This window comes from Nocardioides koreensis (assembly GCF_039531775.1).
Taxonomy (GTDB): Bacteria; Actinomycetota; Actinomycetes; order Propionibacteriales; family Nocardioidaceae; genus Nocardioides; species Nocardioides koreensis.
Map to the genome: position 1 here is coordinate 1 of NZ_BAAAQR010000010.1, position 56,909 is coordinate 56,909.

General features: G+C 70.7%; 54 protein-coding genes and 1 rRNA gene (1 of these 55 running past the window's edge). 37 read left to right on the top strand and 18 right to left on the bottom strand.

The window, feature by feature from the left end; translation table 11 throughout:
* Both rrf and ABD268_RS15410 read left to right on the top strand, forming a co-directional pair.
* Positions 1-67 (top strand): 5S ribosomal RNA (gene rrf / locus ABD268_RS22835); the annotation flags it as partial.
* Positions 68-263: 196 nt separating this feature from the next.
* Positions 264-641, top strand: a complete 378-nt coding sequence (locus ABD268_RS15410; RefSeq protein ID WP_344154016.1) for a single-stranded DNA-binding protein — start codon at positions 264-266, stop codon at positions 639-641.
* Here the strand turns inward: ABD268_RS15410 and ABD268_RS15415 are convergent.
* Complete coding sequence (locus tag ABD268_RS15415) at positions 616-1,740, bottom strand: DUF1015 family protein (protein WP_344154019.1); 1,125 nt, start codon at positions 1,738-1,740, stop codon at positions 616-618. The genes ABD268_RS15410 and ABD268_RS15415 overlap by 26 nt on opposite strands.
* 51 nt (positions 1,741-1,791) lie before the next feature.
* Between ABD268_RS15415 and ABD268_RS15420 the strand changes: the two genes are divergently transcribed.
* The 8 genes from ABD268_RS15420 (at position 1,792) to pyrG (ending at position 10,525) form a co-directional block, all read left to right on the top strand.
* Positions 1,792-2,790: an HAD-IIA family hydrolase gene (locus tag ABD268_RS15420; protein ID WP_344154023.1), complete on the top strand. Its 999-nt coding sequence runs from the start codon at positions 1,792-1,794 to the stop codon at positions 2,788-2,790.
* Positions 2,791-2,820: 30 nt separating this feature from the next.
* The gene (locus ABD268_RS15425; RefSeq protein ID WP_344154026.1) at positions 2,821-3,072 is read left to right on the top strand and encodes a hypothetical protein; all 252 of its coding nucleotides are present in this window, start codon (positions 2,821-2,823) and stop codon (positions 3,070-3,072) included.
* Positions 3,073-3,078: 6 nt separating this feature from the next.
* Positions 3,079-3,918, top strand: a complete 840-nt coding sequence (locus ABD268_RS15430; RefSeq protein WP_344154028.1) for a TlyA family RNA methyltransferase — start codon at positions 3,079-3,081, stop codon at positions 3,916-3,918.
* Positions 3,915-4,898 (top strand): NAD kinase, encoded by a 984-nt coding sequence (locus ABD268_RS15435; protein WP_344154031.1) that lies wholly within the window; start codon positions 3,915-3,917, stop codon positions 4,896-4,898. Before ABD268_RS15430 ends, ABD268_RS15435 begins: the two co-directional genes overlap by 4 nt.
* Complete coding sequence (gene recN, locus ABD268_RS15440) at positions 4,891-6,642, top strand: DNA repair protein RecN (RefSeq protein WP_344154034.1); 1,752 nt, start codon at positions 4,891-4,893, stop codon at positions 6,640-6,642. Before ABD268_RS15435 ends, recN begins: the two co-directional genes overlap by 8 nt.
* Positions 6,643-6,723: 81 nt before the next feature.
* The gene (gene steA / locus ABD268_RS15445) at positions 6,724-7,944 is read left to right on the top strand and encodes a putative cytokinetic ring protein SteA (RefSeq protein ID WP_344154037.1); all 1,221 of its coding nucleotides are present in this window, start codon (positions 6,724-6,726) and stop codon (positions 7,942-7,944) included.
* Positions 7,941-8,807 carry a copper transporter gene (locus ABD268_RS15450; RefSeq protein WP_344154040.1) on the top strand — a complete coding sequence of 289 codons (867 nt, stop codon included), beginning with the start codon at positions 7,941-7,943 and terminating at the stop codon, positions 8,805-8,807. Before steA ends, ABD268_RS15450 begins: the two co-directional genes overlap by 4 nt.
* Before the next feature lie 11 nt (positions 8,808-8,818).
* On the top strand, positions 8,819-10,525 hold the full coding sequence (gene pyrG, locus ABD268_RS15455) for a CTP synthase (RefSeq protein WP_344154043.1): 1,707 nt from the start codon (positions 8,819-8,821) through the stop codon (positions 10,523-10,525).
* Between the two features lie 83 nt (positions 10,526-10,608).
* Here pyrG and pepN read toward each other — a convergent pair whose 3' ends face one another.
* Complete coding sequence (gene pepN / locus ABD268_RS15460; protein WP_344154046.1) at positions 10,609-13,086, bottom strand: aminopeptidase N; 2,478 nt, start codon at positions 13,084-13,086, stop codon at positions 10,609-10,611.
* Positions 13,087-13,150: 64 nt separating this feature from the next.
* On the opposite strand from pepN, the gene ABD268_RS15465 reads away from it, so the two are divergent.
* From ABD268_RS15465 to ABD268_RS15510, 10 genes are all read left to right on the top strand, one after another.
* Complete coding sequence (locus ABD268_RS15465) at positions 13,151-13,759, top strand: NUDIX domain-containing protein (RefSeq protein WP_344154049.1); 609 nt, start codon at positions 13,151-13,153, stop codon at positions 13,757-13,759.
* A 52-nt stretch (positions 13,760-13,811) separates the two neighbouring features.
* Positions 13,812-14,927: an alanine dehydrogenase gene (gene ald / locus ABD268_RS15470; protein WP_344154052.1), complete on the top strand. Its 1,116-nt coding sequence runs from the start codon at positions 13,812-13,814 to the stop codon at positions 14,925-14,927.
* 1 nt (position 14,928) lies between these two features.
* On the top strand, positions 14,929-15,879 hold the full coding sequence (gene xerD / locus ABD268_RS15475) for a site-specific tyrosine recombinase XerD (RefSeq protein ID WP_344154055.1): 951 nt from the start codon (positions 14,929-14,931) through the stop codon (positions 15,877-15,879).
* On the top strand, positions 15,879-18,512 hold the full coding sequence (locus tag ABD268_RS15480; RefSeq protein WP_344154057.1) for a DEAD/DEAH box helicase: 2,634 nt from the start codon (positions 15,879-15,881) through the stop codon (positions 18,510-18,512). The genes xerD and ABD268_RS15480 overlap by 1 nt, the downstream gene beginning before the upstream one ends.
* Positions 18,513-18,521: 9 nt before the next feature.
* A complete protein-coding gene (locus ABD268_RS15485) occupies positions 18,522-18,833 on the top strand; it encodes a GNAT family N-acetyltransferase (RefSeq protein WP_344154060.1) in 312 nt (103 codons plus the stop codon).
* 355 nt (positions 18,834-19,188) lie between these two features.
* Positions 19,189-20,124 carry a ParA family protein gene (locus ABD268_RS15490; protein ID WP_425573742.1) on the top strand — a complete coding sequence of 312 codons (936 nt, stop codon included), beginning with the start codon at positions 19,189-19,191 and terminating at the stop codon, positions 20,122-20,124.
* On the top strand, positions 20,109-20,510 hold the full coding sequence (locus ABD268_RS15495) for a hypothetical protein (RefSeq protein WP_344154066.1): 402 nt from the start codon (positions 20,109-20,111) through the stop codon (positions 20,508-20,510). The genes ABD268_RS15490 and ABD268_RS15495 overlap by 16 nt, the downstream gene beginning before the upstream one ends.
* A 7-nt stretch (positions 20,511-20,517) precedes the next feature.
* On the top strand, positions 20,518-21,423 hold the full coding sequence (locus tag ABD268_RS15500; protein ID WP_344154069.1) for a segregation and condensation protein A: 906 nt from the start codon (positions 20,518-20,520) through the stop codon (positions 21,421-21,423).
* Positions 21,420-22,193, top strand: coding sequence for an SMC-Scp complex subunit ScpB (gene scpB / locus ABD268_RS15505; RefSeq protein ID WP_344154072.1), 774 nt, complete (start codon positions 21,420-21,422; stop codon positions 22,191-22,193). Before ABD268_RS15500 ends, scpB begins: the two co-directional genes overlap by 4 nt.
* Positions 22,190-22,951 carry a pseudouridine synthase gene (locus ABD268_RS15510; protein ID WP_344154075.1) on the top strand — a complete coding sequence of 254 codons (762 nt, stop codon included), beginning with the start codon at positions 22,190-22,192 and terminating at the stop codon, positions 22,949-22,951. The genes scpB and ABD268_RS15510 overlap by 4 nt, the downstream gene beginning before the upstream one ends.
* 155 nt (positions 22,952-23,106) lie before the next feature.
* Here ABD268_RS15510 and ABD268_RS15515 read toward each other — a convergent pair whose 3' ends face one another.
* Positions 23,107-23,514, bottom strand: a complete 408-nt coding sequence (locus tag ABD268_RS15515) for a YccF domain-containing protein (RefSeq protein WP_344154078.1) — start codon at positions 23,512-23,514, stop codon at positions 23,107-23,109.
* 708 nt (positions 23,515-24,222) lie between these two features.
* Here ABD268_RS15515 and ABD268_RS15520 point away from each other — a divergent pair.
* On the top strand, positions 24,223-24,924 hold the full coding sequence (locus tag ABD268_RS15520) for a M15 family metallopeptidase (RefSeq protein WP_344154080.1): 702 nt from the start codon (positions 24,223-24,225) through the stop codon (positions 24,922-24,924).
* A gap of 189 nt (positions 24,925-25,113) precedes the next feature.
* Here the strand turns inward: ABD268_RS15520 and ABD268_RS15525 are convergent, their stop codons facing one another.
* Positions 25,114-25,596: a hypothetical protein gene (locus ABD268_RS15525; RefSeq protein ID WP_344154082.1), complete on the bottom strand. Its 483-nt coding sequence runs from the start codon at positions 25,594-25,596 to the stop codon at positions 25,114-25,116.
* Between the two features lie 189 nt (positions 25,597-25,785).
* Between ABD268_RS15525 and ABD268_RS15530 the strand changes: the two genes are divergently transcribed.
* Positions 25,786-26,901: a winged helix DNA-binding domain-containing protein gene (locus tag ABD268_RS15530; protein ID WP_344154084.1), complete on the top strand. Its 1,116-nt coding sequence runs from the start codon at positions 25,786-25,788 to the stop codon at positions 26,899-26,901.
* A gap of 192 nt (positions 26,902-27,093) precedes the next feature.
* On the opposite strand, the gene ABD268_RS15535 is transcribed toward ABD268_RS15530, so the two are convergent.
* The gene (locus ABD268_RS15535; protein ID WP_344154087.1) at positions 27,094-28,044 is read right to left on the bottom strand and encodes a TIGR01777 family oxidoreductase; all 951 of its coding nucleotides are present in this window, start codon (positions 28,042-28,044) and stop codon (positions 27,094-27,096) included.
* Between the two features lie 417 nt (positions 28,045-28,461).
* Here ABD268_RS15535 and ABD268_RS15540 point away from each other — a divergent pair, with 417 nt between their 5' ends.
* Positions 28,462-29,796, top strand: coding sequence for an FAD-binding oxidoreductase (locus ABD268_RS15540; RefSeq protein ID WP_344154090.1), 1,335 nt, complete (start codon positions 28,462-28,464; stop codon positions 29,794-29,796).
* Between the two features lie 9 nt (positions 29,797-29,805).
* On the opposite strand, the gene ABD268_RS15545 is transcribed toward ABD268_RS15540, so the two are convergent.
* Complete coding sequence (locus tag ABD268_RS15545) at positions 29,806-29,937, bottom strand: hypothetical protein (RefSeq protein ID WP_344154093.1); 132 nt, start codon at positions 29,935-29,937, stop codon at positions 29,806-29,808.
* A gap of 172 nt (positions 29,938-30,109) precedes the next feature.
* On the opposite strand from ABD268_RS15545, the gene ABD268_RS15550 reads away from it, so the two are divergent.
* Positions 30,110-31,369, top strand: coding sequence for a rod shape-determining protein (locus ABD268_RS15550; RefSeq protein ID WP_344154096.1), 1,260 nt, complete (start codon positions 30,110-30,112; stop codon positions 31,367-31,369).
* A gap of 50 nt (positions 31,370-31,419) precedes the next feature.
* Here ABD268_RS15550 and ABD268_RS15555 read toward each other — a convergent pair whose 3' ends face one another.
* The 3 genes from ABD268_RS15555 to ABD268_RS15565 all read right to left on the bottom strand — a co-directional run bounded on the left by ABD268_RS15555 (position 31,420) and on the right by ABD268_RS15565 (position 37,237).
* Positions 31,420-34,281 carry an FtsW/RodA/SpoVE family cell cycle protein gene (locus ABD268_RS15555; RefSeq protein ID WP_344154099.1) on the bottom strand — a complete coding sequence of 954 codons (2,862 nt, stop codon included), beginning with the start codon at positions 34,279-34,281 and terminating at the stop codon, positions 31,420-31,422.
* A 69-nt stretch (positions 34,282-34,350) separates the two neighbouring features.
* Positions 34,351-35,463 carry a hypothetical protein gene (locus tag ABD268_RS15560; protein WP_344154101.1) on the bottom strand — a complete coding sequence of 371 codons (1,113 nt, stop codon included), beginning with the start codon at positions 35,461-35,463 and terminating at the stop codon, positions 34,351-34,353.
* A 319-nt stretch (positions 35,464-35,782) separates the two neighbouring features.
* On the bottom strand, positions 35,783-37,237 hold the full coding sequence (locus tag ABD268_RS15565) for a D-alanyl-D-alanine carboxypeptidase family protein (protein ID WP_344154103.1): 1,455 nt from the start codon (positions 37,235-37,237) through the stop codon (positions 35,783-35,785).
* Between the two features lie 40 nt (positions 37,238-37,277).
* Here ABD268_RS15565 and ABD268_RS15570 point away from each other — a divergent pair, with 40 nt between their 5' ends.
* On the top strand, positions 37,278-38,027 hold the full coding sequence (locus ABD268_RS15570; protein WP_344154106.1) for a hypothetical protein: 750 nt from the start codon (positions 37,278-37,280) through the stop codon (positions 38,025-38,027).
* Between the two features lie 98 nt (positions 38,028-38,125).
* Here ABD268_RS15570 and ABD268_RS15575 read toward each other — a convergent pair whose 3' ends face one another.
* A complete protein-coding gene (locus ABD268_RS15575; RefSeq protein ID WP_344154109.1) occupies positions 38,126-38,608 on the bottom strand; it encodes a hypothetical protein in 483 nt (160 codons plus the stop codon).
* Between the two features lie 188 nt (positions 38,609-38,796).
* Here ABD268_RS15575 and ABD268_RS15580 point away from each other — a divergent pair, with 188 nt between their 5' ends.
* On the top strand, positions 38,797-39,234 hold the full coding sequence (locus ABD268_RS15580) for an SHOCT domain-containing protein (RefSeq protein WP_344154112.1): 438 nt from the start codon (positions 38,797-38,799) through the stop codon (positions 39,232-39,234).
* 233 nt (positions 39,235-39,467) lie between these two features.
* On the opposite strand, the gene ABD268_RS15585 is transcribed toward ABD268_RS15580, so the two are convergent.
* Together ABD268_RS15585 and ABD268_RS15590 are read right to left on the bottom strand one after the other, a co-directional pair.
* The gene (locus tag ABD268_RS15585; protein WP_344154115.1) at positions 39,468-40,247 is read right to left on the bottom strand and encodes a hypothetical protein; all 780 of its coding nucleotides are present in this window, start codon (positions 40,245-40,247) and stop codon (positions 39,468-39,470) included.
* Positions 40,248-40,349: 102 nt separating this feature from the next.
* Positions 40,350-41,720 (bottom strand): SNIPE associated domain-containing protein, encoded by a 1,371-nt coding sequence (locus ABD268_RS15590; protein ID WP_344154117.1) that lies wholly within the window; start codon positions 41,718-41,720, stop codon positions 40,350-40,352.
* A gap of 585 nt (positions 41,721-42,305) precedes the next feature.
* Here ABD268_RS15590 and ABD268_RS15595 point away from each other — a divergent pair.
* The 11 genes from ABD268_RS15595 to ABD268_RS15645 all read left to right on the top strand — a co-directional run bounded on the left by ABD268_RS15595 (position 42,306) and on the right by ABD268_RS15645 (position 52,060).
* A complete protein-coding gene (locus tag ABD268_RS15595; RefSeq protein WP_344154119.1) occupies positions 42,306-42,479 on the top strand; it encodes a hypothetical protein in 174 nt (57 codons plus the stop codon).
* Positions 42,480-42,672: 193 nt separating this feature from the next.
* On the top strand, positions 42,673-44,745 hold the full coding sequence (locus tag ABD268_RS15600) for a hypothetical protein (protein ID WP_344154121.1): 2,073 nt from the start codon (positions 42,673-42,675) through the stop codon (positions 44,743-44,745).
* A gap of 170 nt (positions 44,746-44,915) precedes the next feature.
* On the top strand, positions 44,916-45,764 hold the full coding sequence (locus ABD268_RS15605) for a helix-turn-helix domain-containing protein (RefSeq protein ID WP_344154124.1): 849 nt from the start codon (positions 44,916-44,918) through the stop codon (positions 45,762-45,764).
* Between the two features lie 22 nt (positions 45,765-45,786).
* Positions 45,787-46,182, top strand: coding sequence for a VOC family protein (locus ABD268_RS15610; RefSeq protein WP_344154127.1), 396 nt, complete (start codon positions 45,787-45,789; stop codon positions 46,180-46,182).
* 76 nt (positions 46,183-46,258) lie between these two features.
* Positions 46,259-46,645 carry a chorismate mutase gene (aroH, locus tag ABD268_RS15615; RefSeq protein WP_344154130.1) on the top strand — a complete coding sequence of 129 codons (387 nt, stop codon included), beginning with the start codon at positions 46,259-46,261 and terminating at the stop codon, positions 46,643-46,645.
* A complete protein-coding gene (locus ABD268_RS15620; protein ID WP_344154133.1) occupies positions 46,638-47,714 on the top strand; it encodes a prephenate dehydrogenase in 1,077 nt (358 codons plus the stop codon). The genes aroH and ABD268_RS15620 overlap by 8 nt, the downstream gene beginning before the upstream one ends.
* A gap of 46 nt (positions 47,715-47,760) precedes the next feature.
* On the top strand, positions 47,761-48,465 hold the full coding sequence (gene cmk / locus ABD268_RS15625; RefSeq protein WP_344154136.1) for a (d)CMP kinase: 705 nt from the start codon (positions 47,761-47,763) through the stop codon (positions 48,463-48,465).
* The gene (locus tag ABD268_RS15630) at positions 48,462-49,235 is read left to right on the top strand and encodes a lysophospholipid acyltransferase family protein (protein ID WP_344154139.1); all 774 of its coding nucleotides are present in this window, start codon (positions 48,462-48,464) and stop codon (positions 49,233-49,235) included. The genes cmk and ABD268_RS15630 overlap by 4 nt, the downstream gene beginning before the upstream one ends.
* A complete protein-coding gene (gene der / locus ABD268_RS15635) occupies positions 49,232-50,611 on the top strand; it encodes a ribosome biogenesis GTPase Der (RefSeq protein ID WP_344154141.1) in 1,380 nt (459 codons plus the stop codon). The genes ABD268_RS15630 and der overlap by 4 nt, the downstream gene beginning before the upstream one ends.
* A 106-nt stretch (positions 50,612-50,717) precedes the next feature.
* Positions 50,718-51,590, top strand: coding sequence for a hypothetical protein (locus tag ABD268_RS15640; RefSeq protein ID WP_344154144.1), 873 nt, complete (start codon positions 50,718-50,720; stop codon positions 51,588-51,590).
* 50 nt (positions 51,591-51,640) lie between these two features.
* The gene (locus tag ABD268_RS15645; RefSeq protein WP_344154147.1) at positions 51,641-52,060 is read left to right on the top strand and encodes a hypothetical protein; all 420 of its coding nucleotides are present in this window, start codon (positions 51,641-51,643) and stop codon (positions 52,058-52,060) included.
* Here ABD268_RS15645 and ABD268_RS15650 read toward each other — a convergent pair whose 3' ends face one another.
* The 6 genes from ABD268_RS15650 to ABD268_RS15675 form a co-directional block, all read right to left on the bottom strand.
* Positions 52,061-52,843: a spermidine synthase gene (locus ABD268_RS15650; protein WP_425573743.1), complete on the bottom strand. Its 783-nt coding sequence runs from the start codon at positions 52,841-52,843 to the stop codon at positions 52,061-52,063.
* 379 nt (positions 52,844-53,222) lie between these two features.
* On the bottom strand, positions 53,223-53,426 hold the full coding sequence (locus ABD268_RS15655; protein ID WP_344154153.1) for a Flp family type IVb pilin: 204 nt from the start codon (positions 53,424-53,426) through the stop codon (positions 53,223-53,225).
* 291 nt (positions 53,427-53,717) lie between these two features.
* Positions 53,718-53,921 (bottom strand): Flp family type IVb pilin, encoded by a 204-nt coding sequence (locus ABD268_RS15660; protein WP_344154156.1) that lies wholly within the window; start codon positions 53,919-53,921, stop codon positions 53,718-53,720.
* 251 nt (positions 53,922-54,172) lie between these two features.
* A complete protein-coding gene (locus ABD268_RS15665) occupies positions 54,173-54,817 on the bottom strand; it encodes a response regulator (protein WP_344154159.1) in 645 nt (214 codons plus the stop codon).
* Complete coding sequence (locus ABD268_RS15670) at positions 54,792-56,423, bottom strand: sensor histidine kinase (RefSeq protein WP_344154162.1); 1,632 nt, start codon at positions 56,421-56,423, stop codon at positions 54,792-54,794. Before ABD268_RS15670 ends, ABD268_RS15665 begins: the two co-directional genes overlap by 26 nt.
* Positions 56,420-56,909, bottom strand: the 3' portion of a protein-coding gene (locus ABD268_RS15675) for a type II secretion system F family protein (RefSeq protein WP_344154165.1). 443 nt of this gene lie beyond the right edge of the window; the window shows 490 of its 933 coding nt (coding positions 444-933); the start codon falls outside the window, past its right edge; the stop codon is at positions 56,420-56,422. The genes ABD268_RS15670 and ABD268_RS15675 overlap by 4 nt, the downstream gene beginning before the upstream one ends.

Below are 56,909 nucleotides of genomic sequence, written 5' to 3' on the forward strand. Positions count from 1 at the left end.
AGTTAAGCCTTTCAGCGCCGATGGTACTGCAACCGCGAGGCTGTGGGAGAGTAGGACGCCGCCGGACAAGCATTGAGGTAGGGCCACCCCGTCACGGGGTGGCCCTACCTGCATTTACGGACAATTCCGGGTGATTGGCACGCCTCCGCGGGCCTCGAGCTGTGCACAGCACGAGCCGCCGCTCGCACCTTCCACAGCCGTTGACCGACCGGGCCTCAGCTGTCGGCGGACGACGGCAGGTTGCTGACCGGAGGTGATGTGCGATGTCCGCACCGACAGTCAGCAAGAAGAAGGAGAGCGCCGGCCGGGACGAGGCGGTCAACGAGGTCCGTCTCGTGGGGAGGATCTCCCAGTCGCCGGAGGAGCGGGTGCTGCCGAGCGGCGACGTGCTCTGGACGTTCCGGGTGGTGGTGCCGAGGACGGCCGTACGTGCCGGCTCGCGTCAGGTGGTGGACGCCCTGGACTGCGCCGTCTGGGGTGGCCGCGTCCGGCGCTCGGTGGCCAGCTGGGTCGAGGGAGACCTGGTCGAGGTGACGGGAGCGGTCCGCAGGCGGTTCTTCAGGGCCGGCGGCGCTGCGGCCTCGCGCGTCGAGGTCGAGGTGACCGGGGGCCGGCTCATTCGTCGCGCAACGAGCGGATGAGCACCCCCACGTGCGGCTTGGGCTGGAACGACGTGGCCTTCTCCGGGAGCAGTCGGTCCGCGGCCACGATGCGCAGCACGAGGTCGAAGTCGGGAGCCGGGAGCAGGAGTGCCACCGCGGAGCCGGTCGAGACCCGGGCGAGTGCGTCCTCGACCGAGTGGTGGTAGCCGATCCGGCCGGGCTCGCGGGGGAGTGCCGGGACCAGCGTCTCGTGGACGACCTCGACCGTGGCTCGGCTGTGCGGCACGGTCAGGCTGATCGTCGCCCAGCGCACGCCGTCGGTGGCGACCACGGTCTGGGGGGCGAGGGCTGCGACCGCGTCGCTCTCGGTGGCGTGGTCGAAGCCGGCGCCGATCGCGGCCGCGGCCCGTTCGAGGTCGTCGAGGCTGGAGCCCTCGAGCACCCGGTGGATGGGACCGAGGAAGAGCGGCGTGTCGTCCTGGTCGACCAGCATGGCGAGGCCGAGGTCGTGCGTCCCGCCCGGGTTCCGCTCCTGCAGCCGCAGGTAGGCGGCGTACCGGTGGTGACCGTCCGCGATGAGTGCCCGGGAGCCGTCGAGGGCGGCGTCGAGCGCCGCGAGGACCGCAGGCTCGCGAATCGCCCAGATCCGGTGGCGCTGCTCACCACGGTCGGTGAAGTGGTGGTCGGGTTCGGTCGCGAGCAGGTCCTGGATGATGCGTCGCACCGCGGCGTGGCCGCGGTGGACGAGCAGGATGGGAGCCGGGTTCATCTGCATCTCGACCATGCGGTCGGTGAGCTCGGCGACCTGGAGCGGGTGGATGCCCTCGTGGGGATAGACCACCCGCTCGCTCCGGTTCCGGGCGCGGTGCGCCAGGTCGAGTGCGCCCACGAGCCCGCGGACCGTGATCCCGCCCGAGGTGTACTCGTGCAGGTAGACCGCGTCCCGGCTGTCGTGGAGGACCTGACCCTGCTCGGCCCACCGCTTCAGGCGCTGGGACACGTCTCGATAGGGTCGGGCGAAGGCACGCGCCGAGCTGGGGTCCCCGATCCGGGTGGGGGCCAGCATCAGGCCGCGGAAGGGCAGGAGTCGCAGCGGCCCGGCCAGGTACGGCGGGGTGACCACGCGACTGTCGTCCATCGGAGCATCGTAGGGTGCTTCGACGTCCGGATACCCCACGGAGGTGTGTGCATGCTCGGATCGTCCGATCGGCCGCTGTGCGCGGCGTACGACCTGGCCATGCTCGACCTCGACGGCGTGGTCTACGTCGGCGGCGAGGCCGTGCCCGGTGCGCCGGGGCACCTCGCGGCGGTCCGGGAGGCCGGGATGCGCCTGGCGTTCATCACCAACAACGCTGCTCGTTCTCCCGCGCGGGTGGCCGAGCACCTGCGCGAGCTGGGCGTGAGTGCCGAGGAGAGCGACGTCGTCACGTCGGCCCAGGCGGCCGCACGGCTGCTGGCCGACCGGCTCGGCGGCGGTGCCGAGGTCGCCCTGCTGGGCGGCGCCGGGCTGGAGGAGGCGCTGCTTGCCGAGGGCCTGAAGCCGGTCACGGTGCACGACGAGGCGCGCGCGATCGTCAGCGGCTACGGTCCCGACGTGGTGTGGCGCGACATCATGCAGGCCGCCGTCAGGATCCGGGACGGGCTGCTCTGGGTGGCCAGCAACACCGACCGCACCTTCCCGACCGAGTACGGCGTGGCCCCGGGGCACGGCGTCCTGGTCGCGACGCTCAGCTCGTTCAGCGGGGTCGAGCCGCTCGTCGCCGGGAAACCGCAACGTCCGCTGCTCGACGAGACGGTGCGCCGGGTGGGCGGCGAGCGGCCGTTGATGGTCGGGGACCGGCTCGACACCGACATCGCCGGCGCGCAGCACGCCGGCTTCGACTCCCTGCTGGTGATGACCGGCGTGACGGGGCTTCCCGAGCTGGTCGCCGCGACCGCGGACGAGCGGCCGACGTACGTCGCGCCGGACCTGGCCGGCCTGCTCGAGGCCCAGCCCGTGCCGGACGCCGACGACGGGGATCCCGTGCTCGGCGGGTGGAAGGCCGAGGTGCGGTCCGGTCGGCTGGTCGTCGACGGGGACGGCAGCCCGGGGGACTGGTGGCGCGTGGTGGCGTCGGCGGCCTGGGGCCACCTGGACGAGACCGGGGACGTGGTGGACGTGTCCGACCTCCGTGCGCCGCTGCCGTGACGCGGCGCGCTGCGGGATAGTCTCGGTCGCATGAGTGAGGACCCGCAGGCGCCCGGTCCGGTCGAGCCGGGCACCGGAGCCGACGCTCCCGAGCAGGTCCGGACCGGCGTGGAGAGCGTCGACGCCGTGATCGCTGCCGTGGAGGAGCTCGAGGAGCGCCCGATCGAGGAGCACGTGGGCGTGTTCGAGACCGCCCAGGACCAGCTCCGGCGCGCCCTGGACACCCAGCAGCCGTCCCCTCCCGCACCCCAGCCGCCGGTCGACCGGTCGCAGTCGTCCTGACCCGTCGTGCCGCCCCGCCGTCTCCGACTGGACGCCGAGCTGGTCCGCCGTGGCCTGGCCCGGTCGCGTGAGCACGCCAGCGAGCTGATCGCCGCCCGCCGGGTCAAGGTCTCCGGTGCGCCGGCGACCAAGCCCGCGACCGGGGTGACCACCGATGTCGCGATCGTCGTGGCCGACGACCCCGACCGACCCGACTACGTGTCCCGGGGCGGGCACAAGCTGGCGGGCGCGCTGGCGGCGTTCGAGCCCGCCGGTCTCGTGGTCCAGGGTCGCCGCTGCCTCGACGCGGGGGCCTCCACCGGCGGGTTCACCGACGTGCTGCTGCGCCACGGCGCCGGCCAGGTGGTGGCGGTCGACGTGGGCTACGGCCAGCTGGCCTGGAAGCTCCAGCAGGACGAACGGGTCGTCGTGCACGACCGGATGAACGTCCGCGAGCTGACGCCCGAGCTGATCGGTGGGCCCGTCGACGTGGTCGTCGGTGACCTGTCGTTCATCTCGCTCGAGCTCGTGCTGGACGCGTTGCTCGGGGTGACCGCCCCCGACGGCGACCTCGCCCTGATGGTGAAGCCCCAGTTCGAGGTCGGGAAGGACCGGGTGGGCAAGGGCGGCGTGGTGCGTGACCCCGGCCTGCGTGCCGAGGCGGTGGTCTCGGTGGCCGAGGCCGCCGCGCGTCGTGGCTGGGGGGCGCGGATGGTGACCACCAGCCCGCTGCCGGGCCCCTCGGGGAACGTCGAGTTCTTCCTCTGGCTGCGGCACGGCCCGGCGACGATCGGCGCGGAGGAGATCGACGCCGTCGTCCGGGCTGCCGACCCGCTGGGGGTGCCGGGTGAGAAGGTGGACCCGTGAGTGAGACCAGCGCCGCCGTGCCCGGCGCCGACGACGAGGGGCGCCGCCGGGTGCTGCTGCTGGCCCACACCGGTCGCGTCGAGGCTCGCGAGGTCGCCCGGGCGTTCTGCAAGGCGCTCACCGGGCACGGCCTGGTGGTCCGGCTGCTGGCTGGCGAGGCGGCCGACCTGGGCGTGGAGGCGGACCAGTTCGACCCGCCGCTGGAGCTTGTCGACGGGGAGCCGGACGCCGGCGTCGACTGCGAGCTCGCCCTGGTCATCGGGGGCGACGGCACCATCCTGCGGGCCGCCGAGGTCACCCACGCCAGTGGCACCCCGGTGCTGGGCGTCAACCTCGGGCACGTCGGGTTCCTGGCCGAGGCGGAGCATGACGACGTCGAGTCCACGATCGACGCGATCGTCCACCGGCGCTACACCGCCGAGGAGCGGCTCACGCTCGACGTGACGGTGTACCGCGACGGCGAGGTCGTCATGAGCACGTTCGCGCTGAACGAGGCGAGTGTCGAGAAGGCCGCGCGCGAACGGATGCTCGAGGTGGTCGTCGAGATCGACGGCCGACCGCTGTCCCGCTGGGGCTGCGACGGCGTGGTCTGCGCGACCCCGACCGGCTCCACGGCCTACAACTTCAGCGCCGGCGGCCCGGTGGTCTGGCCCGGGGTCGAGGCCCTGCTGATGGTGCCGATCAGCGCCCACGCGCTGTTCGCCCGGCCGATGGTGGTGGCGCCGACGTCGGTGCTCGCCGTCGAGCTGCTGGCGACGACCGCGGGGGCGGGCGTGCTGTGGTGCGACGGCCGGCGCGCGGTCGACCTGCCGCCCGGGGCCCGGATCGAGGTCCGCCGCGGGCACAGCCCGGTCCGGCTGGTGCGGCTGCACGAGGCGCCCTTCACCGACCGGCTCGTGGCCAAGTTCGGCCTGCCCGTGGAGGGTTGGCGGGGCTCCAGCGAACGCCGTCGTCGACTGGCCGAGGGGCACGATGCTTGAGGAGATCCGGATCGGCTCGCTCGGGGTCATCGAGTCCTCGACCCTGGAGCTCGGTCCCGGCCTGACCGTCATCACCGGTGAGACCGGTGCCGGCAAGACCATGATCGTGACCGCCCTCGGGCTGCTGCTCGGAGGGCGTGCGGACAGCGGCGCGGTGCGTTCAGGTGCGCGGACGGCACGGGTCGAGGGCGTGGTGCGGGTCGACGGGCTCGCGCCGTTCGCGGGGGCGGTCGAGGACGCCGGCGGTGAGGTGGAGGACGAGCGGGTGGTGCTCGCCCGCAACGTCTCGGTCGAGGGCCGCTCCCGGGCGTTCGTGGGTGGCGCGTCGGTGCCCGTCTCCGTGCTGGCGGACGTGGCCGAGCCGCTGGTCGCCGTGCACGGGCAGTCCGACCAGCACCGCCTGCTCCGGGCCCGCGCCCAGCGTGAGGCGCTGGACCGGTTCGGCGGGGAGCGGACGGCCACGCTGCTGGCGTCGTACGCCGACCTCCACGCGCGGCTGGCCGCCACCGAGCGCGAGCTGCAGGAGGTCGTGACGACCGCCCGCGACCGCGCCCGCGAGGCCGACCTGCTCCGCTTCGGGCTCGGCGAGATCGAGGCGGTCTCGCCCGAGCCGGGGGAGGACGTCGCGCTGGCGGCCGAGGAGTCGCGGCTCGGCTTCGCCGACACCCTGCGCACCGCCGCCGAGCAGGCCCGCGAGGCGCTCTCGAGCGAGCAGGACCAGCCCGACGCGCTGGCGACGACGGCCGCGGCCAGGAGCCAGCTGGACGGGGTGCGGGAGCACGATGCCGAGGCCGGTGAGCTCGCCGACCGGCTCACCGAGATCACCTACCTCCTCTCCGACGTCGCTGCGGACGTGGCGTCCTACGCCTCCCGGGTCGAGACCGACCCCGCCCGCCTCGCCGCGGTCTCCGAGCGCCGCGCCGCGTTGACTGCCCTCACCCGCAAGTACGGCGACACCATCGACGAGGTGCTGGCCTGGTCCGAGGCCTCGGCCACCCGGCTGCTCGACCTCGACCACACCGACGAACGGATCGAGGAGCTGCGGGCCGAGCAGCGAACCCTGCGCGCAGAGCTGGCCGAGGCGGCGGCGGCACTGTCCGCGGCCCGGCAGGAGGCCGCCACCCGGCTCGGCTCGGAGGTCACCGAGGAGCTGACGCTGCTGGCGATGCCGCACGCACGCCTCGAGATCGAGGTCCGGCAGTCCGAGCAGCCCGCTCCCGAGGACGAGGCCGCCGGCCCGCTGCGGGTGGGCGACCGGTGGCTGCGCTTCGGGAGCACCGGGGTGGACGAGGTGGAGCTGCTGCTCGCCGCGAACACCGGTTCCGAGCCGCGCCCCCTCAACAAGGGTGCCTCCGGCGGTGAGCTGTCGCGGGTGATGCTGGCGCTCGAGGTCGCGCTGGCCGGCACCAGCCCGGTGCCCACGTTCGTCTTCGACGAGGTGGACGCCGGCGTGGGCGGCACCGCCGCGGTCGAGGTGGGTCGGCGGCTCGCCCGGCTCGCCCGCGACGCCCAGGTGCTGGTGGTGACCCACCTGCCGCAGGTCGCGGCCTACGCCGACCGGCACGTCGTGGTCGCCAAGTCCCACGACGGCACGGTCACCAGCTCCGGGCTGACGGTGCTCGACCCGGAGGAGCGCGAGCGCGAGCTCTCGCGGATGCTCGCCGGGCTCACCGACTCCGACACCGCGCTGGCGCACGCCCGCGAGCTGCTGGAGGTGGCGCAGCCGGCGCGTGCGCTGGGCTGATCCAACTGCCGGCCGGGCCGACGCGCCCGGCCCGAAGGGGTCCCGAACCGGCCGCCTCCCGGCTGGGAGGATGAGGCGGTCATGAAGCTGCCTGTACGACAACGCTCCCCGATCGCCCCGCCCGGACTCGTGGGCACCGCCCGCGTCGAGCGCCGGACCCGCAGCCTGCTGCCCCGGCTGCGGCCGGGCGACCTGGCCGTGCTCGACCACCTCGACATGGACCGCACCACCGCGCAGGCGCTCGTCGACGCCGGGGTCACCGCGGTCGTCAACGCCTCGCCGATGATCTCCGGTCGCTACGCGAACCTCGGTCCGCAGGTGCTGGCGGACGCCGGCGTGCTGCTCGTGGATCGGATCGGGGCCGACGGCCTGGCCGCGATCAAGGACGGCACCACCATCCGCGTCCACGAGGCCACGGTCTACGTCGACGACGAGCCGGTGGCGTCGGGCCGCGAGCTCGACGCCGGCGACGTCCGCGCCGAGATGGAGCAGGCGCGCACCGGCCTGGCCACCCAGCTCGAGACCTTCACCCACAACAGCACCGAGTTCCTGCGTCGGGAGGAGGACCTCCTCCTGCACGGCCGGGGCCTGCCGCGCCCGTCCACCCGGATCGCCGGCCGCCCGGTGGTCGTCGTGGTCGCCGGGCACGAGCACGAGGACGAGCTGACCGCCGTCCGGGCGTTCCTGCGCGAGCAGCAGCCGGTCCTGATCGGGGTCGAGCGGGGCGCCGAGGTGCTCCGGGCCGCGGGCTACCGGCCCGACATCGTGCTCCTCGACGCCCGCGCCGACGAGTCCGACCGCCCCTCGGTCAAGACCCTGCGGGCAGCCCGCGACGTCGTCGTGCGCGTCGACCGGGGCGCCGACCGGGCCGTCACCGACCAGCTGGAGCGGCTCGGCGTACGACCGCTGCGCCTGGAGACGGGCGCGACTCCCGAGGACTCGGCGCTGATCCTGGCGGACGCCTGTGACGCCTCGGTCATCGTCGGCGTCGGCATGCACGCCACCCTGGACGAGTTCCTGGACCGCCAGCGCCCCGGGCTCGCCAGCACCTACCTCACCCGGCTGAAGGTCGGCCCCCGACTGGTGGACGCGACCGCGGTGCCGCGCCTCTACTCCGGGCGGGTCCGACCCCGCCACCTCTACCTGGTCATGCTGGCCGGGCTCGTGGCAATGCTCGCCGCGATCTCGGTCACCCCGGTCGGCGGCGAGTGGCTCGACTCGCTCCAGGCGGCCGTCACCGACCTGGTCCACACCCTCGTCATCGCATCGCCCGTCGTCAACGCGCAAGGACCGTTCTCGTGATCTCCTACCGACACCACGTCGTCTCGCTGGTGGCCGTGTTCCTCGCCCTCTCGGTCGGCGTCGTCCTCGGTGGCGGCCCGCTCAGCGAGCTGGGACGTGACGACACGCCCGTCTCGGCCCACACGAAGGCCCAGCAGCAGGACTCGCGCGCCGCACGCTTCGGCGACGACTTCGCGACGGCCGCCGCCCCGACCCTGTACGCCGGGCGGCTCCAGAACCACGCCGTGACGATCGTCACCATGCCCGGCGCCGACGGCGACGTCGTGAGCGGGATCGCCGCCCAGATCGAGTCCGCGGGTGGCAGCGTCGCCGGCACCTACGAGGCCAAGCCGGCCCTGGTGAGCGCCTCCGAGAAGTCGCTGGTCGACACCCTGGGCAGCCAGCTGATGACGCACCTCGACGACGACGTGATCCCCGCCGACGCCTCGACGTACGACCGGATCGGTCAGCTGCTCGGCGTCGCCGTGTCCGGGGACTCGGTCTCCCTCGACGAGGCCTCCTCGATCCGGCAGAGCCTGGCCGGGGCGGACCTGGTGAAGTCTCCCGAGCAGGCCTCGCGCACCGCGCTGGTGCTCGTCGTGCTCGGCGGCAAGGACGCCGACGACGCGATCCTGTCGGGGCTGCTGACCGGTCTCGCGGCCACCACCACCGGTGTGGTCGTCGCCGGCGACACCGGATCCGGCATGAAGGGCGACCTGCACGGCCTGCGGGCCCAGCCGGTTGCCGACAAGGTCGCGACGGTCGACAGCGCCGACACCGCCGTGGGCCAGGTCACCACCGTGCTCGCCCTGGCCCGGTCGCTGAAGGTACAGGGTGGCTCCTTCGGTGCGTCGGGATCGGACGGAGCGGTACCTCTCGGGTAGGATGGAATCCCGTGAAGATCGGGACGCCTACCAAGCACGTATTCGTGACCGGAGGCGTCGCCTCCTCGCTCGGCAAGGGGCTCACGGCCTCCAGCCTGGGGAGGCTGCTCCGCTCACGCGGTCTCAGGGTGACGATGCAGAAGCTCGACCCCTACCTCAACGTCGACCCCGGAACGATGAACCCGTTCCAGCACGGCGAGGTCTTCGTGACCGACGACGGGGCCGAGACCGACCTCGACATCGGGCACTACGAACGCTTCCTCGACACCGACCTCAGCCAGCGCGCCAACGTCACCACCGGGCAGGTCTACTCGACCGTGATCGCCAAGGAGCGCCGCGGCGACTACCTCGGTGACACGGTCCAGGTGATCCCGCACATCACCAACGAGATCAAGGACCGCATCCAGGCCATGGGCGAGACCCGTGACGGCCAGGAGGTGGACGTGGTGATCACCGAGATCGGTGGCACCGTCGGTGACATCGAGTCGCTGCCCTTCCTCGAGGCGGCCCGCCAGCTGCGCCACGACATCGGGCGCAACAACTGCTTCTTCCTGCACGTGTCGCTGGTTCCCTACATCGGGCCCTCCGGCGAGCTGAAGACCAAGCCGACCCAGCACTCCGTGGCCGCGCTGCGCTCCATCGGCATCCAGCCGGACGCCATCGTCTGCCGCGCGGACCGCGAGATCCCGCAGTCGATCAAGAAGAAGATCTCGCTGATGTGCGACGTCGACGAGGACGCCGTGGTCACCGCCGCGGACGCACCGTCGATCTACGACATCCCGAAGGTGCTGCACCGCGAGGGCCTCGACGCGTACGTCGTACGCCGTCTGGACCTGCCGTTCCGTGACGTGGACTGGACCGTCTGGGACAACCTGCTGCGCCGGGTGCACCACCCCAAGGAGGAGGTCACGGTCGCGCTGGTCGGCAAGTACATCGACCTGCCGGACGCCTATCTCTCGGTCGGCGAGGCGCTCCGCGCGGGTGGCTTCGCGCACGAGGCCAAGGTGCAGATCCGCTGGATCCCCTCCGACGAGTGCGACACCCCGGCCGGCGCGGCCCGCCACCTGCACGACGTCGACGCGATCTGCGTGCCCGGCGGCTTCGGCATCCGCGGCATCGAGGGGAAGCTCGGTGCGCTGGGCTACGCCCGCACGCACGGCATCCCGACCCTGGGCCTGTGCCTGGGCCTGCAGTGCATGGTGATCGAGTACGCCCGCAGCATGGCCGGCCTGGAGAAGGCGGCGTCGACGGAGTTCGACCCCGACTGCCCGGAGCCGGTGATCGCGACGATGGAGGAGCAGAAGAGCTTCGTCGAGGGCGCGGGTGACCTCGGTGGCACGATGCGGCTGGGCCTCTACCCGGCAGTGCTCAGGCCGGGCTCGGTCGTCCGCGAGGCGTACGGCGAGGCGGAGATCGACGAGCGGCACCGGCACCGCTACGAGGTCAACAACGCCTACCGAGACCAGCTGGAGGCTGCCGGCCTGGTGTTCTCCGGCACCTCCCCGGACAACAACCTGGTCGAGTTCGTCGAGCTGCCCCGCGAGGTGCACCCCTACTACGTCTCGACGCAGGCGCACCCCGAGCTGCGCTCCCGGCCGACCCGCCCGCACCCGCTGTTCGCCGGGCTGGTCGGGGCGGCCATCGCGCGCCAGCGCGAGCTGCGCTTCCCGATCGACGAGAGCGGCCTGCGCCGCGAGCCCGAGCCCGAGGACGACTGACCCGGCCGAGTCGGCGCAGTTTGACCGTCAAACTGCGCCGACTCGACGTGCTCCCGGGGTGAAACTGCGCCGACTCGGCTTCCTCAGCCGCGGGCGCGGAGGACCCGGGCGAGGGTGTCGCTGCCGGTGAGCAGGGTGGCCCGGACCGTGGGGTTCTGGTCGGGCTGCTGCGCGATCTCCCGGGCCCGTTCGAGGAACGACTGGTCCGCGGTCGTCGGCATCATGCCGCGCATCAGCGAGCCCACCGCGAGCATGCCGCCGCCGCCGGCCACCTTGTCGACCTCGTCGAGGTAGCGGTGCGTCCAGGGCAGCAGCAGGTCGTGCTGGACCGGGCGCCAGAAGGCCTGCGCCAGCCCGTAGAGCGGCGAGCCCGCCGGGATCGAGCGCTTGTCCCAGATCTCGCTCCAGACCTCGGCCTTGGCCGACTCCTCGGGCCGGGCGGCCGTCACGCCGAGGGCCCGCACCCGCGCGTCCGGGTCCGGGTCCCGCTCGAGCAGCGCCTCGACCGCGGTGGCGTCGTACTCGCCGAGCGCCGCCCGCCGGACCAGCACCCGCCAGGCGAGGTCGTTGTTGTCGGCCGCCGCGGCGTCGAGCAGCGCGAAGTGCGCGGCATCGGACGCCGACGCCGCCAGCGTCCGCAGTGCCGGGTCGCGGTGGTCGGGATCCTCGGCCAGGTGCGCCGCGACCTCCGCGAGGCGGACCAGCTGGGTGGGTACGGCGACCGCGGGGCTCCACTGCTCGGCGGCCTTCAGCGCCATGGCCAGGAACGGCTCCACGACGCCCGGGCTCCGCTCGCTGCCCAGGACGCCGAGGACGCAGCCGAGCATCTCGTCGGTGGACAGCTCGCCCTTCTGGAGCATGTCCCACGCCGTGGAGACGGCGAGCGCCCGGGAGAGCGCGTCGGGCAGGGCACCCGCTGAGTCCAGCAGGGTCCGCAGCGAGCGCTCGTCGGTGCGCACGGCCGCGAACGTCAGGTCGCGGTCGTTGAGCAGGTAGAGGTCGGCCCCCTCGACGAGGCCCTCGATCGGCGTACGGGTGCCGACGGTCTCGACGTGGGCCGTGCCCACCGCCTCCAGGCCCGCGCCGTCCGCGTCGCGCCGGTAGACGCCGATCTCGAAGTGGTGGGGCCGCGGCTCGCCGCCGTCCGGAGCGGTCGCGAGCACCTCGGTGCCGGCGAGCACCAGGGTGTCGGTGCCGGCCCGGTCGAACCACGCCTCGGTCCAGCCCGTCAGCTCGCGGCCGGAGGCCTCGCCGACCGCGGTCATCAGGTCGGCGAGCCGGGTGTTGCCCCACGCGTGGTCGCGGAAGTAGCTGCGGAGCCCCTCCACGAACGCGTCCTCGCCCACGTAGGCCACCAGCTGCTTGAGCACGCTCTGGCCCTTGACGTAGGTGATGGCGTCGAAGTTGGCCATCGCCTGCGTGACGTCGGGGACCTCGCCGCGGATCGGGTGGGAGGCGGGACCCATGTCGACCTGGTAGCCGGAGAGCTTGAGCCCGGCCAGGAACGTCGCCCAGGCGTCGGTGTACTCGGTGGCGTTGACCGCCGCCCAGGTCGAGGCCCACGACGCGAACGCCTCGTTGAGCCACAGGTCGTCCCACCACTGCATGGTCACCAGGTCGCCGAACCACATGTGGGCCATCTCGTGCAGCAGCACCGAGGCCACGGTCTCGCGCTGCCCGTAGGTCGGCGGGCTGCGGAACAGGACGCTGTCGGTCCAGGTGACGCAGCCCCAGTTCTCCATCGCCCCGCCCATGTTCGGGACGAACACCTGGTCGTAGCGCGCCTGCGGGAACGGCTGCCCGAACCGCTCACCGAAGAAGGCGAGGCCCGCCGCGGTCATGTCGAAGAGCTCCGCGGCGTCCCGCTCGAGGTACTGCTTCAGGGACTGGCGGCAGTAGAGCCCCAGGCTGTGGCCGTCGCGCTCCTGGCGCAGCTCGTGGAAGGGCCCGGCGTTGACGACCACGACGTACGTCGAGAGCGGCGGCGTGTCCGGGAAGGTCCACAGCCTGCCGCCGTCGGCCTGGTCCTCGACCGACGTCGGTGCGCCGTTGCTGGTGACCGTCCACGTCTCGTGCGCGGTGACGGTGAACCGGTGCGGCGCCTTCAGGTCGGGCTGGTCGAAGCAGGCCCAGGCCCGGCGTGCGTCGTCGGCCTCGAACGAGGTCCACACGTAGACGAGCTTGTCGGAGGGGTCGATGGTGCGCAGGATGCCGGCGCCGCTGCCCGTGTCGGACTGGGCGGCGGAGACGACCAGCACGTTCTCGGCGGCGAGCCCGGTCAGCGGGATGCGTCCGTCCTTGACGGTGCCGAGGTCGATCTCCTGCCCGTTCAGGGTGGCGTGCCGGACCTCGGCCACGCAGTCGACGAAGGTGCTCGCACCGGGCTCGAGGCAGCGGAAGGTGATCGTCGAGGTGGACTCGAGCACCTCGCCCTCGAACAGGCCGCGCATGTCGACCGCGATGTCGTAGCGGTCCACCGCCAGGAGCGCTCCGCGCTCCTCGGCCTCCTCCCGGGTGAGGCTGCGGACACCGGACGTGGCGTGGCCCAGGGCCATGGTCATGCGGACTCCTCCGTAGTGGTTCCGGGCAGCGTCGCCCGGTGGCCAGCACGGTAGCGTCACGAGCATGCCGACGACGCCATTGACCGATGAGCCGGAGGCGTGGCCGGTCGCCTCCAGCACCGACCTGCACCGCGACGACTGGGTGGTGGCACTGCGCTCGGACCGGATCCAGCGACCGGGGCACCTCGAGGAGGAGCCGTTCCGGCGCCTGGTGCTCGAGCACCCGGGAGCGGTGGTCATCCTTGCCGTCGACGACCGGGAGCGGGTGCTGTGCATGCGGCAGTACCGCCACGCGGTGGAGCGCCGGTTGGTCGAGCTGCCCGCGGGGCTGTGCGACGTCGACGGCGAGGACCCGCTCGAGGTGGCTCGTCGCGAGCTCCTGGAGGAGGCGGAGCTGGAGGCGGGGGAGTGGACCCACCTGACCTCGACGTACTCCTCGCCCGGTCTCTCCAACGAGCTCATGCACTTCTACCTCGCGCGGGACCTGCGCCCCGCGGACCGCGGCGACTTCGTGCCCGAGCACGAGGAGGCCGACATGGAGACCTTCTGGGTGCCGTACGCCGACCTGGTCACCGCCGTGCTCGACGGCCGGATCGGCGATGCGCCGGTCGTCGTCGCCGTGTTGCTGGCACAGGCCCGGGGTCTGGCAGGATCGACCACGAGCGGGGGATAGTCTCGCGGCGTCGCCACAAGGGAGTGGCGGGCATCACGCAAGGAGTGAACAGGTGAAGGTCGGCGTCCCCAAGGAAGTCAAGAACCACGAGTACCGCGTGGCCATCACGCCCATCGGCGTGCACGAGCTCACCTCGCACGGGCACGAGGTCTACATCGAGAAGGACGCCGGCGAGGGCTCCTCGATCCACGACGACGAGTACGTCGCCGCCGGTGCGCGCATGCTCGACAGCGCGGACGACGTGTGGGGCACGGCCGACATGGTGCTCAAGGTCAAGGAGCCCGTGGCCGAGGAGTACCACCGCATGCGCGAGGGCCAGCTCCTCTTCACCTACCTGCACCTCGCGGCGGACAAGCCGCTCACCGAGGAGCTGCTCAAGCGCAGCGTCACCGCGATCGCCTACGAGACGGTGCAGCTCCCGTCCGGTGGGCTCCCGCTGCTCTACCCGATGTCGGAGGTCGCCGGCTGCCTGGCACCCCAGGTGGGCGCCTACTCGCTGCTGAAGGCCCAGGGCGGCCGCGGCGTGCTGATGGGCGGCGTCGGTGGTGTCGCGAACGCCAAGGTCGTGATCATCGGTGCGGGTGTCTCGGGGCAGAACGCCGCGAACATCGCCCTCGGCATGGGGGCGGACGTCACCCTGCTGGACACCGACCTGGACAAGCTGCGGATGTCGTTCTGGCGCTACAACAACCGCGTGCACGGGCTGGCCTCCTCCAAGCTCGCCCTCGAGCAGCAGGTCCGCGAGGCCGACATGGTCATCGGGGCGGTGCTGATCCCCGGTGCGAAGGCGCCCAAGCTGGTCAGCAACGAGCTGGTCTCGCAGATGAAGCCGGGCTCGGTGCTGGTCGACATCGCGGTGGACCAGGGTGGCTGCTTCGAGGACACCCGGCCGACCACGCACGCCGACCCGACCTTCGCGGTGCACAGCTCGACGTTCTACTGCGTGGCGAACATGCCCGGCGCGGTGCCGAACACCTCGACGTACGCCCTGACCAACGCGACCATGCCGTACGCCGTGGCGCTGGCCAACAAGGGCTGGCAGCAGGCCTGCCGCGACGACCACTCGCTGGCGCTGGGCCTGAACACCCACGCCGGCCGGCTCACCAACGCACCCGTAGGCGAGGCGGTCGGCATCGAGGCCGTCTCGTTGGACGCCGCGCTGAGCTGACTTGGTCTCCACAAGCTCGACCACCAGGATCGCACGGGCGGTCCGCACCTACCTCGACCACCTCTCGGTCGAGCGCGGGCTGGCGACGAACACGCTGACGTCGTACCGGCGCGACCTGCGGCGCTACCAGCAGTACCTCGCGGTCCGTGGGATCGCCGACCTCGGCGAGATCTCCGAGTCGACCGTGACCGACTTCCTGGTGCGGCTGCGCGAGGGGGACGACGACCACCCGCCGCTGAGCTCGACGTCGGCGGCGCGCACGGTGGTGGCGGTGCGCGGCTTCCACAAGTTCGCGGTGCGGGACGGGCTCGCGACCGCGGACCCGGCGGGGTCGGTCCGGCCGCCGACGCCGGCCAAGCGGCTGCCGAAGGCGTTGCCGCTGTCCGACGTGGAGGCGATCCTCGAGGCCGCCGGAGCCGCGGGGACGACCCTGGCGCTGCGCGACCGGGCGCTGCTGGAGCTGCTCTACGGCACCGGCGCCCGGATCTCGGAGGCGGTCGGGCTCGACGTCGACGACCTGGACAGCGTCGACGGGACGGTGCTGCTGCGGGGCAAGGGCGGCAAGGAGCGGCTGGTGCCGGTCGGCTCGTACGCACGGGAGGCGGTCGACGCCTACCTGGTCCGCGGGCGGCCCGAGCTGGTGGCCGCCTCGCGGTCGGCCAGCACCGGGGGAGCCCTCTTCCTGAACGCCCGCGGCGGCCGGCTCTCCCGCCAGTCCGCCTGGGCGGTGCTGGTCCGGGCCGCGGAGCGCGCCGGGGTCACCCGGGACGTCTCCCCGCACACGCTGCGACACTCGTTCGCCACCCACCTCCTGGACGGCGGCGCCGACGTCCGCGTGGTGCAGGAGCTGCTCGGCCACGCCTCGGTCACCACCACGCAGGTCTACACGCTGGTCACCGTCGACAACCTCCGGCAGGTCTTCGCCACCGCTCACCCCCGGGCCAGGGACTGATGGGCGCGACCACCGCCGGGTGGGTCCCGAAGGTCGGCGCCTCGGCCGACGACGTCTACGAGGCGCTGGTCGGCTGGGTCGAGGGGCAGGGGCTCGAGCTCTACCCGCACCAGGACGAGGCGGTCATCGAGCTGCTGGCCGGCAGCAACGTCGTCCTGGCGACCCCGACCGGGTCCGGGAAGTCGCTGGTGGCGCTGGGCGCCCACGCGGCGGCCCTGGCGACCGACCGGGTCAGCTTCTACACCGCGCCGATCAAGGCGCTGGTGAGCGAGAAGTTCTTCGCGCTCTGCGAGGTGTTCGGGCCCGAGAACGTCGGGATGCTCACCGGCGACGCCTCGGTCAACGCCGAGGCGCCCATCATCTGCTGCACCGCGGAGGTGCTGGCGAACATCGCGCTGCGCGAGGGGTCGGACGCCGACGTCGGCCTGGTCGTGATGGACGAGTTCCACTTCTACGCCGAGCCGGACCGGGGCTGGGCCTGGCAGGTGCCGCTGCTCGAGCTGCCGCAGGCGCAGTTCCTGCTGATGTCGGCGACGCTGGGCGAGGTGTCGGGGCTCGCCAAGGACCTGACCCGGCGCAACGGGCGCGAGACGTCGGTCGTCGCGGACGCCGTACGGCCGGTGCCGCTGACCTTCAGCTACGCGATGACGCCGCTGACCGAGACCCTCGAGGAGCTCGTGGCGACCAGGCAGGCGCCGGTCTACGTCGTCCACTTCACGCAGGCCGCCGCGATCGAGCACGCCACCACGCTGCTCTCGCCCAGCTCGGGCGGGCCGAAGCTGTCCCGCGAGGAGCGTGACGCGGTGGCCGAGCGGATCGGTGGGTTCCGGTTCGGGGCCGGCTTCGGCAAGACGCTCTCCAGGCTGCTGCGCAGCGGCATCGGTGTCCACCACGCGGGCATGCTGCCGCGCTACCGGCGGCTGGTCGAGCAGCTGGCGCAGGCCGGGCAGCTGCAGGTCATCTGCGGCACCGACACGCTCGGCGTGGGCATCAACGTGCCGATCCGGACCGTGCTCTTCACCGGGCTGGCCAAGTTCGACGGCAGCCGGCAGCGGGTCCTGCGGACCCGGGAGTTCCTGCAGATCGCCGGCCGGGCCGGCCGGGCGGGCTACGACACGGCCGGCTACGTGGTCGTGCAGGCGCCCGAGCACGTGATCGAGAACGAGCGCGCCAAGGCGAAGGCCGAGGCCAAGAACGCCGCCATGAGCGCCGAGAAGCGGGCGAAGAAGAAGAGCAAGGCGCAGCTGAAGAAGGCGCCGGAGGGCGCGGTGGTCTGGAGCGAGCAGACCTTCGACAAGCTGGTCGCCGGCGAGCCCGAGCCGCTGGTCAGCCGCATGCGGGTCGACAACGCGATGATCCTCAACGTCGTGGCCCGCGAGGAGGACGCCTTCCCCGTGCTGCGGCGGCTGCTCACCGACAACCACGAGGACCGGCGCCAGCAGCTGCGGCTGGCGCGGCGCGCCGTACGCCTGGCTCGGAGCCTGGTGCGCTCCGGGGTGCTGACCCGGCTCGAGCAGCGCGACGCGTTCGGCCGCCGCTACGTGCTCACCCTCGACCTGCCGGAGGACTTCGCGCTCAACCAGCCGCTGGCGCACTTCGCGCTGGCCGCGCTGGACGTGCTCGACCCCGAGGCCCCGGAGCACACCCTCGACATCGTGTCGGTGATCGAGGCGGTGCTCGAGGCGCCCCGACAGATCCTCTTCGCCCAGCAGCACGCCGCCCGGGGCGAGGCGATCGCGGAGATGAAGGCCGACGGGATCGAGTACGACGAGCGGATGCTGCTGCTCGAGGAGGTCACCTGGCCGCAGCCGCTCGCCGAGCTGCTGGAAGCGACGTACGAGGTCTACCGGCAGACGCACCCGTGGCTGCCCGAGGACGCGCTGTCGCCGAAGTCGGTGGTGCGGGAGATGTACGAGCAGGGGATGAGCTTCACCGACTTCGTGGGGCGCTACCAGCTCGCCCGCTCCGAGGGCCTGGTGCTGCGCTACCTGACCGACGCCTACCGGACGCTGCGCCAGACCGTGCCCGAGCAGCACCGCACCCCGGAGCTGGAGGACCTGGTCGAGTGGCTGGGCGAGACCGTGCGGCAGACCGACTCCTCGCTGCTCGACGAGTGGGAGGCGCTGACCGATCCGGGGCACGTCCGGCCCGACGTGGCACACCACGAGCCGCCCCCGCCGCCGCGGCCGATCTCGCGGCAGGAGCGGGCGTTCCGGGTGATGGTGCGCAACGCGATGTTCCGCCGTGTCGACCTGGTCGCCCGCGACGACCTGGACGGGCTGATGGCCCTCGAGCGGGCCGCGGCCGACCGGACCGAGCCGGCGCGCGAGGTGGTGATGACCCGCTCCGCATGGGACGCGGCGATCGAGGACTACTACGCCGAGCACGACTCCGTCGGCACCACCGGCGATGCCCGCGGGCCGTCGCTGCTCGCGGTGGAGCCCGGCACCGGGCAGCCGGCCGGCGCGGGGGAGGAGGACGTCGCCCGGCTGTGGCGGGTCCGTCAGACCCTCGACGACCCGGAGGGGCACCACGACTGGGTGATCGACGCCGTCGCCGACCTCGACGCGTCCGACGCCGCCGGTGAGCTGGTGCTGGCGACGGTGTCGATGCACCAGCTGGGCACCGCGTAGGGTCGGTCCATGTCCGACGTCAAGACCACCCACAACGCCGAGGCGCACCGCTACGAGGGCTGGTGCGACGGAGAGCTCGCCGGCTTCGCGGAGTACCAGCTCACCGATCAGCTCGTCGTCTTCACCCACACCGAGGTGGAGGACCGGTTCGAGGGACGCGGGGTCGGCTCCGCGATCGCCCGGTTCGCCCTCGAGGACGTCCGCGACGACGGCACCCGCAAGGTGCTGCCGCTGTGCCCGTTCATCAAGGAGTGGATCGGCCGGCACGACGAGTTCGTGCCGCTCGTGTACGGCGCCCCGCCCAGCACCGCGCGCGACTAGTCCACGCCGCTCCCTCTCCACAGGAAAGTGCACAGGCACGGCTTGCCCTGTGCACTTGACCGTGGCCCCGTGCACAGTTCATCAACAGATTCGCCGTCAGCGGCCCCGGTTTCCGGGACCGCCTTGTTGGCCGTCCGAAGCCGGGCCTAGAGTCGCCCGCGAGTCGGCCACAAGTCGCCGAGTCGACAAAGCAGGATGTAGGGGACGACCACGGGGTCCGGGCGGCATCGCCCGGCCGGCAGGCGAGGAGCGGCACATGAGCGATGGCGGCACGTTCTCAGGCTCGCACGGGTGGGGCATCAGCAACGCCTCCGAGATGCCCCCGCTGGCCCGACCTCCCGTCCCGTCCTCCACCCTGTCCTCCCCTACCCCTGGAGATGAGCACCGCGTGTCCGACCCCCTTCCGTTCGAGCGACCGGCACAGTCTGCGCTGACCGCGACCGCCGAGCCGGTGCTCGGCCCGACCGGCCGACCGATGCCGGAGTTCCCCGAGCCCCGCCCGGTGAGCCGGCGCGGGAGCGCCCGGGTCATCTCGATGTGCAACCAGAAGGGTGGCGTCGGCAAGACCACGACGACGATCAACCTCGGTGCCTCGCTCGCGGAGTACGGCCGCAAGGTGCTGCTCGTCGACTTCGACCCGCAGGGATCGCTCTCGGTCGGGCTCGGGCTCAACCCGCACGAGATGGAGCTGACGGTCTACAACCTCCTGATGGAGCGCGACGTCGCCATCGACGAGGTGATCGTGCCGTCCGGCGTCCCGGGCATGGACCTGCTGCCCTCCAACATCGACCTGTCGGCCGCGGAGGTTCAGCTGGTCCACGAGGTGGCGCGCGAGCAGACCCTCCAGCGGGTCCTCGGCCCGGCGCTGGAGGAGTACGACGTCATCCTCATCGACTGCCAGCCCTCGCTCGGCCTGCTCACCGTCAACGCGCTGACCGCCTCGGACGGCGTCATCGTCCCGCTCGAGTGCGAGTACTTCGCGCTGCGCGGCGTCGCGCTGCTCAAGACCACGATCGACAAGGTGCGCGAGCGGCTGAACCCGAAGCTCGAGATCGACGGCGTCCTCGGCACCATGTTCGACGGCCGCACCCTGCACAGCCGCGAGGTGATGGAGCGGCTCGTCCAGGCGTGGGGCGACAAGGTGTTCCACACGGTGATCCGCCGCACGATCAAGTTCTCCGACTCGACGGTGGCCGGCGAGCCGATCACGACGTACGCCACCACCTCCACCGGTGCGGAGTCGTACCGCCAGCTGGCCAAGGAGGTGCTGGCCCGTTGTCTCGACGGGTGAGCATGCCGGCCGCCGACGACCTCTTCCGCCCGACCGCCCCCAAGAAGGCCGGTGGCCCGGCGCCGTCCGAGCCGCCGGCGGAGGCCGCGGTGCGCGCCGTGCCCGACCAGCCGGAGGCGGCCGACGAGGCTCCCGGTGAGGCCCGGGGCCGGGGCGGCTCCGCGCGCAAGCCGAGCGGCCGGGTCCGGCACGACGAGAAGATGACGGTCTACGTCACCTCCGACGAGCTGCTCGACCTCGAGCACGCCCGCCTCTCGCTGCGGCGTACCCAGGGGCTCGCCGTGGACCGCGGCCGGCTGGTCCGGGAGGCGGTCGCGCTGGTGCTGGCGGACTACGAGGCCCACGGCGACGACAGCGTGCTGGTGCGGCGGCTGACCCAGGAATGACCCGGCCATGACACGTCCCGCTCCTGGCGAGTCGGAGACCCAGGAGGCGACACCCGGGTTCGAGGTGCGGCTGGACAACTTCGAGGGTCCGTTCGACCTGCTGCTGAACCTGATCAGCAAGCACAAGCTCGACATCACCGAGGTCGCGCTCTCCCAGGTCACCGACGAGTTCATCGCGCACGTCCGGGCCGCGGGGCCGACCTGGGACCTCGAGCAGACGACGTCGTTCCTGCTCGTGGCCTCGACGCTGCTGGACCTCAAGGCCGCCCGCCTGCTCCCTCAGGGCGACGTGGAGGACGAGGAGGACCTCGCGCTGCTCGAGGCGCGCGACCTGCTCTTCGCGCGCCTGCTGCAGTACAAGGCGTTCAAGCAGGTCGCCACCGTGCTGGACCGCCGGCTCGCGGCCGAGGCGCTCCGCCACCCGCGCGCGGTCGGCCTCGAGGAGCGCTTCGCCACGCTGCTGCCCGAGGTGCTGATCGGCATCGGGCTGGAGCAGTTCGCAGCGCTCGCGGCGAAGGCGATGGAGCCCAAGCCGGTCCTCGAGGTGTCGCTGCAGCACATCCACGCTGCACAGGTCAGCGTGCGCGAGCAGGCGACCCTGGTCGTCGAGCGGTTGCGCCGGTCGGGGACGATGACCTTCAGGGCCCTGTGCGGTGACTCCCCGGACACGCTGACCACGGTCGCGCGGTTCCTCTCGCTGCTCGAGCTCTTCCGCGAGGGCGCGGTGACGTTCGACCAGATGACGCCGCTCGGGGAGCTGACGGTGCGGTGGACCGGCAGCGACGAGGACGAGTTCGAGATCGACGAGTTCGAGGGGGCGCCGGCCGAGCCGGTCGCGGCGCCGGATCCGGGGCCCGACGAGGAGCCCGACCAGGAGCCCACCCAGGAGCTCGACCAGGAGGAGACGACGTGAGCCAGACCGAGGAGACCCTGGCGGTGCCGGTGGCCGAGCTGCGGCCCTCGCTGGAGGCCGTGCTGATGGTGGCCGACCAGCCGCTCGACGCGGTCGCGCTGGCGAGCGCGGTGGGCTACCCCGTCGCGGAGGTGAACGCCGCGCTGGCGGGCCTGGCCGAGGAGTACACCGAGCAGGGGCGTGGCTTCGAGCTGCGCAACGTCGCCGGCGGCTGGCGGTTCTACACGCGCGAGGAGTACGCCGTGGTGGTCGAGGGGTTCGTCCTCGAGGGCCAGCAGGCACGGCTCACCCAGGCGGCCCTGGAGACCCTGGCGGTCGTCGCGTACAAGCAGCCGGTCTCGCGCGCGCGGGTCTCGGCGATCCGCGGCGTCAACGTGGACGGGGTGATGCGCACCCTGCTCACCCGCGGGCTCGTCGAGGAGGCCGGTCAGGACCACGAGACCGGGGCCAACCTCTACCGGACCACCGGCTACTTCCTGGAGCGGATCGGGGTCACCTCGCTCGACGACCTGCCCGAGCTCGCGCCGTACCTGCCGGACATGGCGGACCTCGAGGACGAGCTGGAGTCCGTGGCCGCTGCCGGGTCCCAGCCCGAGCCCGGCCCCGGTGGTGAGCCCAGCCCCGAGCCGGGTCCGGGCACCGAGCCCAGCCCGGAGCCGGGTCCCGGCACCGTGCCGACCCCCGAGCCCGGTCCGGGCACCGAGCCCGGCGGTGGGACGGAGCCCTTCGACACGCCTCGTGCCTCGGCTACTCAGGAACCACCCGCATGAGCCACCTGCAGACCGACGACGACGGGCTGATCCGCCTGCAGAAGCTGCTGGCGCAGTCCGGGGTCGCCTCGCGGCGCAAGTGCGAGGAGCTGATGCTCGACGGCAAGGTCGAGGTCGACGGTGAGGTCGTCACCCGGCTCGGCACCAAGGTCGACCCCACGGCCGCGGTGATCCGGGTGGCGGGCAAGCGGCTGCCGCCGATCTCGCCGCACGTCTACCTGGTCCTGAACAAGCCCCGCGGCGTCGTCTCGACGATGTCGGACCCCGAGGGCCGCAAGACCCTCTCGGACCTGGTCGCCGACCGTCCCGAGCGGCTCTTCCACGTCGGCCGGCTCGACACCGACACCTCCGGGCTGCTGCTGCTCACGAACGACGGCGACTTCGCCCACCGCATGGCGCACCCGTCGTACGAGGTGGACAAGACGTACGTCGCCGAGGTCACGGGCGAGGTCACGAAGGCGACGATCAAGACCCTGCTCGCCGGGGTCACCCTCGAGGACGGCCCGGTGACCGTGTCCCAGGCGCGGATCGTGAGCGTCTCCGGCCGGGGCGACGGCGCCCGGTCCATCGTCGAACTGGTGATCCACGAGGGCCGCAACCGGATCGTCCGGCGATTGCTCGACCACCTGGGGCACCCGGTCCGCCGGCTGACCCGGACCGCGTTCGGCCCGGTGCAGCTCCAGGGACTCGGCGTTGGCGAGCTCCGCGAGCTGACCCTCGACGAGCTGGGCGTCCTGCTCGACAGCGCGCAACTGTAGTTCGACGCCGACCGGGACCGCCCGGTCACCGCCCGGTCACCGCCCGGTCACCGCCCGGTCACCGCACCGAGAGTGCCGGGGAATGCCCGCTCGTGGCGCTTCGGTAGGTGGCCACCTCGGTCAGCGCGGCACGCTGAAGTGCAAGTCCTGCTCGTTCAAGCAGGTGTGCCGTACGGGTCGTTGGCCACGCTGGAGATCGGCACGATCTCGCGTCCGAGGGGCACCAGCGACAAAGGGATCATCTTCCAGCAGGCGACTCCGAACGGGATTCCGATGATGGTGATCATCAGGAGCGCGCCTGCGAGCAGGTGCATCAGGGCCAGTTCCCAACCGAAGAAGATGATCCACACGACATTGCCGATCACTGACCAAATGCCAGCGTCGCGTCGCCAAGTCGTCGTCCGGCCGAATGGCCAGAGGACGAAAGTCGCCAAGCGGAAGGAGGCGATGCCGAATGGGATCGTGACGATGAGTACGAATGCGAGCAATCCGGCTATGACGTAGCCGATAGCGAGCCAGAATCCGGCGAGCACCAGCCACAAGATGTTGCCTATCGTCCGCACAAGACCACCCCAGCAGATTCACGACTCCTGTCAAGGCCACACCGAGGTGGTCCTTGCGCGCCGCACCCTGCGCAAGACCTTGCCTGAGTCGGGCGGGGTGACCTTCGCTGGCGCGGTCGCGACATTGTGCGCGCGTGATCTAGGCCTTGGTTGTCGAAACTCCAGGCCCCAAGACCTCGGCTGGCCCCTCACTTGTAGGTCTGCCGGAGAACGAGACGAGGTGGAACGCCCACATCCGGTGGATCCGGACAATGCTCGGACGACCGCGATCGTAAGACCAGGTCGATCGCGGCGGAATGACGCGCTTGTCTCGCGTCTTTCCTTGGCGCCCCGACCGTTCGCGAGTCGCGGGACCGGCGCTTAGATCTCTGGGCGTCCCTCGTCCGTAGACCGGGCCTTGGGTGCTCGGCCGTCGATGTCCCCGGATGCGCTTCGGCAGGTCCCGCGAGGACGAGCGAACCAAGCGATCGTGGCGGTGAACAGCGCCATCACAAGCAGGTCGACCCGGAACCTGGGCCGACCTCTCTCTGGATGCGCGAGCACACGACCGCGACGGTTCTCCTCCATCGATTCGCGGTCCGGAGGCGTTTGCTCCTGGTGCGGCGCGACGACGTGAACGCTCGACAACTGGGTGACGCGGGACGGTGGCAGGGCTAGGGTTTTGTCGCACCACCTGTTCGTTGAAGAGTTGCCACAGGGGAGAAAGCAATGAAGATCTCGGGTTTCCTGTCCTTCGTGACGCTGGCGGTGGCGCTGGCGGTGCCGCTCACCGCATCTCCTGCGACGTCGAGTGGGGCGACCGCGACGCCCGCTCCCTCGGCGTTCCAGGCGACGATTCGGACCGTCGATGAGGAGACCCGGGCGCGGATGATCGGGGTGTCGTGGCAGCCCGGTTGCCCGGTGCCGATCGACGATCTGCGGATCATCGAAATGAACTTCATCGGGTTCGACGGCACCGTCCACTCCGGGGGCCAACTGATGGTGCACCGGTTGGTCGCTTCCCAGGTGGTGGAGGCGTTTCGGGTGCTGTTCGAGAACGACTTCCCGATCCGGCGCATGGAGCTGATCGAGAACTACGACGGATCCGACGACGCCTCCATGGCAGCGGACAACACCTCGGCATTCAACTGCCGGCCCATTACCGGCACGACGGACCGATTCTCGATCCACTCCTACGGCCAGGCCATCGACATCAACACCGTCGAGAATCCGTATGTCCGGGGCAGCACCGTCCTGCCGCCGGCGGGGGTCGACTACTTGGACCGCACCGATGTACGTCCAGGGATGATCACCAAGAACGACGTGGTGGAGAAGGCCTTCCGGGAGCAGAAATTCTTCTGGGGCGGTGACTTCAACTCGCTGAAGGACTACCAGCACTTCGAGACCAAGAAGCTGGTGCTGCCCGACTGACCTGGGCGACCGGAAGAAGTCGGCCTGCAGGCGCTGCCTGCACCGTTGCCGGAGGTCGGTACAGGTTGGTACCAGTAGTGCCCAACCGCCCGACATACATGGCGCCATGTCGCGGCGGTATGACGCAGGTTGCGAAGCGCCCCTTCAGCGGCGTGCCTGGGCATCACAGCTAGCCCCGCCCGGACGAGGTCAGTAGCTCAGCTTGCCCTTCGCCACGATGTGGGAGAAGAACGGGTCCGGCGGGGTGTTCTCGGGGTCACAGCTGAAACCCTGGAAGAGCGCCCGGTAGGTGCCACCACCGGACACGTCGGCGTACGCCTTGGTGCCCCGAATCGCCTGCCAGGTGCCTCGCTCGCGGTGGGTGAACAGGCACGTGGTCGGGTCGAAGGACTCGTGCACGCTGCCCTTCGCTGTCCGGTGCCGGATAACCACGTTGCCTTTCGGGAACTTGAACCGGTCGCGGTTCCCCTTGAGCGTCACGTCGGTGCCCTTGGCGTGGATCACGCCGTTCGCCGCGATCGGGCCGCCCTCCACATCCGGGTCGGTGGTGATCAGCACGAACCGCTGGTGTCCGGATCGCTCGGCGGTGTTGGACGCGTCGGAGGACGGCGCGCTGAGCAGTGCGCCGGCCAGCACGACGACGGTGGTGAGGATGTACGTACGTGCCTTCATGGATCTTGCCCTCCAATGGGAAACTGCAGATCCCTCATGCTGTCACCGGCCGGACCCGGGGGAATCCCGCAACTTCGGTGTCTTTTCGAGGTGGGGACCGCCGGACGTCCCGCTACCGAGGTCACGGGTTCCGCATCTGATGGCCATCGGCGTCGGCGATGGGGTATGCGAGGGTGCGAGGCTGCTGTCATGATCCATCCGACCAACGCCTCGGTCACATGGGGCCAAGCACTGGCCTGGCGGTTGGAGCGACACCTGCTCGACCCGATCGGGTCCGAGTCGGTGGCAGAGGTGGTACGCCGGTGCGGTGCGGTGCTGGCGATGGACGAGTCCCTCGCCGAGCTCGCCTTGGGGACTCGTCGCAGGACGTCGCAGCCAGGCAAGCTGGCGGACGCGCTCGCGGACGGAACGCTGATCAAGGCGTTCGCGTTCCGAGGATCGATGCACTACCTCTCGCCCGAGGACGGCGGCATCTACCTCGCGCTCCGATCGGCCGGGCGTCAGTGGGAGTTGCCGAGCTGGGTCGAGTACTACCGACTCAACCCGTCGGACTGGCCCGATTTCCGGGCGGCCGTGCGTGAGGCGCTGAACGACGGGCCGTTGACCATCCCCGAGCTCGGCGAGGCCATGACAAGGCACCGGGCGTACCGGCACTTGAAGTCTGTATTCGACGAGGGCGCGGGCACCTTGGTGAAGCCGCTGACCTGGCAAGGAGACATGAGCTTCGGGCCACCCCGCGACGGGCAACACACTTTCCAGCGACTCGACACAAACCCCAGATGGACGGGCATCCCCGACCTCGATGAGGCGGGCCCGCGCGCCATCACCGGGTACTTTCGGACCTACGGACCGGCGACGTTCGAGCACATCCACTACTGGCTCGGCAACGGCCTCAGCGCAGGCCGCAAACGACTCAACGGCTGGCTGTCAGGGCTCCGCGACCGACTGGTCGCGGTCAATGTAGAGGGCACCACGGCGTACGTCGTCAGCGACGATATTGACTCACTCGAGGGTGCGCAGCCCTCAAGCGCAGTGCGGTTCCTGCCCGGGCGTGACCAGTGGGTCATGGGGTCGGGCACCAAGGACGCCCACGTGACCCCGCCTTCTCTGCGAGACCCCGTCGCTCGGAAGTCCAATCTCGTGATCGTCGGTGGCGTCGTCTGCGGGACGTGGACTCGCAAGGATGATGAGCTCACCGTCGTTTGGCTCGACGAACGTCCGCGCCCCGATGCCGCCATCGAGCAGGAGACCGCGCGACTGGCCGGCATCCTCGGCCGTGACCTCCACTTGAGCCAAACTCTTTAGCCGTCAGGCCGTCATCGCCCCTCGACACCTGAGGGCACTGAGCAGCGTCTTCCCACGGTTCGTCGACCTACGACCGCCAAGATCACATGCCCACACGGGGCCGACGCAGGCCCGATGAGGGGACGCGGTGGGACAACCTGCCCGGCAGGCGGCGGAAAGACGCAACTTGTGACGGCACCTGAGGTCTCGCGGTCACACCTCGGGCGGGTGCCTGGAGTTCTTCCGCTTGGCGGCCGAGCGGCGGGCCCTGAGGTCAGCAAGCGCTTCGTCGAGGTCGGGGTGCCGGAACTCGAAGCCGGCTTCGAGCAGCTTGGCTGGGACAGCGCGACGTCCGGTGAGTGCCAGCGCGGGGTCCGTCCGCAGGAACACCCCGCCCGTGCGTACGAGCGCTGCGGGCGTCGGCGGCGCAACCGGGCGGCCCAGGCTCCTGCGCAGGGCGGCCATCAACGCGGCGTTCGGCACGGGACGTGGCCCGGTGGCGTGCACGATCCCAGTCAGAGCGTGGTCACTGGGGCGCAGCGCCACTCGGACGATCGCAAGCCAGTCCTCGATGTGGATCCAACTGACCCATTGCGTGCCGGGACCGACGCGACCGCCCAATCCCCAACGTGCAAGCGCCCGCAGCCGGTCGAGCGCTGGGGTGTCATTGTCCAAGACGATGCCGGTTCGCAGCGTGACCAGACGTTCGGTGTTCGCGCCGCTCACGGCCGCTTCCCAGGCCTTCGCGACATCGGCCATCTGTGGCGGACCATCAGCAGCTGGTGCCGATTCATCGAGCACCTGGTCGCCGGCATCGCCGTAGATCGCGAGGGTGCTGGCCTGTACCCAGACGCGCACGCGCTCGACCAGACCTGAGCTTGCCTCGACCAGGGCACGGGTGGGTTCCACCCGCGACCTGGTCAACAGGTCCACGTTCGCTGCGGTGGGCCTGCGGTCGACGAGTTCGCCGGCGAGGTTGACGACCGCGCTGCCTGCTAGCTCGACGGACCACGGCCCGACGGTGCGGCCATCCCACTCCACCTGCCGGAAGGCCCCGGGGCGTGCACGGCGGGTCAGAATCACTACCTGGTGCCCATGGGCTTCAAGGTCTTCGCAGAGCCGGCGCCCCAACGCACCCGAGCCTCCAGCGACGACAACCTTCACGTCGGTGAAGGTACGCCACTGACGGCGCAGTCAACGGAGGCACGAGGGTCCGTCTGAGGGCCGAGGTGTCGCGCTTCGAGCTGGCGCCGATTTGTCACGGCTACCGATCTGATCAGCGTCAAGCTGCGCTCGCCGCGGCGCAGCGGGACGGTGTCTCCGGCTGACTTCGCCCGACGGCTCGACGCGCCCGGCTTTTCTGTTGGTTCGGGCGTGCCGCTCTGTTCGAGCCAGCGAGCGATCACGTTGCGGGCGAGCTGGCGGCTCTGGGTGAACGGGCGGCCGGCGGAGTCCCACGCCTCTGAGTCCGCTGGACCACGTCTCCCGCCACACCCGACCGGGCATGACCCGTGGGAACCATTGCCTGCCCGCCGGGGCGGGCGCAGGGTTGAGAGGGGGCGCCCGAGGAGGGAGAGGGAGATGCAGTGGATCGGCCCCGGGGACGCCAGCTACGACGAGCAGCGTGCCCTGTTCAACTCAATGATCGACAAGCGACCGCGGCTCATCGGTAGCTGTGAGACCACCGCCGACGTCAAGTCGGCCCTGGACCGCGCGCGCCGGGAGGGGCTCGAGGTCGCCATCCGCTCGGGCGGCCACTCCGTTGCCGGGCAGTCCACCAACGACAACGGCCTCGTCATCGACCTGCGCGCCATGAAGGGCGTGGAGATCGATCCGCAACGGCGGCGGGCCCGCGTGGCCGGTGGTTGCACGTGGGCGGAGTTCGACGCCGCCGCCCAGCGGCACGGGCTCGCCACGACGGGCGGCCGGGTCTCCACCACCGGCGTCGCCGGGCTGACCCTTGGCGGCGGGTCGGGCTGGCTGGAGCGCAAGCACGGCCTCGCGTGCGACAACCTCGTGGCCGTCGAGATGGTGACCGCCGACGGGCGAGAGCTCCGCGCCGACGACTCCCAGCACCAGGACCTGCTGTGGGCCAGCAAGGGCGGCGGCGGCAACTTCGGCGTCGTCACCGCGCTCGAGTTCGCTCTGCACCCCGTCGGGCCCACGATCCTCGGCGGGCTGATGGCCTGGCCGGGGGACGCCGCGGCCCAGATCTCCCGCGCCTACCGCGACTGGGCCGACGTGGCCCCCGACGAGCTCGGCTCCGGCCTGGTGCTGCTGTCAGGCCCCCCGGAGGAGTTCATCCCGCCGCACCTGCAGAACCAGCCGATGGTCGCCATCGCCGTGATGTGGTCGGGGGACATCGCCGAGGGAACGGACTTCCTCCAGCCGCTGCGGTTCTTCGAGCCTGACCTCGACGTCGTCGGGCCGATGCCCTACGCCGAGCTCCAGTCGATGATCGACGACCCCCCGGGCCTGCGGCAGTACTGGAGCGCGGACTACCACGACACCTTCCCCGACGAGGCCCTCGAGCTCTACCTCGAGGCCGGCGCGAACCGCGCCTCGCCGATCACCCAGCACCTGCTCCTGCCCTGGGGCGGCGTGCTCAGCGACATCGACGAGGACAGCACCCCGCTGGCCCAGCGCCACGCCCGCTGGGTGACTCACCCGTTCGCCACCTGGGAGGACGCCGCCGACGACGCGGCCAACATCGCGTGGGTGAAGGACTACCGCGCCGCCAACGCGCCATACACCACAGGTGGGGTGTACCTGAACTTCATCGGCGACGAGGGCAGCGAGCGGATCAGCGCTGCGTTCGGGGCCAAGCTCGACCGGCTGGCCGCGATCAAGGCGGAGTACGACCCGGGGAACATCTTCGCCGGCAACCAGAACATCCAGCCGCGGGTGAGTGCCTGAGCATCCGGGTCAGCGTGGCTGGCGGGCGGGCTGGCGGCTCTGGGCGACCAGGCGACCGGCGGCGTCCCACACGTCGCAGTCCTGCTCGAACATGCCGCCGGCCATGTTGCGGGTGGCGTGCGGATCGAGGATTCGATTCATGGGCGATCACACCGTGGAAGTCCCCTTGTGCAGCGAGGACGGCCTGACCCGGCGGAAAGACGCAGGTTACGGGCGCCGGAGACGTGGCGGAACGCCCCAACTGCCCAGGGGTCCAAGGGGTCCAAGATCCTGGAGCGGCTGCGCGGCGTGCGTCCATCGGCCCTACGAGACGGTGCAGTTCCAGACCAGCGTGCCGTCCGGGTTCTTGTACGTCCAAGCTGCCGACGGGCGCTGCAACCCGGAGTTCGTCATCTCGGGCCGGGAGGTGTTCACCCACGGGGTGGGGCCCGACACGCAGCTGGACCGGTTCGTGCCCGGCCCCGGCACACGGCGTCAAAGGCCTAACGACCCGATGAATGTGGCGGGGCATCGGCGTACCTTGGCTGCTCTCGGATGTCTATCCAGGGGGCCACGCATGACAGGTTTCGGCATCGACCTCGGCACCGCCAACACAGTGGTGTGCCACCCGCGCCGCGGCGTGGTGCTCGAGGAACCCTCGGTGATGATCGTGAGAACCTCCGAGCTCCGGTCTCGGCGCGTCCGGCCGGTACTGGCGGGCAACGAGGCTCGCGTCCTGATGGGGCGCTCCCCGGTCGGGCTGACCGCCGTGCGCCCGCTCCACGACGGCGTCATCGTCGACCTCGAGGCGGCCCGCGCGTTCGTGGCCGTCATGCTGGGCAGGGTCGCCGCGCCCGGCTGGCAACGGGTCCGCCCGCGGGCGGTTATCGGGGTGCCGGCCGGCGCGACCGCGCTTGAGCGACGGGCCCTCCTCGAGGTGGCCAAGGAGGCCGGCATCCGCAAGGCAGAGCTGGTGCCAGAGCCGATCGCGGGGGCCGTCGGCTGCGGCCTCGACCCCCTGGAAGCGCGAGCCCACATGGTCCTCGACATCGGCGGCGGTACGTCGGAGATCACCGCGTTCTGCTTCGGCGGCCTGCTCTCGCACCGCTCCTCGCGCATCGCCGGCGATGAGCTGACTCTTGCGCTGTATCGCTATCTCCGCTCCGAGCACCAGCTGCTGGTGGGAGAGCAGACTGCCGAGGCCCTCAAGTGCGCCATCGACGCCGACGAGGGGTTGTCCACGGTGGTGCAGGGTGTCGATCTCGCCACCGGGCGGGCCCGGCTGCTCACCGTGGAGTCAGAGGAGGTGCTCGACGCGCTGCGGCCGACCGCCAACGCGATCCTGGCCGCCCTCGCCGGGGCGCTCGACGACCTGCCGCCCCAAGCGGCCGACGACATCCTCACCGACGGCGTCACGGTGTTCGGCGGGTCGAGCCTGCTGCGCGGCTTCGGCAAGATCGTGGAGGCCGCGTTCGCCTTCCCGGTGCGGATGGCGGACCGGCCGTTGAGTTGTGTGGCTGAGGGCGCCGCGCGCTGCCTGAAGGACCCTGACGTGGTCCGCGCCTACGAGGACGCCTTCCTCGACGCTGGCTGACCCACCGCTGCGGGCGCCGCCGCCGCCCGCAGCGTGGTGCCGCCCGCCGATCAGCGGTGCGTGGTCAACGATCCGGTCCTGAGGATCTCTCGCTCGTGGGCGAAGAAGTACTGCATCACCGGCAGCACCACGGCCCCCGAGGTGCTGACGCCGTGACCGCCACCCCGTACGAACGACGTCGCGACCATCCGCGGGTGGGAGAGCGGGGCGGCTGCGGTGAACCACGAGTCCGGAGCACCGTTGGGCGCCGACGGGTCCTCGGCGGACCCGGTCTTGGCCGCGGCCTTCACCGGCAGCGCGTTCAGGATGCTGGCAGTCCCGGACGTCGCGGCCAACGCCATGCCGGCGCGCACCGGCCCGAGCTTGTCGGCGTACGGCAGCCGTCGTGGGCGCGGCCACCGCAGCGCGGTGTACGTGTGCGCGGGGCCGCCGTAGGCCAGGCCCAGGTGCGGCCTGGCCACCGCGCCAGTGGCCACTCCGCCGGTCCAGAGTGCATCCTGCAGCGGGGTCACGGTGAGGTAGCCCTGGCCGATCCCGAGGATCACCGTCGAGCCGGGGTACCACGTGCCGCCGCTGGCACGGACCGATCTCGGGGTCCCGAGGTAGCCGCCGGACTCGCCGGGCAGGTCGATGCCGGTGGGCCGGCCTACGCCCAGGCTCCGCGCGGTGCGGATGATCGGGGTCGGGCCGAGGGCCCAGGCCAGCTGGTAGAAGTACACGTCGTTGGACCACGAGATCGCCTGCGGCAGGTTCTGCGCGGGCAGCGTCATCCAGTTGCCGAAGGTGTGGTCGCCCAGCGTCCAGGAGCCGCCGCCGGGCAACAGTCGGTACGGCGAGATCAGTCCCCGCCGCATGTTCGCAGCGGCCACCACGAGCTTGAACGTCGATCCCGGTGGCGCGGCCGCCTGCGTCACGTGCTCGAGCATCGGGCTGGCCGGGCGCCGCGCCAGGCGGGTGAGGGCGGGGCTGTGGACCGGTGGACCGAAAACCCGGTTGTCGTAGGTGGGCAGGCTGGCCATCGCCAGCACCTGGCCGTTGCGGGGGTCGAGGACGACCGAGCCGCCGAGGTCGCCGCGGGGTTGGCCGGGCACGCCCAGGAGAACCGCGGCGAGCGCGTCCGTGAGCTTGCGCTGGAGTCCCAGGTCGAGGGTGAGCCGCACGGTGCTGCCGCGCCGCGGCGGGGTGTAGGGCCCCAGCGTCACCGGGGTCCCTGCGGGGGTGACGTAGACGCACTGGCGGCCGTCCGTGCCGCGCAGCAGCGGGTCGTAGAACTGCTCGAGCCCGGCGCGGCCCACGAGGGCGCCCAGGGGCAGGTCGGGCCAGCGCTTCATCTCGACGGCCGTGGCCACTCCCGTCCAGCCGAGGATCGGCGCGAGCGAGGCTGCCTGAGGGTAGCGGCGGTGGGTGTCGGGGACGACGTACACGCCGGTCAGGTGTGCCTGACGGACCCGCCGACCGGCCGCCGGCGGCAGCTGGGCGACGGTCAGGCCCAGGCTCTTCTGGTGCCGGCGCAGCTGCCGGCGCAGTTCGGCGACGGGTCTCGCGGTGAGCGCCGCCAGCGTGCGCACCTGGTGCGGTGGCACCAGCGCGGGCACGGCCGTCACCCGGGCGCGCCGGACGTCCACGGCGAGCGGGTGCCCGTGCCGGTCCGTGATGTCCCCGCGGGCTGCCGGCACCCGCGTGCACCGCTCCATCTGGCTGAGCGCGGTCGCGCGCAGCCCCGGCCCCTGGGCGCTCTGCAGCTGCCAGATGGAGACGAGCATGGCGAGCAGCGCACCGGTGACCAGGAGCGCGCTGGTGCGCAGCAGCCGCGGTCGGAGGCCGTCCAGCCGGTGGTGCATCCACAGGCGGTGGGTCTCCCCGTCGGCGCGCAGCGCGAGCACGAGCCCCACCGTCGCGATGTGCACGGTGGCCGCGGTGCCGCCGTAGCTCAGCATGGGGAACGGCACTCCCGCAGTGGGGACCAGACCGAGGTTGCCGGCGACGGAGACCGCCACCTCGACGCTCACCAGCGCGGCGAAGCCGGCAGCAGCCAGGGACGCCGGACGGTTCCGGGTGTGTCGGCTGGCAGCGACGAGGCGCCACACGAGCACGGCGACGGCGAGCACCGCGACGGAACCGGCGAGCACGCCGCGCTGCTCGACCAGGCTGGCGAAGGCCAGGTCGGTCTCCCGGTTGGGAAGGTAGAGCGCGACCAGCCGGTGCAGCGGGTCTCCCGCGCCACCGGTCAGGCCGCCCCAGGCGAGGGCTATGTGCATCTGCTGGATCGCCCAGCCGGGGCCGTTGGCGTCGGTCGAGCCGCTGAGGAAGGCGTCCAGCCGCTCCTGCTGGTAGGGGTGCAGCAGCGCCTCGCCGAACGGCAGCACGACCGCGACGACGCCGAGGAAGGCCGCCAGGACCACCAGCGGAATCCGGCCCAGCACGAGCATCGCGATGGTCAATGCGCACAGTACCGCCGAGGTCGAGAGGTCCGGCTCGGTCACCACCAGGGCGATGGGCAGCGCGGCGACGGCGGTGGCCACCGCGAGCCGCCGCGGCCAGGAATGGTTGCTGCCCAGCACCTGCGCGAGCGCCAGGACCAGACCGATCTTGGCGAGCTCGGACGGCTGCACCGTGAAGGACCCGAACGTGAGCCACCGGCGGGCCCCGTTGACGGTGAGGCCGCCCACGTCGACCGCGACGAGCAGCAGCAGGCTGGCCACGTAGGAGGTCCAGCTCAACCAGCGCAGCCCGGCGGTGCGCCAGCGCAGCAGCACGATGAGGAGCGCGACGCCGGCCGCGTCGAGGTACAACTGGTGTTGCATCACCGAGCGGTCACCGAGCGCGGCCAGGTTGGCCAGCCCCAGGCCGGCCAGGACGAGCACGGCGCCGATCGCCAGGGGATCCAGCCGGGCGGCCGCGGGTAGCTGCACCGGCCTGCCAGGACTCGTGCCTGACCGGTGCGCGCCCAGCAGTCCCCGTTCGATGCTGAGCATGGCGGGCTAGCAGTGCAGTCCGGAGCCGGTGACGGGGACCGGTCGGGACTGGGCCCGGGCCGGTGCGGTCGTGAGCGCGACGAGCGCCAGGGAACGGCCCGTGGGCGCCCGCGCCACCGAGGTCGCGTACACGCTGGTCCAACCGGGCCGGGCCGTCACCGTGGTCGGGGGCGACCACGACAGGCCGCGCTTGCACAGGCGTACCGCGCCGATCTTCCAGCTGACCGTCCGGCTGGTCGCGGACGGTCGGAGGTGCACGGTGACCTTGACGGGGCAGAGGGCGCCGGGCCTGCAGGCGCCCGTCCTGTGCAGGACGACGCCTGTGACCGCGCCGGTGTGCCGGGCCGCGAGGACGGGGACCGCCCTGCGCTCTTGCGCGTGTGGGTGCCCCGAGGGCTGCTTCGAGGGGTGTTCGGCGTGGTTCCTGGCCGCTACGGCCGTCCCGCCGCCGAGGCCGAGCGCGGCCATGACATCGCCGCCGGGGCCGCGCAACATCGCGTACCCGGCGCCGGCGGCGAGCACCGCCACCATGATCAGCACGCCAAGCGCCCTCCGGCGGCGGGAGACCCGCGCCCGACCCCGCCGCGAGTGACGGCTCGAGGCTGGTCGCGCCGGCGCCCCCCGTCGGGCCGAGGGCAGCGGCGAGCCGGATGCCGCCGGTGCGCCACCCGGAACGGGCCCGGCAGCGCTGGCCGGGCCCACCTGGCGGTGTACGTCGGGCACCGCGGGGCGGGCGGCACCGGCAAGGTGGGCGCACGCCTCGACCAGTTGCCCGAGCTGCCCGGTGAGCCGCTCACCCGCGCCGGGGCCCAAGGTGTCAGCCACAGCGGTCTGGAGCATGTGCGCGCGAACGTCCGCCCCCAGCGATGAGGCCGCGGCAGCGTCCTCGAGCCGGTGCAGCAGCGCGAGCTGCTCGGGCTTGGGATGCGTCGGGAGCCGGCGGGCGTTGCGCAGCACCTGCCCGAGTAGCTCGTCCGCGGTGGTGCCCGGGTGACCGCCCGGCCGCCCCACGTCGAGCGTCCCGCACGTGGTCAGTGTCACGGGGCCGAGACCGGCGCCCGCGGTCGGCGGGTCGTCGGCCTCCAGGCGGTGGGTGCCATGGAGCAGCTGAACGGCCACGAGGCACGCCTGCCCCGGCGTCAGGGCAGCGATGGACAACAGCCGCTCGAGCGGCACCGGGCTGACAGGTATCGGCTCCGGGAAAGAGCCCGCGGGGGGCTCTTCTGCGTTGGTGTGTCGACTCGAGACGGGAGTCGTCGTCCTCGATCCCGCGGCTTCGTGAGACATGCGATCCCCCGCTTCTGCGACCCCGGCGTCTGCGGTCCCCCGTGTGGCTGCTGAACCGCATGATCAGGTTCAAGACTTGGGTGTCGACCGGGTCCGGATCAAGGGTCCTTGGGCCCGACGGGGGCACCGCTAGTTGTCCGCCCGGAGCGGGCTACCTGACACCGAGTGTTGGGTCCGGAGAGGCATGGCCACCTCGCGCGTTCCGGGGGAGGTGGGGCAGCTGCCCGACCCGGCGGAGCCGATCGTAGTTGTGGGCGGCCCAGACGGTGAGGGCTCGGGTGCCGGAGGTGGAGTAGCCACTCGGTGAGCCGAGGGTGGCGACCCCGATCCGGTGCATGCGGCCGGCCGGGGTGTACATCGGGGTTTCCACCACGAGCGTGTTGAGCGCGGGTGTGGTGTAGCCGGACTTGCCCTCTGCGGTCGGATAGATGTTGATGTAGTCGGTGGCGCGGTACACCACGTGGCTGGGGCCGTGCAGCGGCCCGACGGGCCCCGACGCCTTGTGCAGGAACGGCGCGACGACCCGATTCGCCTGGGCGGCGCGCAGAAGGACCAACAGGTCGCGAGCCGAGGAATGCGCGCCGGCGGCGGTCAGACCGGACGGGGTGACCGCGTGGGTGTCGGTCGCCCCGAGCCGGCGGGCGGTGGCGTTCATCGCGCGGATGAACGCGGCGTGTCCGTGTGGGTCGGAGCCGGCGAGCGCCTCCGCGGCGTCATTGCCCGACGGCAGCAGCAGGCCGGTGAGCGACGCAGCGCGCGAGTACCGTCGCCCCACGCGCAGACCGGCGCAGGTGCAGAACTGCGGGTGCGCCTCGGCGCGGGTGATCCGGTGCTGCGGCATTGCGGGGACACGGTCGGCGGCGGTGACCGCGGTGAGGAGCTTGATCGTGGACGCCTGCGGCAGCCAGCGGCGGTGGTGGTGCACGGCCAGCAGAACGCCGGTATCCATGTCGGCGATCGCCCAGGCGCGCATCCGAACCTTCGGCGGCGCGGTCACTCTGCCGGCGGCGCGGAACTTCGACCGGTGCACCACGCGTACCCCAGGCGACCCGGCGGGCTGTGGTGGGGTGGTCGGCGTCGGGTCTCCGACCGCCGCAGGAACCGCCGTGGGGTCCGTGGCCGGGGCCGGGGCCGTTGCCGGGACCGTGGCGGCGGGCGCCCCGCGGGAGGGCCTCCTTGTGCCGGCCGCGACGGTGGTGGCGACCAGGCCGGTGGCGGCGACCAGGCCGAACGCGATGGTGGCCGCGCCCGCGACCCGGCCAAGCCGCCGGGCCCGGCTGGCGGACTCCGATGGGGTGACGAGTGCGGTGGGCCGCTGGCGCCGGTCAGGGGTGTGTGCACGGGCCCTCCGAAGTGGATCCGCCGTCCGGCGTGCCGCTCGGTTCGCCTGTCTCATCGCTGTCCCCGCGGTTGGTCGCCCGCATCCGGACAGGTGTCCGCGAGCGACGCCGGTGCCATCTTGCGGTGATTGTGCCTCCGGCCCGGCCGGTGGACAGGAGGCGATGGTCACATCGTTGACAGCTGGGTCAGGCAGGGCCGCTCCGCCAGGATCCGTGCGCAGATCGGTGCGGTTCGGATGCGTCCGGCTGGCGGCGGAAAGACGCATATCTGAGTAGGCCTCTTCACTCGCCGCTAGCGTTCGACGGATGAGCCGGAAGATCTACGACATCATCGAGGCAGTCCTTGCCTTGCCGCGTGCTGAGCGGGCCGTGGTGATGGAGCGGCTGAAGGAGAGCCTCGAACAGCCTGACGTGCCTGGCGGAATCATCGTGGAGCCACAAGACCTCGTGGAGCTCGGCGCCAGGTACGTCTTCCCGAAGAACCGCCGTTACCAGCGGGAGACCGTGACCCTGACGTCGAAGGCCGGGCCCACGCTGTCGACGAAGTGGGGAGCACTCGCCATCGCCGACCCCTGGTTCCCAGAGGCCGCGCCCGCAACCCCCGCGATCGGTATGGGTGTGAAGGACTACCCGACGGCGGTCACCGTGATCACGCGCACCCGCGCCGAGACCGGCACCGGCGAGGTGTTGCCGGTGGCCGCCACGGTCGGCGCGGTCGCGGATGTGGCCGCGTGGCAGCCGCTCGCCGACGATGGCCAGTTTCAGCTCGACTCCGACTCCTCGCTCGGAGCGTTCTATGAGATCACCGACGCGGCCGCCCTCCAGCCGCTCTTCGAGGACGACCTGTACATGCAGAGCATCTTCAATCGGGCGCTTGAAGAGTCGATCGTTTCGATTGAGGCCGATGGACGGACGTTGGCGGCGGCGTTCTTGTGTGGCAAGGAACTGCACCCGGCGTGGGAGGGGTTCGACGCGAATGGTGTCGCGGTCGCTGTGCTTCTCGACTTCGGCCTGCTCTCACACGCGCAGGGCCGCGAGGACGAAATGACTCGCTGACTCGTGGCGCGAGAGCCTGGTCCGTAGACCGCGGGTCGGCGCCGTGTCGCGGCGGATTGACGCGCCCTGAAGTGCGGTTTGAGGACGCCCTATGGGCGCTACTTGACCGAGCCCAGCAGCGACTCCTCCCGCGCTCTGTCCATTAGGGCCGAAAGATCTTCTCGCACTTGGTCTGCAGACTTTCCGAGCGCGTGCTTGTCCTCAAGCGCTTTCAGTTTCGTCACGGCGTCGACCAGCCCTGCCGCCCCCGCAACGACTGCCTTCTCCCGCCATAACAGTTGGACCCGGTACATAGCGCTCCACGCACGCGCTCGGAGTTCACGAAGTTCGGCAGCCACAGCGGTTTGGTCCGCGTCGACGCCTTGAGCCCTGGCTTCGTGCCAATTGTGGAGCTGAGCCCTCCGATAGGACATGAGCGTGTCCGCGAACTCGGCGAGCGCCTCCCTGCGAAGATCGCTGATGCGCCGATGCTCCTCCGCCAGACTTCGGCGGTCAGCGGCTCGAGTCTGTAGCCACTGGGTTGCGACTGACGCAGACAATGTTCCGAGGATGCCAATGACGGCGATCCAGAGCGAGATCATGCGCAAGCGTTGCATGTTGGGCCAGCCCAGGCTCAAGCGGCGCCCCCGAATGACGCGCAGCGACGTGCGCGCACCTAGCAACTACTTCCGACCGCCGCGTAGGGCGAACTCCTCCGTTTCGATTCGCCTGCGGACATCGGCCCTGCGGACTCCCTCATGCCGCTGAAGACCGAGCCGAAAGGACTCGCGTGAAGATTCTCGTGCGCCGCATTGGCCTGACAATGCTGATCGGTGGCTTGCTCCTCGCCGTCGGCACCTTTATCGGCTCGTACTTCGCGGAGCAGCGGTACTGGGATGCCCAGGGCGACTGGTTTGTGGCGGACATGAAGGGCGAGAGCTCCGTCGGGGCAGCCTATGACTCCAACCAGGCGGGGTCTGCACGAAGGCTGTGGGCCGTAGCGTTCTACTCCAGCTTGGGCGTCCCCCTGTTGAGTGTCCCGACCCTCCTGACGGCCAGAAAGCTGCCGGCCATCCCCACGGTGCGGGTGGAAGCAGCGTCGACCTCACCCGCGAGCCCGGGCGCTGTGCGGGCCTGGCTGAACAACCTCGAGGCGTTGAGGGCGGCGGGAGCGATCTCCGAGGCGGAGTTCACCGAACAGCGACGGCAAATTATCGCCCAGGTCTAACGGCCGCTCGCGACGATGTCGGCGAACTCTCAAAAGCCCAATCTCGGGTCTCGGCGCGCGTCAATCTCGCGACCACACGGCTGCTCATGTGGCGAGCGCTTGCCGCCGGCCTGGCGCCATTGCGTGCGACCGCCTTGCGGCGGAATGACGCACTCACCAGATGAGCGATGGTTCCAGCCCGCTCCACATCGTGGATCGGTGGAGACGGGCGTCGTTGGAGATGTGAGTGTGCTTCAGCGGCTCACAGCCTTCGTCGGGTCCCATGTCGCAGCGCGGTAGCCTTCAAGGCGCTCGACGATCTCCGCCGCTGCCGCTCTGGTGACCGGCTGGTCCTCGAGCTTCGAGAGCCAGGCAATCAGGCGTCTTCCAGCGATGAACTCGATGCCGTTCACTGTTGCGCCGTCAGGAACGCCATGTTGTGCGGCGCCCCAAAGCACGACGATGGACGTAACCGGAAGGGAGTCGACCCGCGCCCGATGGGCTCCCTTGTCCCGCTTCCACAGGGTTCGAGTCAGTGCCTCTGCCCGCAGCTTGGCTTTGCTGGCGGCTCGTGCCATGTCGGCGGTGTCGCTCGCTCGATTCCGCCACTTCGAGTCGATTGCAACGAGGCCGCCGTTGCGGGTGACGACGAGATGGTCCAGGTCCCCAGCCAGAAGATTGATGCTGTCAATCCAACCCCAGATGAGTTGTTTGCGCTTGGCGCGCTGCAGCTCGCTACGGGTGTTGTCCTCGCCCCAAGCTCCCCGGAGGTGCCAGATGGCCTCCCCGTCGTGGGCGAGAAAGGCCGCATGCAACAGGTGCAGGTAGATGCCCACCATGGATGCCTGAACGATCCCGAGCAGCCACCACGTGAATGCAGTCGTCGGAAGCCAGAACGCGATGACCCAAGTCACGAATGAGACGATCCCGACCATGCCGCACGTGACGATGACGAGCAGCGTTGTGTTTCGCTTTGCCCACACGACGAATCGGCGCTGGAACTCGCGCCGTGAATACGGTTGGAACTTGGTCATCAACAACTCCTGGCTGGTGGCCGCGCGGCTGTGCCACCAGTGCGCGTAGCAATTGGATGCGTGAGAGAGGCCGAGACCAGCGCCTATGGCCGCCGGGAGGGACTAAGTCGTGGCCGCAGCTGCACTCGTGCTCTGTCGGAACTCCAATGCCTCCGGCAGTTCCTCGAACTGCAGCAGATCACCAGCCAGCTCCAAGAGAAGGGCCCGAGCCTCGGCCGGGGTGGCGTAGAAGAACTCTCGACGGAGGTTGACTCGGTTCACGCGTCGATCGGCTAGGCGGGCGTGCATGGCGCTTTCGATGCCGACAGCATCGTCGGCGAAGAACAGAGCGTGGACGTCGAAGTTGAAGGGGACGGACGCGTCGCTCAGCTCCTTGACTCGTTCCATCGGCTCCAGGCGACGGGTCATGCCGACCTTGATCATGCGCTCGCCGAAAGCGCCGACGTTCGAGATGACATAGACGTATCCTGCGCGGATGTTGGCCGCGCGGTAGTCCACATCCGCGATGGCCCGGTCGACATCGCGCAGCTGGTCGCGAAGGCGACCCGCGCCCTCCACATCGCCGTTGTCCTCCAGCGCCTTGAGCGCGTTGAGGTAGTGCTGGCGCTCTTTGACCAAGCGCTCCTTCTCTCGCTCGATCTCTTGCTGGGCTTTGCGCTCCTCGCGGAGGCGCTGCTTCTCCTCGCGCTCGAGCTCCTTCTCCGCTGCGACCTTGGCGAGGTAGTCCGCCGTCAACTCAAGCTCCTGGACCCGCAGCAGGTGATAGGGCCAGGCGACTTGAATGTCCATGGACTTGCCGAGTCGCTCGATGGTGGTGCGAACCTTGTCGAGCCGCTCCACTGCTGACTCGAGCTTGTACGGCTTGAGGCCTCGAACCATGTTGTCGGCTTCAGCGTTGTACGCGCGCAACATCAACTTGGAGATGTCCGCCACCATCTTGCGGCCCTGAGCGGCCGAGTTGTTGACGGTCCAGTTCGTAGTGGCGGAGATAGCGCCCCCGTCCTTGCGCGCCATCGCTTTGATCTGGTCCTGCACTCGCGTCAGCTTGGTCCTGTACTCGGCGGCATCGGTGAGCGGGTGCCGGTAGTCATAGATGCCGACCTCTTGGAGGATCGCGGCGTCCTGCGTCACCACGACCTGAGAGCGGAGCGCAGCCAATTCGTCTTCCAAGGCGGTCTTCTGCGCGGAGTGCGCCGCCTCGCGTTGTGCCTTCTCAGCCTGGAATGCCCGCTCGCTCTCGGTCGTCTCTCGACGGAGCGCGTCCCGCTTCTCCTCCAGCTCGACCAGTTCGTAGGCCCCGAGTCGGCGGAGGTCAGCCTGCAGCTTCGCCAGTTCGGCACGCAGAGAAAGCACCTCGGCGTCAAGCTCCTTGACCCGATTCCTTGCACCGAACATCGGAACTTTGCTGGGCCGCTCCACCGTCGGCGGTGAGCCCGGCGACTCGGCGGCATTGTCATCGTCGACCCAGAGCACCCAGCCCTCGGGAAGCGGGCCCCAATCTAGGGAAGGAGTCCAGCCAGGTGGTGGAGTCCAACCATCCGGCGGGTCAGGCCAATTGGGTGGGGGATTGAAACGAGGACTCATTGGTTCTCCCGAGCTGAACAAGTGGGTGCCAGCGCCATCCTGAAGGAGGTCGACACGCGTTGCAGGCGAACCGCCAAATGCAGAGCAGCTTGGACCAGGCGGCACTTTCTGCAGTGGGGCCTCTGGAGCCGGAGGCTGCATGGTGTCTAGCCCGACGCTCCACGGCTGCACGCTCGAACCGTCGTGCAGCAGGTCGTGCTAAGCCCAGCCTCAACGTGCCGGCGACTGCCAAAGGCGGCGGAAAGACGCGTGCGATGGGGTCAGCCGCCTTTGAGGTTTACCCAAGCCGTGTTCGATCTTTCGACCACGGGACAGTCGTGCCATCTGTAGCACCTTGCCGTCCGCAGATGCGAGTGACATTGGAGGGCGATGAGTTCAGGATGGAACAGTACTGATCAGGGACTCGGGGCTGGGCAGTGTTAGTACACCCGGCATGCGCCTCGGGACACGAAAAGCGCCGAGGAGTTGGCAGGGATGATCGATCTGACTCGCGTTCGTAACGTGCTGGAAGAAGCAACCGATCTGCTCGATGCCCTAGATGGCATCGAACTTGACGAGACGCAGGCCGTGGCCACCCAGACAAAGAGCCACGCGCACCGAGAAGGCTCAGCGCTCACAGAACTTGCAGATGTTGGCAACGCGTTTTGAACTCGCCGCTTCACTCACCCGTGTCGAGTACTGGTACGCCCGGTGCGGCAGCGATCCGCTCGACCTGGATCGGCAAGGGTGAAGCATGGGTGTCGATGCACCATTCAGTTCGGCTTCATGCGGCATGACGCAATAGCCGTACAGACCCAAAAAACGGGATGGCGGGCGCCTCGAACCGGCCATAGCATCGGCCATGGCAATCGTTGAGGTGCAGGTTGAGGAGTCGGCCTTTCTCGCCCTCCTGCGGACAGAGTTCAATCGACAGCGAATTCCGGGTCCCACGTTCGTGCTGCCGGGCCTGGAGGGCAACATCCTTCAGCGCGTCCGGTGTGACCGTCTGCAATTGCAGGACGCTGGTCTGGCCGGCCATATCGGTATCGCCAGCACGGTCGTTGTCGAATACAACACCAACCTTGACGAGGTGCGCGCGGCCGGCAGTCTGCAGCGCCCCGAGACCCACGAGCTGGCACTACATCCGCCCCTGACAGTGGGTGTAGTCATCCCGCCGAAGGACGACCCCCAGGGGTCGCCTTCCGTGCGTGCCACCGCCGTGGGCGTGTGGTCCCACGACGTGCCGATGGCCGTGCCGGAGAGCTTCACGGTCGCGGCCGGTGCCATGGCCGCCGGGGACGGCGTCGTCGCAGTGCGGCTCGGCACACAGGCAGCCGACCCGGTTCAGGCACCCGTAGTCGGGCGGGTCGGCGGTGGTGAATGGTGCCAACTGGTCAGCGGGGCCGTGTTCGCCGAGGTCCTGGAGTCCGTGCTTGGCCAGACCGTGAGCGGCATCCTGTCCGAACAGCTCGATCTGGAACGCCCGGCGCGTGGTCAGTGGGTGGGATCCTCGCAGCCGTACGCCTTCGCCAGTGCCGCGGTGCGAGCGATCACCCCGGTGGTCGATGCAGTTATCGACTTGCAGCTCATCCTGACGCCGAAGGTCGTCGGTCGTGAGCTGCAGTTGACGGTCCAGCTGACATGGAGCGCGCGGACCGGCTTGGAGTACCTGCTCGACTTCATCGCGCCGATCTTCGGTCGGCTCGTTCTTGCCGACGTGATCAACGCGCAGGTCCTCGACCGTCTGCCCGGGACGTTGAGCAAGGACGGGTTCGAGGAGATCGCCCGCGATGATGAATCGGTCAACCTACGGGGGAGCCAGTCTTTGGAGCCCCCCGTCGAGGAGTTCGTGCTCGAGCGCGCGGACGTGACCATCGAAGGCGTGGTCTGCGCCGGTCATGTCAATCTAGGGACGCCGCGACGGGGCCTGGAGGCCTGGATGTCTCAAGGTTCCTACTCCCTCGACACCAACTGCGGTGCTCGGCGTGTGGACGTCGCCTGGAGTCCTGCCAGGCTCTGGTTGCGCGACCTCGGAGTTGCCGGCAAGACGGGCCCCACGGTGTTCTACGGGTCCGTCGTCTTCGACCCGCCTGACGCCTGGGACGTCCAGCCCATGCCGCATCCGACATGGTTCGAGACCGCCCTGGTTTTTTCCGATCCGCCCGGCGGGAAAGGTGCCGCTGGCACGCCGACTTCGGTCTATGTAGCCACTGACTGCGGCACGCTCTGGGTCGACCTCGGCTTGGTGCCACAACGTCCTGCCGAGCCGGGTGTCGACGACGTTGCACAGATGCTCAGCTCCTGCCTCGCGATCAGTGATCGATGGGGGATGGGGCCGCTCAACTTGGACTGGCTGATCGATCCGCCCCGCGTGCTGAGTCCCGATGACCTTGTTCGCGACTGGAACATCCGGTTCAGAGACATCCCGGCAGACGCGCGGGTCGATGTGGTCGCTGTGGACAGCGAGAGCGGTGCCGAACGGGTCGTCTCAAGAGTTACCGCACACCAGGACGTCATCGCCCACATACTGACCCGCCGGAACGAGGTTGTCGAACTGCGCGCCATCACAGGATTCGACGCTCCGGTGCCGATGGTGGAGCAGCGGTGGCTTGAGCCTGTCAGGACCATCTCCACCCAGGTCGTCCCACGCATCATCGACTCCGTCGACGGCGTTCTCGGCGTGCTGGACGAGCAGGGTCGGACGATGATCATCGACCTGGTGACCGAGACGGCCGCGACCGAGTCGCAGTTCGCGGCCCGGCGGTTCGGTGCAGAACGACTGGCTCGTCTCCGCGGCACGCTCGGGCGCCAGACTGGCCGTGTGTCACTGGCGAACGCTGGCGCCGTCGCCGACCTGTCGCCCGACACTGCCGCTCTCGCCGTGGGAAGGGACGTCGTGCTCGCCAAGGTGCACGGCTACGCGCGCCTCTACTGAGCGCGTCGCCGACCCCAGACGCTCGCCGTCTCATCCCCGGCGCACGGGCGACCCCACGTCAAAGTGGGCGGTGTGACGCACGCTCATCGGCCAGACGCGTGCGCGATCGCCTGACTAGGGAGACACCCAGTGAGTGCCCCCACGTGCCCGGTCGCGCTTACCGTGGAGGCGTGAGCGGACGCGCGACGACGCAGCCACCCCGACTCTGGCGGCTGGCGGAAGCGCTGCGGCCGTACGTCGCCGCCCTGCACGTGTACGACGTCGACCTGGGCGCCCCGGGCGTCCACCGGGGCCTGCCGTCGACCACGCTCACGCTCGTGCTGCCGGTGGGGGAGCCGCTGGACGTGGGGTGGGCGGGGGACCGGACCACCCGCGGCGCGCGCTGGTCCACGGTCTCGGGGCTGCACTCCGGGCCCGCCGAGATCCACCACGGCGGGCACCAGCGTGGCCTCCAGTTGGCGCTGACCCCGGCCGGCGCCCGCGCGCTGCTCGGCGTACCGGCTCCGGAGCTGTCCCGCGAGCTGCTCGAGCTGGACGAGGTCGCTCCCGGGCTCGCCGACCTCCCCGACTGGCTGGCGGCCACCACGTCGCCCACCGCCGGGCTCCGGGTGGTGGAGGGCGCGCTTCTCGCCGCCCTCGCCCGGCACGGTGAGGCGGCACCGCGCCGCGAGGTGGAGTGGGCGCTCGCGCGCCTGACTCGCGGAGCGCGCGTGCAGGACGTCGCCGCCGAGGTGGGCTACAGCCGCCGCCGTCTGGGCACGCTCGTCCGCGAGGAGTGCGGGTTGGCGCCGAAGGAGTACCAGCGCATCGCCCGCTTCGAGCGCAGCCGGGACGTGCTGGCGCGCCACGCCGCGCGGGGACGGGCCGACCTCGCCGGCGTGGCGAGCGACGCCGGGTACGCCGACCAGTCGCACCTGACCCGCGAGTGGACCGCGATGGCCGGCTGCACGCCGACGACCTGGCTCCGCGAGGAGTTCCCGTTCCTTCAAGACGGCGGGGGAGTCGGCGGGCGAGGCTGAGGGCCCGACGAGAGGAGCTTCCATGACCGACGCGAGCACCGTCCACCTCTGGCACAGCCTGGCCTTCCGGGACGCCGACGCGATGATCGGCTGGCTGAAGGCGATCAGCTTCACCGAGCACGCGATCTACCGCGACGACACCGATCCCGGGGTCGTGGTCCACGCCGAGATGCTCTGGCCGCCCGGCGGCGGGATCATGTTCGGCAGCCACCGCGACGGCAACGACCTGACCAAGCAGCCCGGCACGGGAGCGGCGTACCTCGTCACCGACGACCCGGACGGCGCCCACGACGCCGCCCTGGCCGCGGGTGGGCGCTCGCTGCGCGCTCCGGTGGACCAGGACTACGGCGGGCGGGGTGCCTCGGTGGCCGATCCCGAGGGGAACGTCTGGTCCTTCGGGGACTACCAGCCCACCTGACGGTCGGTGGTCGGCCGCCCGGGCGCGGTCTCGTTAGCCTTGGGGCTCCTGAGGTGTCCCGAGGCGAGGAGGAGACGTGGCGGTGCGAGCGGTCCGGGGCGCGACCCAGCTCGAGGAGGACTCGCGCGACCACATGCTCGAGCGGGTCGCCGAGATGGTCACCGACGTGATGGAGGCCAACGGCCTCGAGGTCGACGACTTCATCTCGGTCATCTTCACCGCGACCTCCGACCTGGTCGCGGAGTTCCCGGCGTACGCCGCGCGGCGGCTCGGCTTCGGGGACGTGCCGCTGCTCTGCGCCCGGGAGCTGGAGATCGCGGGGTCGATGCCCAGGGTGGTCCGGATGATGGCGCACGTCGAGACCGACCTGCCGCGCGCGGACATCACCCACGTCTACCTGCACGGTGCCGCGGCGCTGCGCAAGGACCTCACCCGCGTCCGCTCGGTGCCCGACGATGAGTGACGGGCCGTTCGGTGGGCCGGTGCTGGTCGTCGGTGCCGGGCTCCTCGGCACCTCGATCGGGCTGGCGCTGCGCCGCCACGGGGTCGAGGTCTGGCTCGCCGACGTCAACCAGGAGAACGTGCGCACCGCCTCCGGGCTGGGGGCCGGCGTCCCCGCGCCCCCGGCCGGCGAGCCGGCCCTCGTGGTGGTCGCCGTTCCGCCGGACCTGCTGGGGCAGGAGATCGCCCGGGCGCTGACCTCCTTCCCGGGCGCGGTGGTCACCGACGTGGGCAGCGTCAAGAGCGAGCCCCTGGCGCGGCTGCGGGCGGCCGGCACGCCGGGCATCGAGCGGTACGTCGGGTCGCACCCGATGGCGGGCTCGGAGCGGTCCGGCCCGTTGGCGGGGTCCTCGTCCCTCTTCGACGGGCGTCCCTGGGCGGTCACCCCGCACCCGGGGGCCGACCCCGGCGCGGTGACGGCCGTGGTGGCGCTGGCCGAGCTGTGCGGCGCCACGGCGGTGACGATGGCTCCCGACGAGCACGACGTGGCGGTGGCCCGGATCTCCCACGTGCCGCACCTGCTCGCCGTACTCGTCGCCGGGCGCCTCGCCGACGCGCCGCCCGCCCACCTCGCGCTGTCCGGCCAGGGCGTCCGTGACGTCACCCGGATCGCGGCGGGCGACCCGGCGCTGTGGCAGCAGATCGTCAGCGGGAACGCCGCGGCGGTCCTGAAGCTGCTGGGGGAGGTGCGCGGCCAGCTGGAGCTGCTCATCGACGCGGTGTCGACCGGCTCACGCGACGACCTGGCCGCGCTGCTGGACCGGGGCGTCGCGGGCACCCGCGCCATCCCGGGCAAGCACGGCGGGCCGACGCGGCCGATGCAGTCGGTGTTCGTGTCGGTGCCGGACCACCCGGGCGAGCTGGCCCGGCTGTTCGCGGACGCGGGCGCCTCCGGGGTCAACATCGAGGACGTCCGGATCGACCACGACCCCGGGCGCCCCGTGGGACTGGTGGAGCTGCTGGTGGAGGAGGCCCGGGCCGAGCACCTGCTGGGCTCGCTCGAATCCCGTGGATGGGTGACCCACCGGTAGGCTGCGGGCTGCAGTTTTTTCACCGAGCACCGAAGGCAGGCCGACCGTGTCCAGCAGCGCCCCCACGTCCGGGACCCCCGCCACGGGGCTGGTCGTCGCGATCGACGGACCGTCCGGGTCGGGCAAGTCGAGCACCTCGCGTGGCGTCGCGGTCCGGCTGGGCCTGCGCTACCTCGACACCGGCGCGATGTTCCGCGCGATGACCTGGTGGATGCTGCGCCAGGGCGTGGACGTGCACGACGCAGCCGCCGTGGCGGCCCGGGTGGGTGAGCCGGAGATCGTGTCCGGCACCGACCCGTCCGCGCCCACCATCACCGTGGACGGCACGGACGTGGCGACCGCGATCCGCGGCGAGGATGTCACCGGCGCCGTCTCCCCGGTGAGCGTCGTGCCGGAGGTGCGGGCCCGGCTGCTCCAGCTGCAGCGCGCCGTGATCGCGGCCGCGCCCGGGGGGATCGTGGTCGAGGGCCGCGACATCGGCTCCGTGGTGGCGCCGGACGCCCCGGTGAAGGTCTACCTCACCGCCGACCCGGCCGCCCGGGCGCTGCGCCGGGCCGCCGAGGAAGGCGGGTCCGATGTCTCCGCCACGCAGGAGTCCCTGCTGGCCCGGGACAAGATCGACTCCGGACGGGCGACGGCGCCGCTGGTGATGGCCGACGGGGCGGTGCACATCGACACCACGCCGTTCACCCTGGACGAGGTGATCGGCCTCGTGGTCGCGCTCGTCGAGGCGGTGGAGGCACCCGCGTGACCCTGCCCTCGTCCGGGTCCGCCCACACCGAGCTGCCGCACAGCGACCGGGTCCGGCACCCCGTCCGCCTCTTCCTGTACTCGCCGCTGCGGCCGCTGGCGCGCGCCCTGATCCGGCGCCGCTTCGCGGTGCGCCTGCACGGCGTGGAGTCGGTGCCGCGGCACGGCGGGGTGATCTTCGCCAGCAACCACATCGGGGTCGCGGACGGGCCGCTGCTGGCGATCTTCGCGCCCCGCCCGGTGCACGCGCTGACCAAGGTCGAGATGTTCCGCGGCCGGCTCGGCCGGTTCCTGCGCGCCTCTGGCCAGATCCCGCTGGACCGCTTCCACACCGACCCCGCCGCGGTGAAGACCTGCCTGCGGGTGCTGCGCGACGGGGGCGCGGTCGGCATCTTCCCCGAGGGTCGCCGCGGCGCCGGTGACCTGGCGCGCTTCCACCGGGGTACGGCGTACTTCGCGCTGGCGTCGGGGGCGCCGGTCGTGCCGGTGGTCATCTTCGGCTCCCGCGAGCCCGGCGGCCACACCGACTCGCTGCCGCCGCGCGGGGGAGCGGTGGACCTCGTGTTCGGCACGCCGTACACCCTGGACGCGGCACCCTGGCCGCGCACGCAGGAACAAGTCGAGCGGGCCTCGGTGTTGGTACGGGAGCACATGCTGGTCCACCTGGACCACGCCCGCGCGTCGACCGGCCGCGACCTGCCCGGTCCGCTGCCCGCCGCTGAAGTCGAACCCGACCCCGCCACCGGGGTCACCGAGCAAGGAGCACCATGACCGACGGTCCCGACCTGTCCACCGCCACCCCGGAGGAGTCCTCCGCACCGGAGGCGCTGGGGCCGGTCCCCGTGCTCGCCGTCGTCGGCCGCCCGAACGTGGGCAAGTCGACGATCGTCAACCGGATCATCGGCCGCCGCGAGGCGGTCGTCGAGGACGTGCCCGGCGTCACCCGCGACCGCGTCTCGTACGACGCGGACTGGGCCGGCCGCGCCTTCACCGTCGTCGACACCGGCGGCTGGGACCCCGACGCCCGCGGCCTCGCCGAGCGGATCGCCGCCCAGGCCGAGATCGCGGTGAGCCTGGCCGACGCGGTGCTCTTCGTGGTCGACGCGACCGTCGGCATCACCGACGCCGACGAGGCGGTCGTGAAGATCCTGCGTGCCTCGAAGAAGCCGGTCGTGCTGGCCGCCAACAAGGTCGACGACCAGCGCACCGAGGCCGAGGCGTGGGGGCTGTGGAACCTGGGCCTGGGCGAGCCGTACCCGGTCTCCGGACTGCACGGCCGCGGCTCGGGCGACATGCTCGACGCCGTCCTGGCCGCGCTGCCCGAGCCGCCGCCGGAGCGGGACACCGAGGTCGGCGGGCCGCGCCGGATCGCGATCGTCGGCAAGCCGAACGTCGGCAAGTCCTCGCTGCTGAACAAGCTGGCCCGCGAGGACCGCGTCGTCGTGGACAACGTCGCCGGCACCACCGTCGACCCGGTTGACGAGCTGATCGAGCTGGGCGGACGGACCTGGCGGTTCATCGACACCGCGGGCATCCGCAAGCGGGTCAAGGAGGCGTCCGGTCACGAGTACTACGCCTCGCTGCGCACCTCGACCGCGATCGACCGGGCCGAGGTCGCGGTGCTGGTCATCGACGGCGGCCAGACCATCTCCGAGCAGGACCTGCGGATCATCCAGACCATCCGCGAGGCCGGCCGGGCCCTGGTCATCGCGTTCAACAAGTGGGACCTCGTCGACGAGGAGCGCCGCTACTACCTCGAGCGCGAGATCGAGCGCGAGCTGGTGCAGGTGCAGTGGGCGCCTCGGATCAACGTGACCGCGCGCACCGGCTGGCACGTCGACCGGCTGGTGCCGGCGCTGGACAAGGCGCTGCAGGGCTGGGAGACCCGGATCTCCACCGGCAACTTGAACTCGTTCCTCGGGCGTCTCGTCGCCGAGCACCCGCACCCGGTGCGTGGCGGCAAGCAGCCGAAGATCATGTTCGGCACCCAGACCTCGGTCGCGCCGCCGACGTTCGTCCTGTTCACCAGCGGCAAGCTCGAGGCGTCGTACGAGCGTTACATCGAGCGGCGGCTGCGCGAGGAGTTCGGCTTCGTCGGCACCCCGATCGTGCTGCAGCAGCGGCCGCGGGAGAAGCGGAGGCGCTAGCGTCTGCGGGGTGCGACCTCTCGGAGTGCTCACCCCGCTCGTCCTTGTGGCGTCGCTGCTGACTTCGTCCGCTGTCGCGGTGGGCGGGTCACCGTCCGCCAGGCCGGTGGCAGGGACTGGCTGCCGGGTCTTCCCGGCCGACAACTACTGGCACGCCGACATCCGCGACCTGCCGGTGCACCCGCGCAGCCGGCAGTGGCTCTCGCACATGTCGACCGACCGGGATCTGCACCCGGACTTCGGCCCGTCGTACGGCGCCGGGCCGGACTACGGCATCCCGGTGACCGTGGTCGGGCACGCGCACCGGCGGGTGCGCGTGCGGTTCGACTACGCCGCCGAGAGCGACCGGGTGCGCTACCCCTTGGGGCGGGACACCCGGATCGAGGGCGGTCGCGGCTCTGCGGGCGACAAGCATGCGGTCGTCGTCGACAAGGGGGCGTGCCGGCTCTACGAGACCTGGAACACCCGGGTCCGGGACGGGCGCTGGCGCGCCGGATCGGGCGCGGTGTGGTCCTTGGGGAGCAACGACCTGCGTCCCGACGGGTGGACGTCGGCCGACGCCGCCGGGCTGCCGATCCTGCCCGGGCTGCTGCGCTGGAACGAGGTGAGGGCGCGCGACGTCGACCATGCGATCCGGTTCACCACCGACGTGACCAGCCAGCATCACCTCTGGCCGGCTCGTCACGACGCCGGGTCTCGCGACAGCCTCGCCTACCCGCCGATGGGCGCCCGGTTCCGGCTGCGCGCCGGCTTCTCGACGACTGGTTTCTCGGGTGGTGCCAAGGCAGTCATCCGGGCGATGAAGACCTACGGCCTGGTGCTGGCCGACAACGGCTCGCCGTGGTTCTTCCAGGGCGAGCGGAACCGGCACTGGCCGGACCGGCTGGTCGCCGACCTCAAGCGCATCCCGGCGAAGGCGTTCGTCGCGGTCGACACCTCGGGCCTCAAGGTCTCGCACGACAGTGCGCAGGTGCGCTGAGGCCTCCGGATTCCGTGGCTTGGCTACCAGCCGACCCCTAGTGTGCGGCCATGGACGTGACCACCGAGCTGACCGCCGTGCTCAACACGCTGATGGACGAGCACAACGTGATGTGGGACCTGGGCGAGATCCCGGCGAACTCGCGGATCCGTGACATCCACCCCGACCTCGTGGCCGCGCAGTACTCACCCAAGTTCGACGGGGGAGTCTGGCGCGCCGAGTCGGGCGAGGAGTGGCTGGCGGGGACCCAGGAGGCGGCCGGGATCCTCGGCAAGCAGGGGTGCCGCTGGGAGCTCGCCGACCTCACGATCCTCGAGCGGAGCGCCGACGAGGCGGTGGCGTCGTACCGGATCATCCACCACTGGGGCGACGCCGACCGCCCGCCGGCACAGGCGATGTTCCTCGAGACCTGGCGTCGCTCGGAGGACGGCTGCTGGTTGCTGGTGCGGCACCACGCGGAGAAGGTCTGATCAGCGATCCTGGGGGAGCGGCGACGGCCGGGTGTCGTCGTCGGTGAACGGCATCCCGCCGCCGAGCGAGCTGCTGACCTGGCCAGCGTCGAGCACCCGGTACGGCGCCGCCGAGGATGCGGCTCGCTGCCGGAGCGAAGTGACCGGCACCGACGCGCGGGAGGTGACGACCAACAGGTTGCCGAACCGGCGACCCCGCAAGGTGGCGGGCTCCGCGCTCACCATCAGCTCGGCGAAGACCGTACGTAGCCCGGCGATCACGCGCCGGGTCCACGCAAACGGGGCACGGTCGGTGAGGTTGAGGAGGAACCAGCCGCTGTCGGTGAGTGCCCGCGACACCGAGGTGAAGTACTCGGTCGTGACCAGGTCCGCCGGGACCCGGGCGCCGTCGAAAGCGTCCAGGATCACCACATCGGCGGAGTCCTCGCGGAGCTCGGCGGCGCCCGCGCGTCCGTGCACCGGCCGCACCTTGATGCCGCTGCGGCGGGGGAGCGGAAGCTCGCTGCGGACCAGTTCGGTCAGCTCGGCCGCGGGCTCGAGCACGATCTGCGACGACCGCGGCCGGGTGGTGGCGACGTATCGGGGCAGGGTCATCGCCGCCCCGCCCACATGGACGATTCGCAGTGGTTCGCCCCCCGGCATCCGGGCGTCCAGCACGTCGCCCATTCGGCGTACATAGTCGAACTCGAGCCGGGTGGGATCGTCGAGGTCGACGTGGGACTGGTCCGCCCCGTCGACGCGGAGCACGTAGGCGTTCGGCCGTTCCGTCGGCACGATCTCCATGGCCGTGAGGATCTCACGCCCTCGCAGATGCCCCGGAGCTGGCAAACGAAACGGCGCCGCACTCACGTACGGCGCCGGTCGTGTGAATTGCGGCCTAGGGGATCAGCAACTCACGGGACGGTGTCTACCACCATCGTGTGGATGAGGGTCCGGAACGACGATTTTCGCCGTTCCGGACCCTTTCACCCCGAGCCCCGTCGAGCCCCCACTGACTCGTCTGAAGTCAATGGTGCGCTGCGAAGTCGGACAAGGCATCAGGTGTTCGTCTTGAGCGCAGTAGTCACTTTTGGGCCGACCGGGTGCTGACCGTTCTCGGTCGGGAAGCGCCAAGGCCGACGTCGCAAATCGGCGACGCCGGCCTTAACTCCGGGGCTTCAGGTCACGGGTGCGCGGGCATCTGGTTGTTGACGAAGGCGAATGTCTGGTCCAGCTTCGTGCCGAGCAGGATCACGGTCGCCACGATCGCGGCGGCGATCAGGGAGACCATCAGGCCGTACTCCACTGCGGTGGCGCCACGCTCCTCGCGCTTGGCCTTGAGGTCGTTGATGAGCATGATGGTCATGAACTGCAGCTTCTCAACCATGGTAATTCCCTTCGAAATGGGTTGGAGTTCACGGGCACTCGGTTTGGCCCGTTTGACATTGATTCTTTCCCGAAACTGGGACTCAGGTATCGGACGCTCGTATTGGGATCCCTAGTCAGGTCGGGCCATGTGTGAAGCGCCGGAATGACCACTAACTTTGTGGATACCTCTGAAGGTGCGGAACAAGATAGGAATGCGGTTTCCGCTCTCAGGTCCGGGGCCGTTGCTCGCAAAGGCGACGAGGCCGGCGCCGCACGTGTGTGCGATGCCAGCCTCACCTGGAGCTTCAGATCACGGGTGCGCGGGAAGCTTGCCGTTGACGAAGGCGAACGTCTGGTCCAGCTTCGTGCCGAGCAGGATCACGGTCGCCACGATCGCGGCGGCGATCAGAGAGACCATCAGGCCGTACTCCACGGCGGTGGCGCCGCGCTCGTCGCGCTTGGCCTTGAGGTCGTTGATGAACATGATGGTCATGAACTGCAGCTTCTCGATCATGGGATTTCCCTTTCGGAATCTTCTGAGTTTCCCGAGCCCCCCACTGGAACCCGTCTGAGGACAATCTTCGTCAGCGCCTGGGCCTTGCGAATCCGGTACTCGTCTCGATCAGCATGGTTAGAAATGACTAGGTCGCGGCCGCGAATCGGCCATTCCCCGGAGACTTTCGGCGGTCAGCACTTGAGGTCACCTGAAATGTCGCGAACCGCCCGACCCTTGCGGGTCGGACGGCTCGCGATGGCTGACAGTCGTCAGCCGGCTGCCGTCAGGGTCTCCATGAGGAGACCTCGACGCATGGCAGTCACCAGGACTTGTGCGCGGTTGGAGGCCCCGAGTTTGTCGTAGAGGTGTGCGATGTGCGTCTTGACCGTCGACTCCCCTAGGTAGAGGCGCTGCGCGATGTCGCTGGCCTTCAGCCCGTCCGCGAGAAGCACGAGGATCTCTTGCTCTCGCGGTGAGAGCTGTGAAGACGCGGTTGACGCGCGGCGCATGACTGCGCCGGCCAGGCCGGAACACAGGAAACTGCGGGGTGCCCTAGCCGCATGTCTGGCCGCGCCGACGACCTCGGAGGCCCGAGCCTCCTTGTTGAGGAAGGCTGACACGCCGGCCTCCATGGCCGCGAAGATCTGGACGTCGCCTGTGTGCATCGTGAGCATCACCAGCCCAGTGGACTCACTCTCCGCCCTGATGCTGCGCACGATGTCGAGGCCGGTACCGTCCGGCATTTGCAGGTCGGTGACCACCACATCTGGGCGAGCGGTCCGCCAAGCGGCCAAGCCCTCGGCCACGCTCCCAGCCTGCGCGACGACGCAAAGATCTTCGCCCTCGCGCTCGAAGGCGCGACAAAGTCCCTGGCGGATGAGTTCGTGGTCATCGACGAGCAAGACGCTGGTCATGCTGTTCCCCGTTCGTGCCTGCTGCTCTGGACCGCGACCGGATGGTCACGATCGTGCCGCCGTCCTGGCGGTTGCCAATCTCAAGATCAGCATCGATGCGCTCGGCGCGCTCGCGCATCGTGTGCATGCCGTAGTGGCCGGTCCGCGGGATTGCGCCTCCGACGCCGTCGTCCTCGACGACCAGCTGGAGGTCGCTGCCGATGGTGCGGAGGTTGACCCACACGTTGATTGCGCGGGCGTGCTTGTGGACGTTTCCGATCGCCTCTTGGGCGATCCGCAGTAGCTCGGTCTCAGTGCGGCGGGGCAGCCGAGCCTCACGCTCATCGAGCGTCAGATGCACACGCAGCTCGCTGTGAGTACTGAGTTCCTGCACGTACTCGGACAGGGCGGCCGACACACCCGCAGCCTCGTCGACGTCCTGGCGGAGGTCGAAGACCGAGAACCGCAACTCGCTGATCAGTTTGGTGAACTCAGACCTGAGCGCTTCCGCCGCCTGACGAGCCAGTGGGTCGCCGCTCGTTGCGGCGACCTCGTCCGCCAGATACCCCAAGGACACTACGCGTTGGGCTATGCCATCGTGGATGTCGCGGGCCAGCCGGTTGCGCTCCTCGGCCGTGGCGACAATCCGCACCTCGTCGACGAGCAGAGCCGTCTCGAGGCGGATGGCGTGCTCGTCGAGCAGTTGCTGGGTGGCTTCAAGCTGTGCTGAGGTGAGCGAGCGCGACTGGCCCAGGACGACCGCGCCGATGACGTGCGGTCCCACGCGGAGCGGCAAGGCCGTGGCGCCGGGCCGCTGGAGGCGCCGGCCGTAGAGGGCGCAGAGACGGCCGGTCTCTTCGTCCGTGGGAGCGAGCGGACCGCTGGGTGACGCGGCCGCGATTCCCGCTCGGCCGCGCACAAGCACCACCGAGCACTTCCCGTCAATCGCCCCGCCAATCGCCCCGTCGACCGCCTCGCGGATCGCCCGTGCCTGCGTGGCCACGTCGAGTACCGCAGGGAAGTCGCGGACCAGCGTGTGGAGCTGTCCGACGAGACGATGCGCAGCGGCGTATGGCGCCTGCGCTGCCGCCAGAGTGCGCAGGGACCTGGACTGCTGCGCCGCGAGCAGGGCAACGCCCAGGCCGATGCCCAGCCACGGCAGCGCGCTGGTCAGCTGCCCGGCCAGGTCACCGGCAGGTCCCGCCGCCGCCTCGGCGGTCAGCCACGAGAGCGCCGTGACGAGCCACGTGTTGGCAGTGGCCAGTCGGCCAGAGGCGAGACCGGCCGCTACGGCGGGAATCGCCAGATAGAGGTGAAGGGCATCGGCCCGGACGTCAGCCATGCCGATCAGGAGTCCGACCATGACGCCCTCGGCGACGGAGAGCCACGGCGTACGCCCGGCGGCCTGCAACTCGCAGATGCAACAGGTGCCGCCGACGATAGCGAGTCCCACGAGGACGATGCCCAGGGAGCCCGCGAGACCTCGATCGACCACCTGTCCGACGACGAACGCAAGGGCAAAGATGCGAACCGCAGTGTTCAGCCGCCACGAGGGGGGTGAGCCGGGCACGGGTCTCGCCGCGGACATCGAACGTCGGAGCCCGGTCGCGTTCCTGATGTAGCTCATCGCGAGAATACCGCCACGATCCTGAGCACGCCTGGCCCGATCACGACAATGAACAGGCAGGGCAGGATGAACAACACCAGAGGGACCATGATCTTGACCGGAACCTTCTGCGCCTTCTCCTCGGCTCGCTGGCGGCGCTTGACCCGCATCTCGTGGCTCTGGATCCGCAGCACGCGGCCGATGGGGATGCCGAGCTGGTCCGCCTGCACCATCGCGAGACAGAAGGACTTGAGGTCGGCGAGTGTGGTCCGTTCGGCCATCGCCCGCATGGCCTCCATGCGACCAACACCGAGCTGCATCTCCTGCAGCAGCCTGGAGAATTCCTGCGCAAGAGGCCCTTCGGTGTTCCTGGCGACCCGCATCACGGCTGCGTCGAAACCGAGTCCGGCCTCCACCGAGATCGTGAGCAGGTCTAGTGCGTCCGGCAGGGCCCGTTGCATGAGAGTCTCCCGCTTCTGACCAGCGTTGTAGACCAAGATGTTGGGC

Coding starts and splice junctions, on each gene's coding strand:
- ABD268_RS15410 (WP_344154016.1), top strand. CDS start 264: ATGTCCGCACCGACAGTCAGCAAGAAGAAGGAGAGCGCCGGCCGGGAC.
- ABD268_RS15415 (WP_344154019.1), bottom strand. CDS start 1,740: ATGGACGACAGTCGCGTGGTCACCCCGCCGTACCTGGCCGGGCCGCTG.
- ABD268_RS15420 (WP_344154023.1), top strand. CDS start 1,792: ATGCTCGGATCGTCCGATCGGCCGCTGTGCGCGGCGTACGACCTGGCC.
- ABD268_RS15425 (WP_344154026.1), top strand. CDS start 2,821: ATGAGTGAGGACCCGCAGGCGCCCGGTCCGGTCGAGCCGGGCACCGGA.
- recN (WP_344154034.1), top strand. CDS start 4,891: ATGCTTGAGGAGATCCGGATCGGCTCGCTCGGGGTCATCGAGTCCTCG.
- steA (WP_344154037.1), top strand. CDS start 6,724: ATGAAGCTGCCTGTACGACAACGCTCCCCGATCGCCCCGCCCGGACTC.
- pepN (WP_344154046.1), bottom strand. CDS start 13,086: ATGACCATGGCCCTGGGCCACGCCACGTCCGGTGTCCGCAGCCTCACC.
- ABD268_RS15465 (WP_344154049.1), top strand. CDS start 13,151: ATGCCGACGACGCCATTGACCGATGAGCCGGAGGCGTGGCCGGTCGCC.
- ABD268_RS15480 (WP_344154057.1), top strand. CDS start 15,879: ATGGGCGCGACCACCGCCGGGTGGGTCCCGAAGGTCGGCGCCTCGGCC.
- ABD268_RS15485 (WP_344154060.1), top strand. CDS start 18,522: ATGTCCGACGTCAAGACCACCCACAACGCCGAGGCGCACCGCTACGAG.
- ABD268_RS15500 (WP_344154069.1), top strand. CDS start 20,518: ATGACACGTCCCGCTCCTGGCGAGTCGGAGACCCAGGAGGCGACACCC.
- ABD268_RS15510 (WP_344154075.1), top strand. CDS start 22,190: ATGAGCCACCTGCAGACCGACGACGACGGGCTGATCCGCCTGCAGAAG.
- ABD268_RS15520 (WP_344154080.1), top strand. CDS start 24,223: ATGAAGATCTCGGGTTTCCTGTCCTTCGTGACGCTGGCGGTGGCGCTG.
- ABD268_RS15525 (WP_344154082.1), bottom strand. CDS start 25,596: ATGAAGGCACGTACGTACATCCTCACCACCGTCGTCGTGCTGGCCGGC.
- ABD268_RS15530 (WP_344154084.1), top strand. CDS start 25,786: ATGATCCATCCGACCAACGCCTCGGTCACATGGGGCCAAGCACTGGCC.
- ABD268_RS15540 (WP_344154090.1), top strand. CDS start 28,462: ATGCAGTGGATCGGCCCCGGGGACGCCAGCTACGACGAGCAGCGTGCC.
- ABD268_RS15545 (WP_344154093.1), bottom strand. CDS start 29,937: ATGAATCGAATCCTCGATCCGCACGCCACCCGCAACATGGCCGGCGGC.
- ABD268_RS15565 (WP_344154103.1), bottom strand. CDS start 37,237: ATGCGTCTTTCCGCCGCCAGCCGGACGCATCCGAACCGCACCGATCTG.
- ABD268_RS15570 (WP_344154106.1), top strand. CDS start 37,278: ATGAGCCGGAAGATCTACGACATCATCGAGGCAGTCCTTGCCTTGCCG.
- ABD268_RS15575 (WP_344154109.1), bottom strand. CDS start 38,608: ATGATCTCGCTCTGGATCGCCGTCATTGGCATCCTCGGAACATTGTCT.
- ABD268_RS15585 (WP_344154115.1), bottom strand. CDS start 40,247: ATGACCAAGTTCCAACCGTATTCACGGCGCGAGTTCCAGCGCCGATTC.
- ABD268_RS15595 (WP_344154119.1), top strand. CDS start 42,306: ATGATCGATCTGACTCGCGTTCGTAACGTGCTGGAAGAAGCAACCGAT.
- ABD268_RS15600 (WP_344154121.1), top strand. CDS start 42,673: ATGGCAATCGTTGAGGTGCAGGTTGAGGAGTCGGCCTTTCTCGCCCTC.
- ABD268_RS15610 (WP_344154127.1), top strand. CDS start 45,787: ATGACCGACGCGAGCACCGTCCACCTCTGGCACAGCCTGGCCTTCCGG.
- ABD268_RS15620 (WP_344154133.1), top strand. CDS start 46,638: ATGAGTGACGGGCCGTTCGGTGGGCCGGTGCTGGTCGTCGGTGCCGGG.
- der (WP_344154141.1), top strand. CDS start 49,232: ATGACCGACGGTCCCGACCTGTCCACCGCCACCCCGGAGGAGTCCTCC.
- ABD268_RS15645 (WP_344154147.1), top strand. CDS start 51,641: ATGGACGTGACCACCGAGCTGACCGCCGTGCTCAACACGCTGATGGAC.
- ABD268_RS15650 (WP_425573743.1), bottom strand. CDS start 52,843: ATGGAGATCGTGCCGACGGAACGGCCGAACGCCTACGTGCTCCGCGTC.
- ABD268_RS15655 (WP_344154153.1), bottom strand. CDS start 53,426: ATGGTTGAGAAGCTGCAGTTCATGACCATCATGCTCATCAACGACCTC.
- ABD268_RS15660 (WP_344154156.1), bottom strand. CDS start 53,921: ATGATCGAGAAGCTGCAGTTCATGACCATCATGTTCATCAACGACCTC.
- ABD268_RS15665 (WP_344154159.1), bottom strand. CDS start 54,817: ATGACCAGCGTCTTGCTCGTCGATGACCACGAACTCATCCGCCAGGGA.
- ABD268_RS15670 (WP_344154162.1), bottom strand. CDS start 56,423: ATGAGCTACATCAGGAACGCGACCGGGCTCCGACGTTCGATGTCCGCG.